This is a genomic window from Pseudomonas sp. GW823-FHT02C05, assembly GCF_058797595.1.
This window is the reverse complement of the sequence record NZ_JBXAJU010000005.1, coordinates 340,481-397,506: the sequence shown is the minus strand read 5'-3', so window position 1 is coordinate 397,506 and position 57,026 is coordinate 340,481. Positions and strand designations below refer to the sequence as shown.

51 protein-coding genes and 1 pseudogene (2 of these 52 running past the window's edge) are annotated in these 57,026 nt (G+C 64.3%); 34 read left to right on the top strand and 18 right to left on the bottom strand.

The features are described from left to right. The 22 genes from AC1RGE_RS27010 to AC1RGE_RS26905 form a co-directional block, all read left to right on the top strand. On the top strand, positions 1-536 hold the 3' portion of the coding sequence (locus tag AC1RGE_RS27010) for a lysophospholipid acyltransferase family protein (RefSeq protein WP_011058852.1). The gene continues 286 nt to the left of window position 1, outside the view; the window shows 536 of its 822 coding nt (coding positions 287-822); its start codon lies off the left edge, out of view; it ends in the stop codon at positions 534-536. Beyond that, the gene (locus AC1RGE_RS27005; RefSeq protein WP_011058851.1) at positions 505-777 is read left to right on the top strand and encodes a phosphopantetheine-binding protein; all 273 of its coding nucleotides are present in this window, start codon (positions 505-507) and stop codon (positions 775-777) included. The genes AC1RGE_RS27010 and AC1RGE_RS27005 overlap by 32 nt, the downstream gene beginning before the upstream one ends. 9 nt (positions 778-786) lie before the next feature. Continuing rightward, on the top strand, positions 787-1,041 hold the full coding sequence (locus tag AC1RGE_RS27000) for an acyl carrier protein (RefSeq protein ID WP_011058850.1): 255 nt from the start codon (positions 787-789) through the stop codon (positions 1,039-1,041). Beyond that, entirely contained in the window at positions 1,038-1,583 is a 546-nt protein-coding gene (locus AC1RGE_RS26995; RefSeq protein WP_011058849.1) for a COG4648 family protein, read from the top strand. Before AC1RGE_RS27000 ends, AC1RGE_RS26995 begins: the two co-directional genes overlap by 4 nt. Beyond that, positions 1,580-3,253 carry an ApeI family dehydratase gene (locus AC1RGE_RS26990; RefSeq protein ID WP_103407679.1) on the top strand — a complete coding sequence of 558 codons (1,674 nt, stop codon included), beginning with the start codon at positions 1,580-1,582 and terminating at the stop codon, positions 3,251-3,253. The genes AC1RGE_RS26995 and AC1RGE_RS26990 overlap by 4 nt, the downstream gene beginning before the upstream one ends. Positions 3,254-3,318: 65 nt before the next feature. Further along, the gene (locus tag AC1RGE_RS26985) at positions 3,319-4,053 is read left to right on the top strand and encodes a glycosyltransferase family 2 protein (protein ID WP_041774040.1); all 735 of its coding nucleotides are present in this window, start codon (positions 3,319-3,321) and stop codon (positions 4,051-4,053) included. Next, positions 4,050-5,006 (top strand): lysophospholipid acyltransferase family protein, encoded by a 957-nt coding sequence (locus tag AC1RGE_RS26980; RefSeq protein ID WP_011058847.1) that lies wholly within the window; start codon positions 4,050-4,052, stop codon positions 5,004-5,006. The genes AC1RGE_RS26985 and AC1RGE_RS26980 overlap by 4 nt, the downstream gene beginning before the upstream one ends. Continuing rightward, positions 4,987-6,531, top strand: a complete 1,545-nt coding sequence (locus AC1RGE_RS26975) for an HAL/PAL/TAL family ammonia-lyase (protein WP_015633884.1) — start codon at positions 4,987-4,989, stop codon at positions 6,529-6,531. The genes AC1RGE_RS26980 and AC1RGE_RS26975 overlap by 20 nt, the downstream gene beginning before the upstream one ends. Beyond that, the gene (locus AC1RGE_RS26970) at positions 6,524-6,949 is read left to right on the top strand and encodes an acyl-CoA thioesterase (protein WP_011058845.1); all 426 of its coding nucleotides are present in this window, start codon (positions 6,524-6,526) and stop codon (positions 6,947-6,949) included. Before AC1RGE_RS26975 ends, AC1RGE_RS26970 begins: the two co-directional genes overlap by 8 nt. Then, positions 6,946-7,626: an outer membrane lipoprotein carrier protein LolA gene (locus AC1RGE_RS26965; RefSeq protein ID WP_019095194.1), complete on the top strand. Its 681-nt coding sequence runs from the start codon at positions 6,946-6,948 to the stop codon at positions 7,624-7,626. Before AC1RGE_RS26970 ends, AC1RGE_RS26965 begins: the two co-directional genes overlap by 4 nt. Continuing rightward, positions 7,610-9,952: an MMPL family transporter gene (locus AC1RGE_RS26960; protein ID WP_103291204.1), complete on the top strand. Its 2,343-nt coding sequence runs from the start codon at positions 7,610-7,612 to the stop codon at positions 9,950-9,952. Before AC1RGE_RS26965 ends, AC1RGE_RS26960 begins: the two co-directional genes overlap by 17 nt. After that, on the top strand, positions 9,946-11,136 hold the full coding sequence (locus tag AC1RGE_RS26955) for a cation:proton antiporter (RefSeq protein ID WP_492585334.1): 1,191 nt from the start codon (positions 9,946-9,948) through the stop codon (positions 11,134-11,136). Before AC1RGE_RS26960 ends, AC1RGE_RS26955 begins: the two co-directional genes overlap by 7 nt. Next, positions 11,123-12,370: an NAD(P)/FAD-dependent oxidoreductase gene (locus AC1RGE_RS26950; RefSeq protein ID WP_015633880.1), complete on the top strand. Its 1,248-nt coding sequence runs from the start codon at positions 11,123-11,125 to the stop codon at positions 12,368-12,370. Before AC1RGE_RS26955 ends, AC1RGE_RS26950 begins: the two co-directional genes overlap by 14 nt. Next, complete coding sequence (locus AC1RGE_RS26945) at positions 12,367-13,128, top strand: class I SAM-dependent methyltransferase (RefSeq protein ID WP_019095190.1); 762 nt, start codon at positions 12,367-12,369, stop codon at positions 13,126-13,128. The genes AC1RGE_RS26950 and AC1RGE_RS26945 overlap by 4 nt, the downstream gene beginning before the upstream one ends. Then, the gene (locus AC1RGE_RS26940; RefSeq protein ID WP_015633878.1) at positions 13,125-13,610 is read left to right on the top strand and encodes a hypothetical protein; all 486 of its coding nucleotides are present in this window, start codon (positions 13,125-13,127) and stop codon (positions 13,608-13,610) included. The genes AC1RGE_RS26945 and AC1RGE_RS26940 overlap by 4 nt, the downstream gene beginning before the upstream one ends. Further along, positions 13,607-14,803, top strand: coding sequence for a beta-ketoacyl-[acyl-carrier-protein] synthase family protein (locus tag AC1RGE_RS26935; RefSeq protein WP_492585332.1), 1,197 nt, complete (start codon positions 13,607-13,609; stop codon positions 14,801-14,803). Before AC1RGE_RS26940 ends, AC1RGE_RS26935 begins: the two co-directional genes overlap by 4 nt. After that, entirely contained in the window at positions 14,800-15,273 is a 474-nt protein-coding gene (locus AC1RGE_RS26930) for a hotdog family protein (RefSeq protein WP_152685893.1), read from the top strand. The genes AC1RGE_RS26935 and AC1RGE_RS26930 overlap by 4 nt, the downstream gene beginning before the upstream one ends. Further along, a complete protein-coding gene (gene fabG / locus AC1RGE_RS26925) occupies positions 15,270-15,998 on the top strand; it encodes a 3-oxoacyl-ACP reductase FabG (RefSeq protein ID WP_011058836.1) in 729 nt (242 codons plus the stop codon). Before AC1RGE_RS26930 ends, fabG begins: the two co-directional genes overlap by 4 nt. Beyond that, positions 15,998-17,224 carry a beta-ketoacyl-ACP synthase gene (locus AC1RGE_RS26920; protein WP_262211964.1) on the top strand — a complete coding sequence of 409 codons (1,227 nt, stop codon included), beginning with the start codon at positions 15,998-16,000 and terminating at the stop codon, positions 17,222-17,224. Before fabG ends, AC1RGE_RS26920 begins: the two co-directional genes overlap by 1 nt. A 25-nt stretch (positions 17,225-17,249) precedes the next feature. Next, a complete protein-coding gene (locus AC1RGE_RS26915; RefSeq protein ID WP_492585330.1) occupies positions 17,250-17,699 on the top strand; it encodes a hypothetical protein in 450 nt (149 codons plus the stop codon). A gap of 62 nt (positions 17,700-17,761) precedes the next feature. Next, positions 17,762-18,208, top strand: a complete 447-nt coding sequence (locus tag AC1RGE_RS26910; protein ID WP_492585329.1) for an excinuclease — start codon at positions 17,762-17,764, stop codon at positions 18,206-18,208. Positions 18,209-18,400: 192 nt separating this feature from the next. After that, entirely contained in the window at positions 18,401-18,892 is a 492-nt protein-coding gene (locus AC1RGE_RS26905; RefSeq protein ID WP_492585327.1) for an excinuclease, read from the top strand. On the opposite strand, the gene AC1RGE_RS26900 is transcribed toward AC1RGE_RS26905, so the two are convergent. Next, positions 18,860-19,759 carry a LysR family transcriptional regulator gene (locus AC1RGE_RS26900; RefSeq protein ID WP_492585325.1) on the bottom strand — a complete coding sequence of 300 codons (900 nt, stop codon included), beginning with the start codon at positions 19,757-19,759 and terminating at the stop codon, positions 18,860-18,862. The two genes, AC1RGE_RS26905 and AC1RGE_RS26900, sit on opposite strands and share 33 nt — an antisense overlap. Positions 19,760-19,878: 119 nt before the next feature. Here AC1RGE_RS26900 and AC1RGE_RS26895 point away from each other — a divergent pair, with 119 nt between their 5' ends. Next, a complete protein-coding gene (locus AC1RGE_RS26895) occupies positions 19,879-21,147 on the top strand; it encodes an MFS transporter (RefSeq protein ID WP_015633872.1) in 1,269 nt (422 codons plus the stop codon). Between the two features lie 246 nt (positions 21,148-21,393). Here AC1RGE_RS26895 and hemE read toward each other — a convergent pair whose 3' ends face one another. The 11 genes and pseudogenes from hemE to pilM form a co-directional block, all read right to left on the bottom strand. Next, a complete protein-coding gene (gene hemE, locus AC1RGE_RS26890; protein ID WP_041115348.1) occupies positions 21,394-22,461 on the bottom strand; it encodes a uroporphyrinogen decarboxylase in 1,068 nt (355 codons plus the stop codon). A gap of 229 nt (positions 22,462-22,690) precedes the next feature. Further along, positions 22,691-24,109, bottom strand: coding sequence for an FAD-dependent oxidoreductase (locus tag AC1RGE_RS26885; RefSeq protein ID WP_011058828.1), 1,419 nt, complete (start codon positions 24,107-24,109; stop codon positions 22,691-22,693). Positions 24,110-24,142: 33 nt separating this feature from the next. Further along, positions 24,143-28,591, bottom strand: a complete 4,449-nt coding sequence (gltB, locus tag AC1RGE_RS26880; protein WP_011058827.1) for a glutamate synthase large subunit — start codon at positions 28,589-28,591, stop codon at positions 24,143-24,145. A gap of 348 nt (positions 28,592-28,939) precedes the next feature. After that, positions 28,940-30,520: an SPOR domain-containing protein gene (locus AC1RGE_RS26875; protein WP_011058826.1), complete on the bottom strand. Its 1,581-nt coding sequence runs from the start codon at positions 30,518-30,520 to the stop codon at positions 28,940-28,942. Between the two features lie 10 nt (positions 30,521-30,530). After that, a complete protein-coding gene (gene aroB, locus AC1RGE_RS26870; protein ID WP_492585323.1) occupies positions 30,531-31,631 on the bottom strand; it encodes a 3-dehydroquinate synthase in 1,101 nt (366 codons plus the stop codon). 145 nt (positions 31,632-31,776) lie between these two features. Further along, positions 31,777-32,295 carry a shikimate kinase AroK gene (gene aroK / locus AC1RGE_RS26865; protein ID WP_011058824.1) on the bottom strand — a complete coding sequence of 173 codons (519 nt, stop codon included), beginning with the start codon at positions 32,293-32,295 and terminating at the stop codon, positions 31,777-31,779. A 4-nt stretch (positions 32,296-32,299) separates the two neighbouring features. Further along, positions 32,300-33,961: pseudogene (locus AC1RGE_RS26860) on the bottom strand (type IV pilus secretin PilQ); the annotation flags it as partial. A gap of 104 nt (positions 33,962-34,065) precedes the next feature. Beyond that, positions 34,066-34,596, bottom strand: a complete 531-nt coding sequence (locus tag AC1RGE_RS26855; protein ID WP_011058822.1) for a pilus assembly protein PilP — start codon at positions 34,594-34,596, stop codon at positions 34,066-34,068. Further along, positions 34,593-35,216: a type IV pilus inner membrane component PilO gene (locus AC1RGE_RS26850; protein ID WP_019095186.1), complete on the bottom strand. Its 624-nt coding sequence runs from the start codon at positions 35,214-35,216 to the stop codon at positions 34,593-34,595. The genes AC1RGE_RS26855 and AC1RGE_RS26850 overlap by 4 nt, the downstream gene beginning before the upstream one ends. After that, positions 35,213-35,779 carry a PilN domain-containing protein gene (locus tag AC1RGE_RS26845; RefSeq protein WP_011058820.1) on the bottom strand — a complete coding sequence of 189 codons (567 nt, stop codon included), beginning with the start codon at positions 35,777-35,779 and terminating at the stop codon, positions 35,213-35,215. The genes AC1RGE_RS26850 and AC1RGE_RS26845 overlap by 4 nt, the downstream gene beginning before the upstream one ends. Next, a complete protein-coding gene (gene pilM / locus AC1RGE_RS26840) occupies positions 35,779-36,840 on the bottom strand; it encodes a type IV pilus assembly protein PilM (protein ID WP_011058819.1) in 1,062 nt (353 codons plus the stop codon). Before pilM ends, AC1RGE_RS26845 begins: the two co-directional genes overlap by 1 nt. Before the next feature lie 219 nt (positions 36,841-37,059). Here pilM and AC1RGE_RS26835 point away from each other — a divergent pair, with 219 nt between their 5' ends. Continuing rightward, entirely contained in the window at positions 37,060-39,492 is a 2,433-nt protein-coding gene (locus AC1RGE_RS26835) for a penicillin-binding protein 1A (protein WP_373365351.1), read from the top strand. Between the two features lie 121 nt (positions 39,493-39,613). Here AC1RGE_RS26835 and AC1RGE_RS26830 read toward each other — a convergent pair whose 3' ends face one another. From AC1RGE_RS26830 to rpmE, 3 genes are all read right to left on the bottom strand, one after another. Next, entirely contained in the window at positions 39,614-40,882 is a 1,269-nt protein-coding gene (locus AC1RGE_RS26830) for a malic enzyme-like NAD(P)-binding protein (RefSeq protein ID WP_011058817.1), read from the bottom strand. 187 nt (positions 40,883-41,069) lie between these two features. Beyond that, positions 41,070-41,849, bottom strand: coding sequence for a thermonuclease family protein (locus AC1RGE_RS26825; protein WP_492585322.1), 780 nt, complete (start codon positions 41,847-41,849; stop codon positions 41,070-41,072). Between the two features lie 41 nt (positions 41,850-41,890). After that, a complete protein-coding gene (gene rpmE / locus AC1RGE_RS26820; protein WP_011058815.1) occupies positions 41,891-42,112 on the bottom strand; it encodes a 50S ribosomal protein L31 in 222 nt (73 codons plus the stop codon). A 299-nt stretch (positions 42,113-42,411) separates the two neighbouring features. On the opposite strand from rpmE, the gene AC1RGE_RS26815 reads away from it, so the two are divergent. The 10 genes from AC1RGE_RS26815 to AC1RGE_RS26770 all read left to right on the top strand — a co-directional run bounded on the left by AC1RGE_RS26815 (position 42,412) and on the right by AC1RGE_RS26770 (position 55,288). Beyond that, positions 42,412-44,631 (top strand): primosomal protein N', encoded by a 2,220-nt coding sequence (locus AC1RGE_RS26815; RefSeq protein ID WP_011058814.1) that lies wholly within the window; start codon positions 42,412-42,414, stop codon positions 44,629-44,631. Between the two features lie 210 nt (positions 44,632-44,841). Next, positions 44,842-46,578: an arginine--tRNA ligase gene (gene argS, locus AC1RGE_RS26810; RefSeq protein ID WP_011058813.1), complete on the top strand. Its 1,737-nt coding sequence runs from the start codon at positions 44,842-44,844 to the stop codon at positions 46,576-46,578. A gap of 1 nt (position 46,579) precedes the next feature. Beyond that, complete coding sequence (locus AC1RGE_RS26805; protein ID WP_011058812.1) at positions 46,580-47,287, top strand: SPOR domain-containing protein; 708 nt, start codon at positions 46,580-46,582, stop codon at positions 47,285-47,287. 199 nt (positions 47,288-47,486) lie between these two features. Next, the gene (gene hslV, locus AC1RGE_RS26800; RefSeq protein WP_003186641.1) at positions 47,487-48,017 is read left to right on the top strand and encodes an ATP-dependent protease subunit HslV; all 531 of its coding nucleotides are present in this window, start codon (positions 47,487-47,489) and stop codon (positions 48,015-48,017) included. A 57-nt stretch (positions 48,018-48,074) separates the two neighbouring features. Further along, positions 48,075-49,415, top strand: coding sequence for an ATP-dependent protease ATPase subunit HslU (gene hslU / locus AC1RGE_RS26795; protein ID WP_011058811.1), 1,341 nt, complete (start codon positions 48,075-48,077; stop codon positions 49,413-49,415). A gap of 91 nt (positions 49,416-49,506) precedes the next feature. Next, positions 49,507-49,884: a gamma-butyrobetaine hydroxylase family protein gene (locus AC1RGE_RS26790; protein ID WP_011058810.1), complete on the top strand. Its 378-nt coding sequence runs from the start codon at positions 49,507-49,509 to the stop codon at positions 49,882-49,884. Positions 49,885-50,140: 256 nt separating this feature from the next. Continuing rightward, a complete protein-coding gene (gene phaC / locus AC1RGE_RS26785; RefSeq protein WP_015633859.1) occupies positions 50,141-51,820 on the top strand; it encodes a class II poly(R)-hydroxyalkanoic acid synthase in 1,680 nt (559 codons plus the stop codon). Between the two features lie 130 nt (positions 51,821-51,950). Continuing rightward, positions 51,951-52,811, top strand: coding sequence for a poly(3-hydroxyalkanoate) depolymerase (phaZ, locus tag AC1RGE_RS26780; RefSeq protein WP_011058808.1), 861 nt, complete (start codon positions 51,951-51,953; stop codon positions 52,809-52,811). Between the two features lie 108 nt (positions 52,812-52,919). Then, a complete protein-coding gene (phaC, locus tag AC1RGE_RS26775) occupies positions 52,920-54,602 on the top strand; it encodes a class II poly(R)-hydroxyalkanoic acid synthase (protein ID WP_346624872.1) in 1,683 nt (560 codons plus the stop codon). Between the two features lie 65 nt (positions 54,603-54,667). After that, positions 54,668-55,288 carry a TetR/AcrR family transcriptional regulator gene (locus AC1RGE_RS26770; RefSeq protein WP_011058806.1) on the top strand — a complete coding sequence of 207 codons (621 nt, stop codon included), beginning with the start codon at positions 54,668-54,670 and terminating at the stop codon, positions 55,286-55,288. 61 nt (positions 55,289-55,349) lie between these two features. On the opposite strand, the gene AC1RGE_RS26765 is transcribed toward AC1RGE_RS26770, so the two are convergent. The 3 genes from AC1RGE_RS26765 to AC1RGE_RS26755 all read right to left on the bottom strand — a co-directional run. Continuing rightward, a complete protein-coding gene (locus tag AC1RGE_RS26765; protein WP_492585321.1) occupies positions 55,350-56,222 on the bottom strand; it encodes a phasin family protein in 873 nt (290 codons plus the stop codon). Between the two features lie 10 nt (positions 56,223-56,232). Then, positions 56,233-56,655 (bottom strand): phasin family protein, encoded by a 423-nt coding sequence (locus AC1RGE_RS26760; protein WP_011058804.1) that lies wholly within the window; start codon positions 56,653-56,655, stop codon positions 56,233-56,235. Between the two features lie 123 nt (positions 56,656-56,778). Continuing rightward, a protein-coding gene (locus AC1RGE_RS26755; protein ID WP_047283591.1) for a polyhydroxyalkanoic acid system family protein crosses the window boundary here: on the bottom strand, positions 56,779-57,026 show its 3' portion. 28 nt of this gene lie beyond the right edge of the window; only the last 248 of its 276 coding nucleotides appear in the window; its start codon lies beyond the right edge, outside the window; it ends in the stop codon at positions 56,779-56,781.

Below are 57,026 nucleotides of genomic sequence, written 5' to 3'. Positions count from 1 at the left end.
TGATCATCGCCAACCACCCCTCGCTGATCGACGTGGTGTTCCTCATCGGCCTGGTCCGCGACGCCAACTGCGTGGTGAAGCAGAGCCTGTGGAACAACCCCTTCACCCGCGGCCCGGTGCGCGCCACCCAGTACATCAGCAACGACGGCAGCATGGACATGCTCGACAGTGCCTGCGGGGCGCTGCAAGCAGGCCAGACCCTGATCGTCTTTCCCGAGGGCACCCGCACCCAGCCGGGTGCCGCTCCGGCCTTTCATCGGGGAGCGGCGGCCATTGCCCTGCGCGGTGCGAAGATCATCACCCCGGTGGTGATCCGGGTCAGCCCCAGCACCCTGACCAAGGCCGAACCCTGGTACCGCATCCCGCAACGCCGTGTGCACTTCAGTTTTCACGTCGGTGCCGATATAGACCCACAGACCTTTGCAGCCCAGGGCCCGGCGCCCCAGGCTTCGCGCAAGCTCAATGAGCACTTGCACCATTTTTTCATTAAGGAGCTCGCCAGAGATGAGCGATACACACCCGGACCTGATGCTTGAAATCAAACTGCTGATCATCGACGCCCTGGGCCTCGAAGACATCAGTGCCCAGGATATCGGCAACGACCAGACGCTGTTCGGCGAAGGCCTCGGCCTGGACTCGGTGGATGCCCTGGAGCTGGGCCTGGCGATCCAGAAGAAGTACGGCATCAAGATCGACGCCGACGCCAAGGACACCCGCAACCACTTCAGCAACGTGGCGAGCCTTGCGGCGTTCGTCACTGCAAAACAGGCAGCTTGAGAACCGACCATGCAAACCCGTGACGATATCTTCAACACCCTGCGCGATGCCCTGGTCGAGCTCTTCGAACTGGAGCCCGAGCGCGTCAGCCTCGAGTCCAACCTGTACGAAGACCTGGAAATCGACAGCATCGATGCGGTCGACCTGATCGACCACATCAAGCGCCAGACCGGCAAGAAAATCGCCGCCGAGGAATTCAAGTCGGTGCGCACCGTCAACGACGTGGTCGAGGCGGTCTACCGTCTGGTCCAGCCGGCCGCATGAGCCGGCTGATCGGCCTGGGCTTGTTGCTGGCCGGCCTGCTCTACCCCTTCGCGGTGTACTTCGGCATGGAGCATTTCGCTCCGTGGCAGTTCGGCCTGCTGCTGGGCGGCCTGTGGCTGGCCCGGGCGCTGACCGGCGAACGCCGCCCCGGCAGCCTGTGGATGGCCATTGCGGCGATCGCGTTCTGCCTGCTGCTGGCCTGGTTCGACAACCCGGCGCTGCTGCGCTGGTACCCGGTGCTGATCAGCGCCTTCATGCTCGGCCTGTTCGGCCTGAGCCTGAAATACGGCCCCCCGGTGGCAGAGCGCCTGGCCCGCATCAGCGAGCCGCAATTGCCGGAAAAGGCCATACGTTATACGCGCCAGGTGACCGTCGCCTGGAGCGTGTTTTTCCTCTGTAACGGAATGCTCGCCGCGGCCCTGACCCTGTGGGCGCCGCTGAGCTGGTGGACGTTGTACAACGGCCTGATCGCCTACGGGCTGATGGGCCTGCTGTTTGCCATTGAATGGCTGTTACGACAACGGGTAAGAGGCCGTAGATGAACTGGATTCCCCTTGAGCAGCTGTTGCTCAAGCTACATACGCCGCGAGCGGTCAGCGCCGCGCCGGCCATCGACCTGGGGGCCGTGCAGGAACAGGCCCTGAGCCTGGCCGCTGCTCTGCAAGCCCGTGGCGTACGGCGCCTGGCGGTGCACCTGGAAGACGCCGTGGAACTGGCGGTGGCCCTGCTCGGCGCCTGGCGTGCCGGGGCCAGCGTGCTGTTGCCCGCTGACCTGCAAGCCCAGACTCGCCAGCGCTGGTCGAGCGAAGTCGACCTGTGGCTGACCGACCAGGACACGCCCCTGCACCAGTTGCAGGCCAGCCCCCTGGCCCCGGCCGAGCTGGACCTGGACACCTGCCAGTTGAGCCTGTGCACCTCCGGCTCCAGCGGCGAACCCAAGCGCATCGAGAAGAACCTGCGGCAACTGGCCAACGAGGTCGTCGCCCTGGAACACCTGTGGGGCGCCGACCTGGGCCAGGCCTGGATCATCGGCAGCGTCGCCACCCAGCACATCTACGGCCTGCTGTTCCGCGTGCTCTGGCCACTGTGCGCCGGGCGGCCTTTTGTACGCCGCCAGCTGCCATTTCCCGAAGACCTGCAACGGGCCAGCCGCGAGTGCCCGACGTTTGCCTGGGTGGCGAGCCCGGCCCTGCTCAAGCGCATGGGCGACAACCTCGACTGGCCGGCCCTGAGCCAGGTACGGCGGGTATTTTCCTCCGGCGGAGCCTTGCCCGCCGAAGCGGCCAGCGGCCTGCACCAGCGCCTGCAGCAATGGCCGACGGAAATCCTCGGCAGCTCGGAAACCGGCGGCATCGCCTGGCGCCAGGGGCCAGGCCTGTGGCAGCCCTTCGCCGATGTACGGCTGAGCCAGGATGCCGACGGCGCGCTGTTGATCGCCTCGCCCTACCTGCCGGCCGGGCATGTGGAACACACGGCCGACGCCGCGCGGATCGCCGCCGACGGGCGCTTCGAACTGCTGGGGCGCCTGGATCGCATCGTCAAGCTGGAAGAAAAACGCATTTCCCTGCCCATGCTTGAGCAGGCCCTGGCCAGCCACGAATGGGTGGCGGAAGCGCGGCTCGGGGTGATCGAAGACAACCGCGCCTACCTCGGCGCCCTGCTGGTGCTCAGCGAGCCCGGCCTGCATGCCCTGCGCAACCAGGGCCGGCGCCACCTGACCCAGGCCCTGCGCCAGCACCTGGCCGGGCATTGCGAAGCCCTGGCCCTGCCCCGGCGCTGGCGCCTGGTGCGGCAACTGCCGCTGAACAGCCAGGGCAAGCTGCCCCAGGCGCAAGTCCAGGCCCTGCTGCTGGCTCCACGTCCGCAAGCCCCGGAAGTGCTGGAGCAACGGCAGCACGAGGAGGAGTGGCAGCTGCAACTGGCCATTCCGCCGGACCTGGCGTACTTCAGCGGGCACTTCCCCCAGACCCCGGTGCTGCCGGGGGTGGTGCAGGTGGACTGGGCCCTGGCCCTGGGCCAGCAACTGCTGGAGCTGCCGGGCCGCTTCGCCGGCATGGAAGTGCTGAAGTTCCAGCAACTGGTACGCCCCGGCGACCGCATCCAGCTGAACCTGCGTTTCGATGCCCAGCGCCAGAAACTGTATTTCGCCTACCTCAATGACGGGGCTCCCTGCTCCAGCGGGCGGATCGTCCTGGAGGCCAGCTGTGGATAAGTTGTACGGCGTCGCGCCCGGGATTCCCTGGCAAGCCAGCGCCTACGCTAAAGGGGCCCGCTGCCATGCATAAGCCTTGCGCGGTGATCCCGGTCTACAACCATGAAACCGCCGTGCCGGCGGTGGTCGAGGTGCTCCTGGCCCGCGGCCTGCCCTGTGTCCTGGTGGACGACGCCAGCAGCCCCCAATGCGCGGCGGTGCTGGAGCAACTGGCCGGCCTCGACCAGGTGTTCCTGATCCGCCTGGCGATCAACCAGGGCAAGGGCGGCGCGGTCATGGCCGGCCTGCGCGAAGCCGCGCAGCTGGGCTTCAGCCATGCCCTGCAAGTCGATGCCGATGGCCAGCACGACCTCACGGATGTGGATAACTTCATCCAGCACTCCCAGGCCCACCCCGAGGCGCTGGTCTGCGGTTATCCACAGTACGACGCCAGCGTGCCCAAGGGGCGCCTGTATGCCCGCTACCTGACCCACGTGTGGGTCTGGATCAACAGCCTGTCACTGCAGATTCCCGATTCCATGTGCGGCTTCCGGGTCTACCCCTTGCCACCGACCCTGGCCCTGCTGGACTCGGTGCAACTGGGCCGGCGCATGGACTTCGATCCGGAGATCCTGGTGCGCCTGGCCTGGCGCAACCAGCCCATGCGCTGGCTGCCGACCCGGGTCCACTATCCCCAGGACGGCCTCTCGCACTTTCGCCTGTTCCATGACAACGCGCTGATCTCGAAGATGCACGCCAAGCTGTTCTTCGGCATGTTGGCGCGCCTGCCGCTGATCCTCTGGCGCCGGTGGCGTCCATGAGCCAGGAGCAACCCAAGGAGCCCGGCAACGAACACTGGGCCGACCATCAGGAGCGCGGCAGCTTCTGGCTGATGAAACTCACCGCCCTGGGCGTGCGGGTGCTGGGGCGCCGGCTGCTGAGCCCGGTGCTGTACGCCATCGTGTTCTACTTCTTCCTGTTCGGCCGCCGGGCCCGGCGCAGCATCTGGCAGTACCAGCAGCACCTGGCCCAATGGAGCGGGCGCGACGAGTTGCGCCCCAGTCACTGGCGGGTGTTCGGCCAGTTCATGGCCTTTGCCGATGCCCTGCTGGACAAGCTCGACGTGTGGAACGGCAAACTGCGCATCGAACAGATCGAGATCGTCGACCCGGCGCAACTGCGCCACCAGCTGCGCGGCGAACGCGGGCAGATGCTGGTGGGCGCGCACCTGGGCAACCTGGAAGTGTGCCGGGCCCTGGCCGAGCTGGGGGAGCAGGTGACCATGAACGTGCTGGTGCACACCAAGCACGCCGAACGCTTCAACCGCCTGCTGGGCGAAGCCGGGGCCAGCAACCTGCGGCTGATCCAGGTCAGCGAGCTGGACCCGGCGATCATGCTGCAACTGAGCCAGCGCCTGGATCGCGGCGAATGGCTGGCGATTGCCGGGGACCGCGTGCCGCTGCACGGCGGGCGCAACGTGCGGGTGGATTTCCTCGGCCACCCGGCCGCCTTCCCCCAGGGCCCCTGGTTGCTGGCCGGGCTGCTCAAGTGCCCGGTCAACCTGCTGCTGTGCCTGAAACAGCAAGGCCGCTACCAGGTGATCCTCGAGCCCTTCGCCGACGCCGTGCAGTGGAAACGCAATGACCGCCAGCAGGTGATCGCCCAGTGGACCGCCCGCTACGCCGAGCGCCTGGGCCAGTACTGCCTGCAAGCCCCGCAACAATGGTTCAACTTTTACCCATTCTGGAAGACCGATGACGACCTCGACCCATGAGCCGGTAACCTTCGGCGAACACCCCCTGCGCATCGAAGACGTGCTGGCCCTGGCCAACCGCCAGGTGCCGACGCGCCTGCAAGGCGACGCCGCCTGGCGCCAGCGGATCGCCAAGGGCGCGCAGTTCCTCGATTCCCTGCTGGACAAGGAAGGGGTGATCTACGGCGTGACCACCGGCTACGGCGACTCTTGCGTGGTGGCGGTGCCGCTGCAGCACGTCGAGGCGCTGCCGCGCCATCTGTACACCTTCCACGGTTGCGGCCTGGGCAAGCTGCTGGACGCCCAGGCTACCCGCGCGGTGCTGGCGGCGCGCTTGCAGTCGCTGTGCCACGGGGTTTCCGGGGTGCGCGTGGAACTGCTGGAGCGCCTGCAGGCCTTCCTCGACCAGGACATCCTGCCGCTGATCCCGGAAGAGGGCTCGGTGGGCGCCAGCGGCGACCTGACGCCGCTGTCCTATGTGGCGGCAACCCTGTCCGGGGAACGCGAGGTGATGTTCCGCGGCGAGCGGCGTGAGTCCGCCGACGTGCACCGCGAGCTGGGCTGGGAACCGCTGGTGCTGCGGCCCAAGGAAGCCCTGGCGCTGATGAACGGCACCGCGGTAATGACCGGGCTGGCCTGCCTGGCCTTTGCCCGGGCCGACTACCTGCTGCGCCTGGCAACCCGCATCACCGCCCTCAACGTGGTGGCCCTGCAGGGCAATCCGGAACATTTCGACGAACGCCTGTTCGCCGCCAAGCCGCACCCGGGGCAGATGCAAGTGGCCGCCTGGCTGCGCCAGGACCTGGCCATCGACGCGCCGACCGCGCCCCTGCATCGCCTGCAGGACCGCTACTCGCTGCGCTGCGCCCCCCATGTGCTGGGGGTGCTGGCCGACAGCCTGAACTGGCTGCGCGGTTTCATCGAGACCGAGCTCAACAGCGCCAACGACAACCCCATCATCGACGCCGAGGCCGAGCGCGTGCTGCACGGCGGGCACTTCTATGGCGGGCACATCGCCTTCGCCATGGACAGCCTGAAGAACCTGGTGGCCAACGTCGCCGACCTGCTGGACCGGCAACTGGCCCTGCTGGTGGACGTGCGCTACAACCACGGCCTGCCGAGCAACCTTTCCGGCGCCAGCGCCGAGCGCGCCATGCTCAACCACGGCTTCAAGGCGGTGCAGATCGGCGCCAGCGCCTGGACCGCCGAGGCCCTGAAAAACACCATGCCGGCCAGCGTGTTCTCGCGCTCCACCGAGTGCCACAACCAGGACAAGGTGAGCATGGGCACCATCGCCGCCCGGGACGCGATCCGCGTGCTGGAGCTCACCGAACAAGTGGCCGCCGCCACCTTGCTGGCGGCCAACCAGGGGGTCTGGCTGCGCAGCCAGGAAGCCGATGCCCGGCCTTTGCCACCAGCCCTGGATGCCATGCACCGGCAACTGGCCGAGGACTTCGCACCGGTGATCGAAGACCGCGCCCTGGAGCACGAACTGCGCCTATGCCTGCAACGCATCGCCGAACAACACTGGAGGCTGCATGCGTAGCAAGGGAGTGATCCACGCCGACACCCAGATCCAGGTGCCCTTCTTCGACGTCGACACCATGCACGTCGTCTGGCACGGGCATTACGTCAAATACCTGGAGGTCGCCCGCTGCGCCCTGCTGGACAAGCTCGGCCACAACTACCAGCAGATGCTCGAATCCGGCTACGCCTGGCCGGTGATCGACCTGCAACTGCGCTACGTGCGCGGCGCGGTGTTCGGCCAGACCCTGAACGTGCGCGCCAGCCTGGTGGAGTGGGAAAGCCGGCTGAAGATCAATTACCTGATCACCGACCAGGCCACGGGCGAGCGCATGACCCGCGCCAGCTCGGTGCAGGTGGCCGTGGAGATCGCCAGCCGGGAAATGCAACTGGCCTCGCCCAAGGTCTTCACCGATGCCGTCGCGAGGGCCTTGCCATGAAGGTAGGAGCGAGCTTGCTCGCCAAGAGGGTCGGTCTGCCTGCCAGCTGCATGAGGCTGCGTACCGTGGTGCGGCGGTTCGCGAGCAAGCTCGCGCCCACGCTCTTGGTGCTCTGGTGTGTGCCGGGGCTGGCCCAGGCCTTCGACCTGCAACAGTTGAGCGATCAACTGTCGCGGCCGGAGGTGATCCACGGTCGTTTCATCCAGGAAAAACACCTGCGGGCCCTGCCCCAGCCATTGACCAGCAAGGGTCACTTCGTGCTGGCGAAAAACCATGGCCTGCTGTGGCTGCTGCAGACCCCGTTGCAACAGGACTACCGCATCACTGCCCAGGGCATCGCCCGGCGCGATGGCGGCGGCTGGCAGATGCTTCCCGGCAAGAGCGCCGGGGCCGAGCAGAACCGCCTGTTCCTCGCTGTGCTGCAAGGCGACAGCAGCGGCCTGCAGCGGGACTTCGAACTCAAGCTGCAAGGCAGCGCGCAGAACTGGCAGTTGCAACTGATCCCCCGCTCCCTGCTGCTGAAACAGATCTTCAACCAGATCAACATCGACGGCGGCGAGCTGGTGCAACGCATCGAACTGCTGGAAGCCCAGGGCGACCGCACTTTGCTGATCATGCAGGACAGCAGCAGCGCCCAGCCGCTCAGTGAAACGGAGCAACATGACTTTGCCGAGTGAACGCTGGCTGCCGCGGTTTTTCCTGATTCTGCTGACCCTGGTCCTGGCCCTCGGTGCCTGGCAATGGCGCCATGGCGCGCCGCTGTCGGCCAACCTCATGGAACTGGTACCCGGCACCGCCCCGGATGCCCTGGAGCAACAGGCCGAGCAACGCATGCAGGAACCGCTGAACCGGGAAATCCTAGTGCTGGTGGGGCATGCCGAACGTCAGCAGGCAGTGGCCATGGCCCGGCAACTGGCCGAGCAATGGCAGGCCAGCGGGTTGTTCGAGAAGGTCCAGTGGAACCTCCAGGCCGACCTGCCGGCGCTGCGCCAGCAACTGTTGCAGGGCCGCCTGGCGATGCTCGGGGCCAAGGATCGCGAGCAACTGGCCCAGCAGCCCCAGGCGTTTATCCAGCAACGGGTGCAGAGCCTGTTCGACCCGTTCGGCGGCTTTACCCTGGTGCCCAGCCAGGATGACTGGCTGGGCCTGACCGGACGCATCCAGAACAGCCAGCCGCAACACGGCGCGGTGCAGCTGGACATCGGCAGCGGCGCCCTGGTGGCCGAGGCCGACGGCCAGCACTGGGTATTGCTGCGGGCCCGCACCGGCGGCAACGCCTTCGACATGCAACTGCCTCTGCAAGTGGCTGACCTGCTGCGCCACAGCCGTGAGCAGGCCAGCCAGCAACAGGTACAACTGTTGGCCGCCAGCGGTTTGCTGTACGCCGCCAACGGCCAGCAACAGGCCACCCGGGAAATCACCTGGGTCGGCGGCGGCGCCACCCTGGGCATCCTTTTGCTGTTGCTGCTGGCCTTCCGCCGCTGGCGTGCCCTGCTGGCCTTCGTCCCGGTGCTGGTGGGCATGCTGTTCGGCGCCGTGGCCTGCGTGGCGCTGTTCGGCCGCATGCACGTAATGACCCTGGTGCTGGGGTCGAGCCTGATCGGCGTGGCCGTCGACTACCCCCTGCACTACCTGTCCAAGAGCTGGAGCCTGAAACCCTGGCGCAGCTGGCCGGCCCTGCGCCTGACCCTGCCGGGGCTGAGCCTGAGCCTGGCCACCAGTTGCATCGGCTACCTGGCCCTGGCCTGGACCCCGTTCCCGGCCCTGACCCAGATTGCCGTCTTCTCCGCCGCCGGCCTGGTGGGCGCCTACCTGGCGGCGGTGTGCCTGCTGCCGGCACTGCTCAAGGGAGTGCAACTGCGCCCGGCGCATTGGCCGCTGCAAGTGGCCCAAGCCCTGCTGCAGGCCCGCGCGGCCTTGCTCAAGCGGGTGCCCAGCCCGGTGCTGCTGGTATTGCTGGCGCTGTTCTGCGCCGCCGGCCTGTGGCAGCTCGAGAGCAAGAACGACATCCGCCAATGGGTCGGTGCACCGCCGCAGTTGCTGCAGGAAGCCCAGGCCATTGCGCGGATCACCGGCTATCAGCCCACCAGCCAGTTCTTCCTGGTGCGCGCCACCGATCAGCAGCAACTGCTGGAGCGCCTGGAGGCCCTGGACCTGCGCCTGCAACAGCTGGTGAACCTGGGCAAGCTCAAGGGCTACCTGTCGCTGAACCAGTTGCTCAGCCAACCGACCGAACAACAGCAGGTGCGCGAAGCCCTCAAGCAGTTGCCGCGTTTCTGGCAGCCGCTGCTGGACCTGGGGGTGCCCCTGGCCGCCCTGCAAGCGGAGCTGGAACAGCTGCAGCAATTGCCGGTGGAAGACCTCGACGCCGCGCTTTCCGGGCCGCTGGCCGAGCCCTATCGCCCGCTGTGGCTGGGAGCCAACGCCACCGGCGTGGCCGCCATGGTCAGCCTGCAGGGGCTGAACGACGCCGCCCTGCTGCGAATCCAGGCCGATGATCTGCCAGGGGTGCAACTGGTGGACCGCCTGGGTGAGCTGAACCGGGTATTCGCCGCCACCCAGGTCAGCGCCGCCGAACTCAAGCTGGCCTCCTGCGTGCTGATCGTGCTGCTGTTGATCCTGCCCTTCGGCCTCGGCGGCGCCTTGCGCCTGGTGGCCCTGCCCCTGCTGGCAGCCCTGTGCAGCCTGGCCAGCCTCGGCTGGCTGGGCCAGCCGCTGACCCTGTTCAGCCTGTTCGGCCTACTGCTGGTGACGGCCATCAGCGTCGACTACGCGATCCTCATGCGCGAGCAGATCGGCGGCGCTGCGGTGAGCCTGCTGGGCACGCTGCTGGCGGCCCTGACCACCTGGCTGTCGTTCGGCCTGCTGGCCATTTCCAGCACCCCGGCGGTGAGCAACTTCGGCCTGGCGGTCAGCCTGGGGCTGGGCTTCAGCTTCATCCTTGCGCCCTGGGCCGGCCACAGGCCGCACCCGGCGCCCGACGCAGAGCGTGCAGCATGCTGACCCTGCTGTTCTGGCTACTGGCCCTGGCGCTGTTTGCCCTGGCCACCCACATCTGCCGGCGCCTGGGCCTGATCCCGATTGTCAGCCAGCTGTTGCTGGCGACCTTCGGCCTGCCGCTGCTGATGCTGCTGTGGATCGAACCGCACTGGCAGCTAAGTGGTGCGCAGCTGGTTTCGCCGCAGTGGCTCAAGCATCTGTACAGCCTGAGCTTTGCCTTGCTGCTGGGGCATATCCTCAGTGACGTGATCGACCTGCGCCTGGACCGTCAGAGCCTGAAGATCGCCGTGCCGAGCTTTGGCATTCCCTTCGCCTGCGGCCTGGCCACCGCCTTCTGGCTGCTGCCGGCGCAACCCTGGATCAGCTCCCTGGCGGTCGGCCTGCTGTTCGCCATCACCGCGATCCCGGTGCTCTACCTGTACCTGCGGCACATCCAGTACCCGCCCGCCGCCACCCGGCGCCTGGTGCAGACCGCGATCCTCATCGACCTGGCCTGCTGGAGCCTGTTCGCCCTGGCCCAGGGTAGCCTGCACCTGAGCAGCCTGCTGCTGCCCCTGGCCGGCGCCTGCCTGCCCCTGGTGCTGCGCGGCCTGGGCCTGCGCCAGCCGCTGCTCTACAGCCTGGGCTTTTTCGGCCTGCTGGTGGTGGCCGAGCACTACCGGCTCAATGCGCTGATCTTCGGCATCGGCTACCTGCTGTGCATGGCCGCCCTCAAGCTGGCGCTGGTGCTGCCGTTACAGGCTGCCTGGATGAACCGCTTGCAGACCTACATCGCCATCCCGCTGATCCTGACCTTCGGCATCGTGCAGATCGATGTGCACAGCGCCATGGGCAGCCTCGGCTGGGTGCAACTGGCGGCCCTGCTGCTGTTGCCGATTGCCAGCAAGCTGCTGGGCAACTGGCTGGGCCTGGGCTGGGCCGGCGCTTCCTTTACCGGCGCCAGCCGCTGGCGGGAAAGCCTGCTGCTGAACATTCGCGGCTTGAGCGAGATCGTCTTTCTCAACCTGCTGCTGCAACAACAGTTGATCAGCCCGGCGCTGTACTTCGCGCTGATGCTCATGGGCCTGATCGCCACCCTGCTGCCGGCCCTGGCCGGAATGCACCGAACTCCCCAGGCGGCGCCCCACGCTGCCCCCTTGAACCTGAACATCGCCAAACCGGCAAGGAGCCCCAGTGCCAACAGTTGAAATGGAACGTCGCCAAGTCGTGGTGATCGGTGCCGGCCCCTCGGGGGCCATCGCGGCCGCGCTGCTCAAGCGCCAGGGCCACGACGTGCTGATCGTCGAGCGGCAACATTTCCCGCGTTTCTCCATCGGTGAAAGCCTGCTCTCCCACTGCCTGGATTTCGTCGAGGAAGCCGGGATGCTGGAGGCGGTGCAAGCCGCCGGCTTCCAGCTCAAGAACGGCGCGGCCTTCGCCTGGGGCGAGCACTACAGCACCTTCGATTTCGGCGACACCTTCAGCAATGGCAAGCCCACCACCTTCCAGGTGCAGCGCGCCGACTTCGACAAGCTGCTGGCCGACCAGGCCGCCCTGCAAGGGGTCGAGATCCGCTACGGCGAAGAGATTGTCGCGGTGGAGGTGGAGCGGCCCTTGCCACAGCTCGACTGCCGCCGTGAAGACGGCAGCCAGTACCGCATCGAAGCCGACTTCATCCTCGACGCCAGCGGTTACGGCCGGGTCCTGCCGCGCCTGCTGGAACTGGAAGCGCCGTCGAACTTTCCGGTACGCCGAGCGGTGTTCACTCATGTCGAAGACCGCATCGACTGCGAGCACTTCGACCGCAACAAGATCCTCATCACCACCCACCCCGAGCACCGCGACATCTGGTTCTGGAGCATCCCCTTCAGCAACGGCCGCTGCTCGGTAGGGGTGGTGGCCGCCCAAGAGCATTTCGCCGGGCGCGATGGCGACCTGGACGCCTGCCTGCGGGGCTTCATCAGCGAAACCCCGAGCCTGGCCAAGGTGCTGCAATACGCCGAGTGGGACACCCCGGCACGGACCATCGGCGGCTACTCGGCCAACGTCAGCACCCTGCATGGCCCGGGCTTCGCCCTGTTGGGCAACGCCGCGGAATTCCTCGACCCGGTGTTCTCTTCCGGGGTGACCATCGCCATGCGTTCCGCGAGCATGGCCGCCGCCGTGTTGCACCGGCAGTTGCAGGGCCAGGGCGTCGACTGGGCGACGGAGTTCGCCGAACCGCTGAAACGCGGCGTGGACACCTTCCGCTGCTACGTCGAGGGCTGGTACGCCGGTACTTTCCAGGACGTGATCTACCATCCGGGCAGTTCCCCGGAAATCCGCCGCATGATCAGCTCGATCCTCGCCGGTTATGCCTGGGATGAACGCAACCCTTTCGTCAGCGAGCCCAAGCGCCGGCTCAAGGCCCTCTCGGAAGTCTGTGCGAGGGACCGCGCATGAGTGAGCAAACCAGCCAGTACCTGAGTGACAGCTACGTCGAGGAAACCCGCTTCGGCTTCTGGTTCCTGCGCAGCCACACCTGGCAGCACCATGTGCTGCGGGTGGCGATCAATGACCTGCGCTCGCTGTTCGATGGCGAGCTGCCCCGGCATCCGGTGTTGCTGGACGCCGGTTGCGGCCAGGGCAAGTCGTTCCAGTACCTGCGCCAGGTGTTCGCCCCGCAGCGCCTGATCGGCCTGGACGCCGACCCCCATAGCCTCAAGCTCAGCGCCGAGGAAGCCCGGCGCCAGCAGATGCAGGTGGAGTTGATCGGCAGCGACTGCGCGACCCTGGAACTGGCCGACGCCAGCGTCGACCTGCTGTTCTGCCACCAGACCTTCCACCACCTGGTGGAACAGGAAAAAGCCCTGGCCGAGTTCTACCGGGTGCTCAAGCCCGGGGGTTACCTGCTGTTTGCCGAATCCACCGAGGCCTATATCGACACCTGGGTGATCCGCTGGCTGTTCCGCCATCCGATGCATGTGCAGAAAAGCGCCGCCCAGTACCTGCAGATGATTCGTCAGCAGGGCTTTGAATTCGGCCCGCAGAACGTGTCTTATCCCTACCTGTGGTGGAGTCGCGCCAAGGACTTCGGCCTGCTGGAGCGCTTCGGCCTGCGCCAGCCGCCGCCGGTGGGCCAGCGCGAGGAAACCCTGGTCAATGTGGTGGCCCGCAAGCCGCTCGCTCCCCCTGTTGCCGAGGAAGGTCCGTCCGAATGATCCGTGCCCTGCTGCTCGGTTGTGTCCTGTTGCTGAGCGCTTGCGTCAGTCAGGCTCCGCTGCCCGAGCGCACGCCCTCGCTGGTGCTGCCGTTGCAGCTCCACGTACAGCGCCAGCTTCAGGACCAGCGCCAGGACTGGCTGCTGGTGATCCAGGCCGAAGGCCCGGACCTGCGCTGGTCGCTGATGGACCCGCTGGGCATTCCCCAGGCCCGTCAGCGCCTGGTGGGCGGACACTGGCAGGCCGACGGCCTGCTGCCACCCAACCCGGAGGCCCGGGAGCTGTTCGCGGCCCTGCTGTTCGCCCTGACGCCTGTGGCCGAACTGCAGGCCAATTATCCGCACGCCCGGCAACAGGGCGCCCAACGTACCCTCGGCCCGCGCTGGCGAGTCGACTATCAACACGCTCTGGATTTCACCTTGAACCTGCCCCAAGGCCCGCACTACCACATCACGGCTCTGAGCACCGAGGCCACGCCATGACGGCTTACCTCAACGCCCTCGGGGTGATCTGCGCCCTGGGCCGCAATCGCCAGGAAGTCGCCCGCAGCCTGTTTGCCGGAGACTGCTCGGGCATGCGCGACGAAAGCCACTGGGTGCCCGAGCGTACCTTGCCGGTGGCGGCAGTGCGCAGCCCGCTGGCGGGCATGCCGGCGGGCCTCGAAGCCCAGAACAGCCGCAACAACCAGCTGCTGCTGGAGGCCACCCGGCAGATCGAAGGCGACATCCAGCAGGCCATCCAGCGCTACGGCCATGGCCGCATCGGCATCGTCCTGGGCACCAGCACGTCGGGCATCGACGAAGCCAGCCGGGGCATCGCCCGTTACCTGCAGGACCGGCAATTCCCGGCGGGCTACGACTACCGTCAGCAGGAGCTCAGCGCCCCGGCGAACTTCCTCGCCCAATGGCTGCAACTCTGCGGCCCGGCCTATGTGATTTCCACCGCCTGTACCTCCAGCGCCCGGGCCCTGATCAGTGCCCGGCGCCTGCTCGACCTGGGCCTGTGCGACGCCGTGCTGTGCGGCGGGGTCGACAGCCTGTGCAAGCTGACCCTCAATGGTTTCACAGCCCTGGAGGCGGTCTCCGGGCAACGCTGCAACCCCTTTTCCCGCAACCGCGACGGGATCAACATTGGTGAAGCGGCGGTGCTGTTCCTCATGAGCCGGGAGCCTGCCGGCGACGCCCCTGTTGCCCTGCTGGGCGGTGGCGCCAGCTCCGACGCCTACCACATTTCCGCCCCGGCCCCCGATGGCCGCGGCGCCCTGCAGGCCATGAGCCAGGCCTTGCGCAGCGCCGGCCTGCAGCCACAGCAGATCGGCTACCTGAACCTGCACGGCACCGCCACCCAGCACAACGACGCCATGGAAAGCCTGGCCGTGGCCCAGCTGTTCCCCGAAGGCGTGCCCTGCTCTTCGACCAAACCCATGAGCGGCCATACCCTGGGGGCCGCCGGGGCCCTGGAGGCGGCGTTCTGCTGGCTGGCCCTGAGTACCGACAACCCCGGCCTGGCGCTGCCGCCCCATGTCTGGGATGCCCAGGCCGACCCGTCTTTGCCGCCACTGCGCTGGGTCACCTCGGACGATCGCCTGGCCCCCCACGCACCGCGCCGCCTGATGAGCAATTCCTTCGCCTTCGGCGGCAACAACGTCAGCCTGATTATCGGAGACGCCCCATGATTGACTGGCCGCTCGCCGAGTTGCTGCCCCACGCCGGGGACATGATCCTCATCGATCAGGTCCTGGCCTTTGATGAAGAACAGATCCGCACCCGCCTCGAAGTTCGCCCCGGTGGCCTGTTCAACCGCCCCGACGGCAGCCTGCCGGCCTGGGTCGGCGTCGAGCTGATGGCCCAGAGCGTGGCCGCCTACGCCGGTTGCCGCGCCCGCCAGCAAGGCTTGCCGGTGGAGCTGGGCTTTCTTCTGGGCACCCGCAAATTCGAATGCAATGTCGAGCACTTCCCCCTCGGCAGCACCCTGGAAATCCATGCCCTGCGCTCTCTGGAAGACGACAACGGCATGGGCGTGTTCGAGTGCCACCTCAGTGGCCCCGGCATCTCCGCCAGCGCGCGCCTGAACGTGTTCCGTCCGCCCCAGGCCGCCGACTACCTGCATGAAACACCTGCCTCTTCTACAGGAACACCGTCATGACTGACTCCGTACTGGTCACCGGCTCCAGCCGTGGCATCGGCCGTGCCATCGCCCTGCGCCTGGCCCGGGCCGGGTATGACCTGGTGCTGCACTGCCGCAGCGGCCGCACCGAAGCCGAAGCCGTCAGGGGCGAAGTCCAGGCCCTGGGCCGCAGCGCCCGCGTCCTGCAATTCGATGTATCGGACCGGGAGGCCTGCCGGGCTGCCCTGGAGGCCGATGTCGAAGCCCATGGCGCCTATTACGGCGTGGTGCTCAACGCCGGCCTGACCCGCGACGGCGCCTTCCCGGCCCTCAGCGAAGAGGACTGGGACCAGGTGCTGCGCACCAACCTCGACGGTTTCTACAATGTCCTGCACCCGGTGATGATGCCCATGATCCGCCGCCGCGCAGCCGGGCGCATCGTCTGCATCACCTCGGTCTCGGGGCTGATCGGCAACCGTGGCCAGGTCAACTACAGCGCCTCCAAGGCCGGCGTGATCGGCGCCGCCAAGGCCCTGGCCATCGAGCTGGGCAAGCGCAAGATCACCGTCAACTGCGTGGCCCCGGGGCTGATCGACACCGCCATGCTGGATGAAAACGTGCCGGTGGAAGAACTGCTGAAAATGATTCCCGCGCAGCGCATGGGCACCCCGGAAGAGGTGGCCGGCGCGGTGAATTTCCTGATGTCCGCCGAAGCGTCCTACATCACTCGCCAGGTGCTGTCGGTGAACGGGGGCCTGTGCTGATGAAACGTGTGGTCGTCACCGGCATGGCCGGCATCACCTCCCTGGGCAGCGACTGGGCCAGCATCGCCGAGCGCTTCGGCGCCAACCGCAGCGGCATCCGGCGCATGGACGAGTGGGACAGGTTCAGCGAACTCAACACCCGCCTGGCCGGCCCCATCGATGACTTCCAGGTGCCCGGGCACTGGACCCGCAAGCAGCTGCGCAGCATGGGCCGGGTTTCGCGCCTGGCCGTGGGCGCCGCCGAGCAGGCCCTGGCCGACGCCGGGCTGCTGGGCGACCCGTCGATCAAGGACGGGCGCATGGGCGTGGCCTGTGGTTCTTCCACCGGCAGCACCGACGAGATCAAGGCCTTCGGCAACATGCTGCTCAACTCGGTGGCCGAGGGGCTCAACGCCAACTCCTACGTGCGCATGATGCCCCACACCACCGCCGCCAATATCAGCATCTTCTTCGGCCTGACCGGGCGCCTGATCCCTACCTCCAGCGCCTGCACCAGCGGTAGCCAGGGCATCGGCTACGCCTATGAGGCGATCAAGTTCGGCCGCTTGCCGCTGATGCTCGCCGGCGGCGCCGAGGAACTGTGCCCCACCGAAGCCATGGTGTTCGACGCGCTGTATGCCACCAGCCTGAAGAACGATGCGCCGCACACCAGCCCGCGCCCCTACGACAGCGGCCGTGACGGCCTGGTGATCGGCGAAGGTGGCGGCATGCTGGTGCTCGAGGAGCTGGAGCACGCCCTGGCCCGTGGCGCGCGCATCCACGCGGAAATCGTCGGCTTCGGCAGCAACGCCGACGGCCAGCACACCACCCGCCCCGAACAGAGCACCATGCGCCGGGCCATGGAGCTGGCGCTGGAGGATGGGGCCCTGGCCCCGGAGGCCATCGGCTACGTCAACGGCCATGGCACCGCCACCGAGCAAGGCGACATCGCCGAGACCCTGGCCACCAGCAGCCTGTTCGGCAGCCGCATGCCCATCAGTTCGCAGAAGAGTTTCCTCGGCCACACCCTGGGCGCCTGCGGCGCGCTGGAATCCTGGTTCAGCATCGAGATGCTCAACCGCGACCTCTATGTGCACACCTGCAACCTGGATCAGGTCGACCCCCGCTGCGGCGAGCTGGACTACCTGCAGGGAGGCTTTCGCGCCATGAGCCACGAATACGTGATGAACAACAACTTTGCCTTTGGCGGCGTCAACACCTCGTTGATCTTCCGCCGCTGGTCCTGATGCCCCACCTCACTGGAGAAATGGAATGTCTTCCCTGTTTCGCGCCACCCTCATCGTCCTTGCCCTGCTGAGCGTCACCGCCTGTACCAGCAAGCGCATGTACACCCCCAACCGGGTGCTCCCGGCCACCATCCAGGTCGACCAGGAGCAGGTCAAGCAGGCGATCCTGAAGAACCTCGTAGCCCGCAAGTGGACCGTGCAGCGCATCAGCCCGGAGCTGATCCAGGCCGAGATCACCGTGCGTCAACAGTTCCACGCGGAGATCGATATCCAGTACTCCGCCAGCTACTACAAGATCGTCTACCGCGACAGCCGCGACATGGACTACAAGGACGGCAAGATCCACAAGAACTACATCCGCTGGGTGCGCCTGCTGGACAAGGGAATCCTGCGCGAACTGCGGGACAACCAGAACGAGCGGGCCGCGCAACAGCTGTCGGATGCCGCGGCCAAGAGCTTCCCGGCCGCACAATGAGCCCTTCCCTGTGACCCTGGTCACAGGGCTGCTTCACCCCCTTTGATGTCATGGAGAATGCGATGCGTTTGAAGACACTGGCGGCCACCGCCACCCTGCTGCTGTGCACCCTGCCCGGCGTCAGCCAGGCCCGCGATACCACCTTGTACCTGCCCTTCGACAAGGTCGTGGCCGAGGCCATCAGCACCGGCAAGATCGACGGCAGCGTGAAGTTCTACCTGGCGGGCAACAAGCCGGCCGGCAAGGTCAGCGTGCTGAGCCCCGGCGCCGTGACCAACAAGAAGACCAATGCCTTCGGCAAGGCCGACCAGGTGGCCTGCGAGTGGGCCTTGCAGTCGGCACTGATCACCCTGCATGAAGCGGCGAAGAAAGTCGGCGCCAACGCCGTGACCGACATTGCCAGCTTCTACAAGAGCCACGAGCGCAAGGACGCCACCACCTATGAGTGCCATGCCGGCGCCATCATGGCTGGCGTCGCGCTGCGCGGGGATCTGTCCAAGGCCCAGTGACCTGCGACTGACAACGCAAAGGGCGCCTGGGGCGCCCTTTGCGTTTCCGGGTTTTTTCCGGAAGCGCGCCAATCGCCGTCTACACTCGCAACAGCAGGCCGGGTCACCGCCGCCTGCGGGAGCCAAGTGGCGCGATCGGGCATTGGCCGGCGTGACAGTGGCTCCTCTTTCACGTCCGTCAAGGAGCCGACCATGCAAGTGAAAGCACTGATTGCCCTGGCCCTGCTAACGGCCCTGAGCCCCGCCAGCCAGGCCACCAACCTGATGTACATGCCCTTCGAGAAAGTCGTGGCCGACGCCGAGCGCGCCGGGCGCCTGGATGGCAGCGTGAGCTTCCATCTGGCCGGCAACCCGCTTGCGCCGGTGCTCCAGGTGCGGCTCACCGAAGTCACCACCAACAAGAAGACCAACGCTTTCAACAAGAGCGATATCGCCGCCTGCGAATGGGCCCTGCAGTCGGCCCTGATCACCCTGCAAGCCGCGGCCAAGCGGGTCGGCGCCAATGCGGTGACCAATATCGTCAGCTACTACAAGCACCACGTGCGCAAGGACCTCAACACCTACGAATGCCATGCCGGGGTACTGATGGCCGGAGTGGCCCTGCGCGGCGACCTGGTGAACCTGCAGGCCCCGGTGCGGCCCAACAGCCCCTCAGGGCATAGCCCCGGTCTTGCGCGTCAGTAGCTCGACAAAGGCCTTGGCCATGGGCGAAGCCTGATCCTTGCGCTGTACCAGCCACACTGCCGACATCGCCGCCGGGTCCAGCAGGCGGCGATAGACCACGCCGTCGATGCGCATGCGCTGGTAGGACGCCGGCAGCACCGACACCCCCAACCCCGCCGCCACCAGGCCGATGATGGTCATGGCTTCCGCCGCCTCCTGAGCGAAATGCGGGGTAAAGCCGGCATCCCGGGACAGGCTCAGCAACTGCGCATACAGTCCGCTGCCATAGCTGCGGGGGAAAAACACAAAGGGCTCATGGGCCAGCTCCGCCAGGTGCAGCCCCTCTTCACTGCCACTGGCCAGCGGGTGCTTGGAACTGAGCACCGCCACCAGCGGCTCGCGCAGCAGCTCCACCACCGACAGCGAATCCGGCAGGGGCAAGGGCCGCATGATGCCGACCTGGATCGCCTGGTCCACCAGGGCCTCGGCCACCTGGGTGCTGCTCATTTCCTTGAGCTTGAGGTGTACCGCGGGAAAGCGCTGGCGAAAGGCGAAGATCGCCTGGGGAATGGTCGAATTGAAGGGCGCCGACGAGGTGAAGCCGATCTTCAGTTCCCCCAGCTCGCCCAGCTGCGCACGCCGCGCCACGTCCGCCGCCTTGTCCACCTGGGCCAGTACCAGCCGCGCCTCTTCCAGGAACAGGCGCCCGGCCTCGCTGAGCTCGACCCGACGATTGGTGCGTTCGAACAGGCGCGCCCCCACCTCCTGCTCCAGCGCCTGGATCTGCTGGCTCAGGGGCGGTTGGGAGATGCCCAGCACCTGGGCTGCACGGCCAAAATGCAGTTCTTCGGCGACAGCGATGAAGTAGCGCAGGTGACGCAGTTCCATAAGGGCCTCATTAAGTCTTAAAACCTATCAAACAGGTCGAACAATATATTGGAAAGAATCATTAGCCAGCTATATGCTTTTTCCATTGCCTGACCGGCTGCGTTCCCCCGAGGTCCCCCGTGAAATCCGCTGTTGCCGCTGTTGCCCCCTCCGCCGAAGAACCCCCTGCCACGCCCCTGGACGAGGTGGTCGCCCAGCTCAACGAAGCCTATATCGAAAAAGGCACGCCGATGTTCATGCGCACCGTGCTGGCGCTGTTCTCCGGCGGTTTTGCCACCTTCGCCCTGCTGTATTGCGTACAGCCGATGATGCCGCTGCTGTCCCGGGACTTTTCCATCAATGCCGCCCAGAGCAGCCTGATCCTCTCGGTCGCCACCGGCATGCTGGCCATCGGGTTGTTGATCACCGGGCCGGTTTCCGACCGCATCGGTCGCAAGCCGGTGATGGTCGCCGCCTTGCTGGCCGCCGCCCTGTGCACCATCGCCAGTGCGCTGATGCCGAGCTGGCACGGGGTGCTGCTGATGCGCGCGCTGGTGGGCCTGTCCCTGAGCGGGCTGGCAGCGGTGGCCATGACTTACCTGAGCGAGGAGATCCACCCCCAGCACATCGGCCTGGCCATGGGCCTGTACATCGGTGGCAACGCCATCGGCGGCATGAGCGGGCGACTGATCACCGGGGTGCTGATCGACTTCGTCAGCTGGCACACGGCGATGCTGGTGATCGGCGGCCTGGCACTGATCGCTGCCGCGGTGTTCTGGCGCATCCTTCCCGAATCGCGCAATTTCCGTCCCCGTTCGCTGCACCCGCGCAGCCTGCTGGACGGCTTTGCCATGCACTTTCGCGATGCCGGCCTGCCCTGGCTGTTCCTCGAAGGTTTCCTGCTGATGGGGGCATTCGTCACCCTGTTCAACTACATCGGCTACCGCCTGCTGGCCGAGCCCTATCAACTGAGCCAGGCCTGGGTCGGGATGCTGTCGGTGGTGTACCTCTCGGGCATCTACAGCTCGGCGAAGATCGGCGCCCTTGCGGACCAACTGGGCCGACGCCGAGTGCTGTGGGGCACCATCGTACTGATGCTGGCGGGGATCGCCCTGACCCTGCTGACACCGCTGTCCCTAGTACTGATCGGCATGCTGCTGTTCACCTTCGGCTTCTTCGGTGCCCACTCGGTGGCCAGCAGCTGGATCGGCCGTCGCGCCACCAAGGCCAAGGGCCAGGCGTCGTCGCTGTACCTGTTCAGCTACTACGCCGGCTCGAGCATTGCCGGCACCGCCGGCGGGGTGTTCTGGCACCTGGCGGGTTGGAACGGCATCGGCCTGTTTATCGGCGCCTTGCTGATCGGAGCCCTGTTGATCGCCATGAAACTCGCCAAACTCCCCCCTTTGTAGGAGCAGGCTTGCCGGCGAAATGGTCCGCCAGGCAGGTGCAGGCCTTGAGGGCCCATTCGCCAGCAAGCTGGCTCCTACACCGAGCGAATCTGGCTGGCCGCCCCCTGTAGGAGCTGGCTTGCCAGCGAAGGCGTGCGCCAGGCAGGCGCAGGTCTTGAGGGCCCTCTCGCCAGCAAGCTGGCTCCTGCAAAAAGTGTCCGCCAATGAAAACGCCCGGCAGGTGCCGGGCGTTTTTTAGGGGGGCGCTTATTCGTGGTATTGCGCCGACAACTCGTGCACCGCTTCCAGGAAGGCTCCGGCGTGCTCCGGTTTCACTTCCGGAGTGATGCCGTGGCCCAGGTTGAACACGTGGCCACTGCCCTTGCCGTAGCTGGCGAGGATGCGCGCAACTTCGCTGCGGATCGCCTGCGGGTTGGCGTAGAGCACGGTAGGGTCCATGTTGCCTTGCAGCGATACCTTGCTGCCGACCCGGCGGCGGGCTTCGCCGATGTCACAGGTCCAGTCCAGGCCCAGGCTGTCCGCGCCGGCATCGGCAATGCTTTCCAGCCACAGGCCGCCGCCCTTGGTAAAGAGGATCACCGGAACCTTGCGCCCGTCGTGTTCGCGGATCAGGCCACTGACGATCTTGCGCATGTAGGCCAGGGAGAACTCCTGGTAGGCCGCCGCCGAGAGGCTGCCGCCCCAGCTGTCGAAGATCTGCACCGCCTGCGCGCCGGCACGGATCTGCCCGTTCAGGTACGCGGTGACCGACTGGGCCAGCTTGTCCAGCAGCAGGTGCATGGCTTGCGGGTTGTCGTAGAGCATGGCCTTGGACTTGCGGAAGTCCTTGGAGGAGCCGCCTTCGACCATGTAGGTGGCCAGGGTCCAGGGGCTGCCGGAGAAACCGATCAACGGCACACGGCCGTTGAGTTCGCGACGAATGGTGCTGACCGCATCCATTACATAGCCCAGGTCCTTGTGCGGATCGGGGATCGGCAGGGCTTCGATGTCGGCCAGGGTGCTGACCACTTTCTTGAAGCGCGGGCCTTCGCCGGTTTCAAAGTACAGGCCTTGGCCCATGGCATCGGGGATGGTCAGGATGTCGGAGAAGAGGATCGCCGCATCCAGCTGTGGATAGCGGTCCAGAGGCTGCAGAGTGACTTCGCAAGCGAACGCCGGGTTCATGCACAGGCTCATGAAGTCACCGGCGTTGGCACGGCTGGCGCGGTATTCAGGCAAGTAGCGCCCAGCCTGACGCATCATCCACACCGGGGTGACGTCTACGGGTTGCTTGAGCAGGGCACGAAGGAAACGGTCGTTCTTCAGGGCAGTCATGTCGGCATCCGGAAAAAAAGTGGGGGCATTTTCTCAGAGCGCGACACAAAAGGCACGGCAAGAGCCGTGCCTTTTATGTATCAGGTCAATTTGTCGCGGACTACAAGCAGTTGTTTAAGCGTCGCGAGCGAAGGCAAGGCAAGGCGAAAACAGACGAGGAAGCGGAGTTGACTGCTGTCAATGAGCATTCCGAGTCTGTTTTCAACGCAGCATTGCCGAGCGCAGCAGCTTAAACGCCCAGGTAGTCGAGGATGCCTTCGGCGGCGTTGCGCCCTTCGAAGATCGCCGTCACCACAAGATCAGAACCGCGCACCATGTCACCACCGGCAAAGATCTTCGGGTTGCTGGTCTGGTGCTTGAACTGGCCCTGTTCCGGGGCCACGACACGGCCCTGGCTGTCGGTCTGGATGCTGAACTGCTCGAACCATGGTGCCGGGCTTGGACGGAAACCGAAGGCGATGACCACGGCGTCGGCCGGGATGATCTCTTCAGAACCCGGGATCGGCTCGGGGCTGCGGCGGCCACGGGCGTCCGGCTCGCCGAGACGGGTCTCGACCACCTTCACGCCTTCGACGCGGTCTTCACCGACAATGGCGATCGGCTGGCGGTTGTAGAGGAACTTCACGCCTTCTTCCTTGGCGTTCTTCACCTCTTTGCGCGAGCCGGGCATGTTGGCTTCGTCACGACGATAGGCGCAGGTCACCGACTTGGCGCCCTGGCGGATCGAGGTGCGGTTGCAGTCCATCGCGGTGTCGCCACCGCCCAGCACCACCACCTTCTTGCCTTTCATGTCGACGAAGTCTTCCGGCGACTTTTCAAAGCCCAGGTTGCGGTTGACGTTGGCGATCAGGAAATCCAGCGCGTCATAGACGCCCGGCAGGTCCTCACCGGCAAAGCCGCCCTTCATGTAGGTGTAGGTGCCCATGCCCATGAACACCGCATCGTATTCGGCGAGCAGTTGCTCCATGGTCACGTCCTTGCCCACCTCGGTGTTGAGGCGGAACTCGATGCCCATGCCGCTGAAGACTTCGCGACGATTGCTCAGCACGGTCTTTTCCAGCTTGAACTCGGGGATACCGAAGGTCAGCAGACCGCCGATTTCCGGGTTCTTGTCGAACACCACCGGGGTCACGCCGCCACGCACCAGCACGTCGGCACAGCCCAGGCCCGCCGGGCCCGCACCAATGATCGCCACGCGTTTGCCGGTGGGCTTGACCTTGGACATGTCCGGGCGCCAGCCCATGGCGAAGGCGGTGTCGGTGATGTACTTCTCCACCGAACCGATGGTCACCGCACCAAAGCCGTCGTTGAGGGTGCAGGCACCCTCGCACAGACGATCCTGCGGGCACACCCGGCCGCAGACTTCCGGCAGGGTGTTGGTCTGGTGCGACAGCTCGGCGGCGGCGAGGATGTTGCCCTCGGCCACCAGCTTGAGCCAGTTGGGAATGAAGTTGTGCACCGGGCACTTCCATTCACAGTACGGGTTACCACAACCCAGGCAGCGGTGGGCCTGGTCGGCCGACTGCTGGGGTTTGAAGGGTTCGTAGATTTCCACGAACTCTTTCTTGCGTTGACGCAACAGTTTCTTCTTCGGATCCTTGCGCCCGACATCGATGAACTGGAAGTCGTTATTCAGACGTTCAGCCATTATCAAAACCTCATCACACTCTTCAGGCGCATATCACTGCGGGTTGGCACGGGTGCTGGAAAGCAACGACTTCAAGCTGGCAGCCTTGGGCTTGACCAGCCAGAAACGGCGCAGGTAGTCGTCGAGGTTCTCGGCGAGGTTACGGCCCCATTCGCTGTCGGTTTCCTCGACGTACTCGTTCAGCACGCGCTGCAGGTGGCTGCGATAGGCTTCCATCGCTTCGCCGCTGATCCGTTGGATTTCCACCAGTTCGTGGTTGACCCGGTCAACGAAGGTGTTGTCCTGGTCCAGCACATAAGCGAAACCGCCGGTCATGCCTGAGCCGAAGTTGTAACCGGTCTTGCCCAGGACGCAGACGAAACCACCGGTCATGTACTCGCAGCAGTGATCGCCAGTGCCTTCAACCACGGTGTGGGCACCGGAGTTGCGCACGGCGAAACGCTCACCCGCGGTGCCAGCGGCGAACAGCTTGCCGCCGGTGGCGCCGTACAGGCAGGTGTTGCCGATAATGGCGCTGTCCTGGGTCTTGTAGACGCTGCCCTTGGGCGGAACGATCACCAGCTTGCCGCCGGTCATGCCCTTGCCCACGTAGTCGTTGGCGTCGCCTTCCAGGTAGAGGTTCAGGCCGCCGGCGTTCCACACGCCGAAGCTCTGCCCCGCAGTGCCCTTGAAGCGGAACGTGATAGGCGCCTGGGCCATGCCCTGGTTGCCGTGGAGCCTGGCGATCTCGCCGGAGATCCGTGCGCCGATGGAGCGGTCGCAGTTGCAGATATCCAGGGCGAAATCGGCGCCGCTCTTGTCATTGATCGCCGAGCGGGCCATCTCGACCATTTTCTCGGCCAGCAGGCCCTTGTCGAACGGCGGGTTGCGGTCCACCTGGCAGAACTGCGGCTTGTCCGCCGGAATGTGGTCACTGCCCAGCAACGGGGTCAGGTCCAGGTGATGCTGCTTGGCGGTCTGGCCTTCCAGCACCTCCAGCAGGTCGGTCCGGCCGATCAGTTGCTCCAGGGAACGCACGCCAAGCTTGGCCAGCCACTCACGGGTTTCCTCGGCGACGTAGGTGAAGAAGTTCACCACCATGTCGACAGTGCCGATGTAGTGATCCTTGCGCAGTTTCTCGTTCTGGGTGGCCACGCCGGTGGCGCAGTTGTTCAGGTGGCAGATGCGCAGGTACTTGCAGCCCAGGGCGATCATCGGCGCGGTGCCGAAGCCGAAGCTCTCGGCGCCGAGGATGGCTGCCTTGATCACGTCGAGGCCGGTTTTCAGCCCGCCGTCGGTCTGCACCCGGACCTTGCCGCGCAGGTCGTTGCCGCGCAGGGTCTGGTGGGTTTCCGCCAGGCCCAGTTCCCACGGCGCACCGGCGTACTTGATGGAGGTCAGCGGCGAAGCGCCGGTACCGCCGTCGTAGCCGGAGATGGTGATCAGGTCGGCATAGGCCTTGGCCACACCGGCAGCGATGGTACCAACGCCGGCTTCGGCCACCAGCTTCACCGACACCAGCGCCTGAGGGTTGACCTGCTTGAGGTCGAAGATCAGCTGCGACAAGTCTTCGATCGAATAGATGTCGTGGTGCGGCGGAGGCGAAATCAGGGTCACGCCGGGGACTGCGTAGCGCAGCTTGGCGATCAGGCCGTTGACCTTGCCACCAGGCAGCTGGCCGCCCTCGCCGGGCTTGGCGCCCTGGGCCACCTTGATCTGCAGCACTTCGGCGTTGACCAGGTATTCCGGGGTCACGCCGAAACGGCCAGTGGCCACTTGCTTGATCTTCGAGCTCTTGATGGTGCCGTAGCGCGCCGGGTCTTCGCCGCCCTCACCGGAGTTGGAACGCGCGCCGAGGCGGTTCATGGCTTCGGCCAGGGCTTCGTGAGCCTCCGGCGACAGGGCACCCAGGGAGATACCGGCAGAGTCGAAGCGCTTGAGGATCGACTCCAGGGGCTCGACTTCGCTGATGTCCATCGGCGTGTCCAGGGTCTTCACCTGGAACAGGTCGCGGATCATCGACACCGGGCGGTTGTCCACCAGCGCGGTGTATTCCTTGAACTTGGCGTAGTCGCCCTGCTGCACGGCGGCTTGCAGGGTGTTGACCACGTCCGGGTTGTAGGCGTGGTACTCGCCACCGTGGACGAACTTTAGCAGGCCGCCTTGCTGGATCGGCTTGCGCGGGCTCCAGGCCTCGGTCGCCAGGGCTTTCTGCTCGGCTTCGATGTCGACGAAACGTGCGCCCTTGATCCGGCTCGGCACGCCACGGAAGCTCAGGTTGCAGACCTCCTCGGACAGGCCGATGGCTTCGAACAGCTGCGCGCCACGGTAAGAGGCGATGGTGGAGATGCCCATCTTCGACAGGATCTTCAGCAGGCCCTTGGTGATGCCCTTGCGGTAGTTCTTGAACACCTCGTAGAGGTCGCCCAGCACTTCACCGGTACGGATCAGGTCGCCCAGCACTTCGTAGGCCAGGAACGGATAGACCGCCGAGGCGCCGAACCCGATCAGCACCGCGAAGTGGTGCGGATCGCGGGCGGTGGCGGTTTCCACGAGGATGTTGGAGTCGCAGCGCAGGCCCTTTTCGGTCAGGCGGTGGTGCACCGCGCCGGTGGCCAGGGAGGCGTGGATCGGCAACTTGCCCGGAGCGATATGGCGGTCGCTGAGGACGATCTGGGTGCGGCCGGCGCGAGCGGCTTCTTCAGCCTGGTCGGCGACATTGCGGATCGCGGCTTCCAGGCCGACGCTCTCGTCGTAGTTGAGGTCGATGACCTGGCGCTCGAAGCCCGGGCGATCGAGGTTCATCAACGAACGCCACTTGGCCGGGGAGATCACTGGCGAGCTGAGGATCACTCGCGAAGCATGCTCAGGCGACTCCTGGAAGATGTTGCGCTCGGCACCGAGGCAGATCTCCAGGGACATGACGATGGCTTCACGCAGCGGGTCGATCGGCGGGTTGGTGACCTGGGCGAACTGCTGGCGGAAATAGTCGTAAGGGGTACGCACGCGCTGGGACAGCACCGCCATCGGCGTGTCGTCGCCCATCGAACCCACCGCTTCGTAGCCCTGCTCGCCCAGCGGACGCAGTACCTGGTCACGCTCTTCGAAGGTGACCTGGTACATCTTCATGTACTGCTTGAGCTGGTCGACGTCGTAGAAGGCCGAACCGTGGTCGTTGTCTTCCATGGTGGCCTGGATGCGCAGGGCATTCTTGCGCAGCCATTGCTTGTACGGATGACGGGACTTCAGACGGTTGTCGATGGCGTCGGTGTCGAGGATCTGCCCGGTCTCGGTGTCCACGGCAAAGATCTGGCCCGGGCCGACCCGGCCCTTGGCGATCACGTCCTCGGGCTGGTAGTTCCACACGCCGATTTCCGAAGCCAGGGTGATGAAGCCGTTCTGGGTGGTGACCCAGCGCGCCGGGCGCAGGCCGTTGCGGTCCAGCAGGCAGACGGCGTAGCGGCCGTCGGTCATGACCACGCCGGCCGGGCCGTCCCACGGTTCCATGTGCATCGAGTTGTATTCGTAGAACGCGCGCAGGTCGGCGTCCATGGTCTCGACGTTCTGCCACGCTGGCGGAATGATCATGCGCACGCCGCGGAACAGGTCGATGCCGCCGGTGACCATCAGCTCCAGCATGTTGTCCATGCTCGAGGAGTCGGAACCCACGCGGTTGACCAGCGGGCCGAGTTCTTCCAGGTCCGGGATCAAGTCGTTGGCGAACTTGGTGCGCCGGGCCACGGCCCAGTTGCGGTTGCCGGTGATGGTGTTGATCTCGCCGTTGTGGGCGAGGAAGCGGAATGGCTGGGCCAGCGGCCATTTCGGCAGGGTGTTGGTGGAGAAGCGCTGGTGAAACACGCAGATCGCGGTTTGCAGGCGCTCGTCACCCAGGTCCGGATAGAAGGCGGCGAGGTCCGCCGGCATCATCAGGCCCTTATAGATGATGGTCTTGTGGGAAAAGCTGCAGATGTAGTGGTCGGTGTCGGCGGCGTTGGCCACCGAGGAGCGACGACGGGAGCTGAACAGCTTGATGGCGAAATCCTGGTCGCTCAGGCCCTGGCCGCCGATGAATACTTGTTCGATCTGTGGCAGGCGCTCCAGGGCCAGACGCCCGAGCACACTGGTATCGATCGGTACTTTGCGCCAGCCCACCAGTTGCAGGCCGGCGGCGAGGATCTCGCGGTTCATGTTTTCGCGAGCGGCTTCGGCTTTCACCGGGTCCTGGTTGAAGAACACCATGCCCACCGCATATTGCTTGGGCAGCTCGATGCCGAAGTGCTCCGTGGCGACTGCGCGCAGGAACAGGTCGGGCTTTTGCATCAGCAGACCGCAACCGTCGCCGGTCTTGCCGTCCGCGTTGATCCCACCGCGGTGGGTCATGCAGGTCAGGGCCTCAATGGCCGTTTTCAACAGGGTATGACTGGGTTCGCCCTGCATATGGGCTATCAGGCCGAAACCACAGTTATCCTTAAATTCATCTGGTTGGTACAGACCTGCTTTCATAGACACTTTCTCACCAGGCTGCCTCTTTTAGAGGCAAATTTCTTTTCAATTCAACCACTTGCATTCCGCGCCGAACGTACGCCAGCTTTGCGGGGGCAAAAGGGAGGTCATTGTACACACCGACACAAAGCCCCACAAATTTAGCGACGATCTGTCGTAAATTCATGTCGCATTTATGAACGTTTTAAAGCGATATGCTGTGCTAGTCAAAAAGTTTTGCTTTTGACTGCCGCGACTCAAAAACTACTGTGACGCAGACACCACAAGGCACGCGGCCTGTAAGGCAGCATGCCGATGCGGAAATTTGAGGTTGCCGGGAGAGGCGGCCTGGGTAAGGCCGCCGAATCTTCAGCGAGTTGTTGCCAGTTCTTGTTGAACGCTAGCGACAGTGCGAGGCCAAGGTTTACCAGCCTGAACCTTCGCTGGCAAGGATTTGATGGCGCTGACCGCTGCATCGCGGCTTGCGAAGTTGCCGTAGGTGATCACATACAGCGGCTTGCCGTTGAGGACTTTCTTGAAGTAGCGGTATTCGCCGCCCTGTTCCTTGACGAAGTTCTGCGCGGTGGCTTCCGAGCTGGTGCCGAGGATCTGCACCACGTAGTTGCCTGGCGCCTGGCCAGCGTACCAGCTGCCACCGGCGGCCTTGGCCACAGTGACCGGCTTCTCGGCCGGCTTGGCCGGAGCAGGCTTGGCTGCCACTGGTTTCTCTGCCGGCTTGGCGGCAGGTGCAGGCTTGGCCGTGGCCACCTGGGTCGGTGCCGGGGTTGGACGCGCTGCCGGAGTCGGCGTCGGGCCAGCCGTAGCCCCAGCAGGCGGCGCGGTGGTGGTCACGGTCGGTGGAACGGCGCTGGAGCCTTCAACCGGTACCCCGTCGTCACCCTCACTGATACCCCCTGCGGCTTCGGCCAGAGGGCCGCGCATCACGGGCTGCGACTGGCCGACCAACGGCAGCGGCATTGGCTGTGACGAACCGGCGAACTCCACTGACGGACTGCCATTGGCATTGGGTGTCGGTGCTTGCCCCAAAGGCAGCTGCGCTTGCTCATTGGCCGGAGCGCCGGTGGTTGGAGCCTTGCTGCGGCCCGGCATCAACCAGGCCGCGGCCACGGCCACCACCACGACAGCGGAGATGGCCAATACGTGTTTCTTCGGCATGTTGAACCCCATACTTGGACGCTTGACCGCAGAGCGGCTGGCGATCATTGCTTCGATCATTGCATCCCTGGCGACCTGGTTGATGTTGCCCGGCCAGCCATCGGAGCCTTCGTGAATATCACTGATCTGATCTGCGGAGAAAAGTTCGATGCCCTGCCCCGCACCTTCAAGCCGCTGGGCCAGATATTCGCGGGTTTCCTCTTCGGTATAAGGCTGCAACTCGATGACGTGGAAGCGCTCTTCCTCGGTATTGAGCTGGTCCAGTGCGGCGATCAGCGACGACTCGCCGAACAGGAACACATGGGGGCGACCTTCCGGAGCGCCGGCCGCCAGGGCCAGCAGGGCCTCGAGGGCGGACTCGTCGAGCTGCTCGGCGTCATCCACCAGCAGATAGACTTCCTGACCGGTCAGGGCCAGCTGCACTATCTGGGCGAGGATCGCGCCGATTTCGGCCTCGGCCACGTTCAGCGCCTGGGCCACCTGGCGCAACACGCCAGCAGCGTCGCCGGCGCCGCGGGCCGACACCACCACGCTCTGCACCGATTGCTTGTTGGTACTGGCTACCAGCGCCTGGCGCAGCAGGGTCTTGCCGCTGCCCTGAGGCCCGGTGACCACCAGTAGCAACTGGCTGTAGCGGGCCAGGTGATGCAGTTGCCCCAATACGGGCTTGCGCTGGGCAGGAAAGAACTTGAAGCCAGGGACCCGGGGAGCGAAAGGATCGTGGCTCAACTGGTAATGGCCGAGGAAAGCCTCGTCGGCGTGCAAACTAGTCATCGGGATCTTATTAACCTTTAAGCTGAGCCAGGGCGCGGTAGTCCGCTCCCAGCGTGGCCTGTAAAACCTCTTTCGGATAATCGTCGGTCACTACGGCTTCGCCCATGCGGCGCAACAGCACCAGACGCAAACGACCGTCGATCACTTTCTTGTCAATTGCCATGTGTTCGAGAAAATCCGCTTCGCTCATTTCCTCTGGCGGGATGACCGGCAAGCCCGCGCGCTGGAACAGGCGAATACCGCGGTCACGCTCCTGGCTGGTGATCCAGCCCAGGCGCGCGGACATTTCCAGGGCCATTACGGTGCCAGCAGCCACCGCCTCGCCGTGCAGCCACACACCGTACCCCATGTGGGTTTCGATGGCGTGGCCGAAGGTATGCCCCAGGTTGAGGGTGGCCCGCACTCCCGATTCACGTTCGTCGGCACCCACTACCGCGGCCTTGGCCGCACAGGAGCGCTCGATGGCGTAAGTCAGGGCCTGCTGGTCCAGGGCCCGCAGGCGGTCGACATTCTCTTCCAGCCAGGTGAGGAAGGGCTCGTCGCAGATCAGTCCGTACTTGATCACCTCCGCCAGACCTGCCGACAGCTCGCGGCTGGGCAGGGTGTTAAGGCTGGTGGTATCGATCAGCACCACGTTCGGCTGGTAGAAGGCGCCGACCATGTTCTTGCCCAGCGGGTGGTTGATACCGGTCTTGCCGCCCACCGAAGAGTCCACCTGGGACAGGAGGGTGGTAGGAATCTGGATGAAATCCACGCCCCGCTGGTAGCAGGCCGCGGCAAAGCCGGCCATGTCACCGATCACGCCGCCACCGAGGGCGATGATGGTAGTGCGTCGATCGTGGCGCGCAGTGAGCAGGCCATCGAAGATCAACTGCAGGGTTTCCCAGTTCTTGTAGGCCTCGCCATCGGGCAGGACCACCGAGATCACCGAGAACTGCCCCAGGCTGCGGGCCAGACGCTCAAGGTAAAGCGGCGCGACGGTCTCATTGGAAATGATCGCCACTTGCCGCCCGGCGATATGCGGCACCAGCAGCTCGGGCTGGTCCAACAGACCTTCACCAATGTGAATCGGGTAGCTGCGCTCGCCTAGATCGACCTTAAGTGTCTGCATGTGTCCCCACAGTGAAGATGGAAGCAGGCATTGTGCCCTGCATTGACGATGGGCCTCGTCTGGTCTTCTGACGCAGCCCGATAGCTCTGCGCCACACCTTGGCGGTCTGGCGCGACGCCGAGAATAACGCATTTCGCTCGACGCATTAACGGGGTGGCAGCTGCTGCAGGCGCTCCAGTATGTCCAGCACCACCATTCGTGGCGGCCGCTCATCGGTTTCCACCACCAGATCGGCGATTTCCCGATAAAGCGGGTCGCGGATTTCCAGCAGGTCGCGCAGGGTCTTGGCCGGATCGGCGGTGCGCAGCAGGGGACGATTGCGGTCCCGGGCGGTGCGCCCCACCTGTTGCTCGACCGAGGCGTGCAGATAGACCACTCGTCCGCCAGCGTGCAGCGCCCGACGATTGGCCTCGCGCATCACTGCACCACCGCCAGTGGCCAGGACCACGCCGTCAGTGCCACAGAGCTCGGCGATCATCGCCTGTTCGCGATCACGAAAGCCCGGTTCGCCTTCCTTATCGAAGATCCACGGGATATTCGCGCCTGTACGCAGTTCAATTTCCTTATCGGAATCTTTGAATGGCAGGCGCAGCTCTTTGGCCAGTAAGCGACCGATGGTGCTTTTTCCAGCCCCCATCGGCCCAACAAGAATCAAATTTCGCACAGAATCAACGACTCACAGCAATCGCCTGGTTGTTCATGATACGCGGAGTGAGAAATACCAGCAGCTCGGATTTTTTCTCCGACACCACGTCACGCCGGAAAAGGCGGCCAAGATACGGCACATCGCCAAGAAATGGCACTTTATCTACAACCTTGCTCTGGGTATTCGAGAAAACCCCGCCGATGACGATGGTCGCCCCGTCGTTGACCAGGACCTTGGCATTGACCTCGTTCTTCTTGATCGGCGGTACATCCTGGACCTTGTTAAGGTAGTCCGGCTCATCCTTGGTGACCTTGACCTCCATGATGATGCGGTTGTCCGGGGTGATCTGCGGCGTCACTTCAAGCGACAGCGACGCCTCCTTGAAGGACACCGAGGTAGCGCCGCTGGAGCTGGCTTCCTGGTAGGGGATCTCGGTGCCCTTGAGGATCTTTGCGGTTTCCTTGTCGGAGGTGACCACCTTGGGCTGGGAAACGATCTCGCCGTTGCCGGTCTTCTCCATGGCGGTCAACTCCAGGTCCAGCAGCACGTTGTCGGTGATGTAGGCGATACCGATGCCCGAGGTATGGGCACTAGCCCCCAGATCGACAAAGGGTGAGTTGCTGCCGCCGCTGCCCGGAGCGCCGATGCTGCTGGAACCGCCGGCAGCGTTCTGCACCCCGCTGGCGCTCCAGTTGCCCTGGTTCTGCACCGAGCCGCCCCAGCGCACGCCCAGGCTCTTGTCGTAGTCAACGTTGGCCTCGACGATGCGCGCTTCGATCATCACCTGGCGCACCGGAACATCCAGCTGGGCGACGATGCGCCGAAGTTCGTCGAGGCGCTCCTGGCTCTGGTAGGCAATGATGCTGTTGGTGCGTTCGTCCACGGTGATCGAGCCACGCTCATCGGCTTTTTCCTCGGCGCGGGTCACCGACTGGAACAGCTTGGCGATGTCCGCTGCCTTGGCGTAGTTGACCTGCAGCAGCTCCCGACGCAACGGCGCCAGGTCCTCCAGCTGCTTCTGTGACTCCAGCTCCTGACGCTCCCGGGCGGCAATCTCATCCGCCGGAGCCACCAGCAGCACATTGCCGATCTTGCGTGAATCAAGGCCTTTGGTCCGTAGCACCAGATCCAGGGCCTGATCCCAGGGCACGTTCTGCAGGCGCAGGGTGATGCCGCCCTGCACCGTGTCGCTGGCCACCAGGTTGAGGCCCGTGAAATCGGCGATCAGTTGCAGCACCGAGCGCACCTCGATGTCCTGAAAGTTCAGCGAGAGCTTTTCCCCCTTGTAGGCAGGTCGGGCCGCAGCCGCCCTGCTGCTGGTCTCGGCCAGGGGGCGGACACTGACCGTCAGGCGGTTGTCGGTCTGGAAGGTGGAATAGTCGAAGGCACCCTTGGGCTCCAGGGTGACGGTGGTACGCCCGGCAGCCGTATCCGCAGTGATGTACTGCACCGGGGTGGCGAAATCCTTGACGTCCAGGCGAACCCGCAGCGTCTCGGGCAGTTGGGTACGGGCGAAATCGAGGACGATCCGGCCCTCGCGCCGCTGGACATCGACAGCGATGCGCGGGTCGGACAGGTCGATCAGCACATTGCCTTCGCCCTCCTCGCCGCGCTGAAAATCCACGCCGCGTATCGACCCGGCTACTGCCTGCGGCTTTGCAGGCGCCCGAGCTGCCGTCCCCGGAGCAGCGGGCTTGAGCTCGGCGGCGCCGACCAGCGGTGCCAGCAGCGCTATCCATAGCGCTACACCGAGGGCTGAAACAGTCCTGTTCATTTTCCAGATTCCACTTAAGAGTGTTTTTTCAGCGCCAGTGTTCGCGGCCGCTCCAGCCAGGCTCCCGCTCCATCGGGAACAATTTCCACCACCTCGATCTGCGATTCGCTGATGGTCACAACCCGGCCTTCGTTGCGCCCCAGGTAGTCGCCCACCTGCAAGCGGTGGATGCCACCTGCGCCGCGCAACAGGGCAAAGCTCCCGGAGGCGTTGGACAGGGTCCCGACCATTTGCAACTGCTCGATATCGAACCCCTCCAGGTATTGCCGGGCTCGCTGCGGGTCGGGCCGGACCGCACTGGCCCCTTGCCGACGGGCCGCCAGGTCAAGCCTTTGCGGCGGCTGGAACGGACTACGCAATGCGCTGGCGTCATAGGTGAACGAGGGGTAAGACCGGATTACCGGCATTGGTTCAATCGGCCCGGGCGCTTGCAGGCGCATCTGGTTCATGTAGGCGTCCAGGTCGGCAAAGTCGTCATCGGCGCCACCACACCCCCACAGCCCGGCACAAAGGCAGCCAAGCACCGCCCAGCGCAGGCGCCTCATGAGTGCGGCTCCGGAGCGTCGTACCTGTAGGTGCGCGCCTCGATGCTCATGCGCAACAGCGCCGGATTGCCCACCGCCACAGGCTGAATGCGAAAATCATGCAAGGTGACGATGCGCGGCAGGCCGGCGACGCCACTGACGAAGCTCGCCAGGTCGTGATAGGCCCCGGTGACAGTAATCTGGATCGGCAACTCGACGTAGAACTGCCTGGCCACCTCCGGTTGCAGCCTGATTTCCTCGAAGGCCAGGCCACTGCCCAGTCCCACGCGACTGATGTCCTCCAGCAGGCCGGGGACCTCGGTGTCGCTGGGCAACTGACGCAACAGCAGGTCGAAGCTGTTGCGTATGACGGCCAACTGCTCCTGGTAGCGCGGCAAATTGGCTCCCTGGCGCGCCTTGCCGGCAAACTCCTGCCGGAGACGAGTTTCCTCCTGGCGCTGGCGCTCCAGTTGCTCCAGGTGCGGGCTCAGGTAAAAGCCGTAGCCCACTAGCAGAACCAGCAGCAGAAGCAGGGCCGCCACCAGACTCCTGGCCGGCCCGGGCCACGAGCCCAGGTTGGCCAGCTCCAGCTCCCGCAGATCGATACGCCGCAACTCTGCCAGCCATTGTCGGGGGGTCATTGCCGAAGCTCCCCGGCTGGCCCGGGCGTCTGCCCGACATTCAGCCGGAACAGGTTGTTCAGCCCTTGCTGGGCGTCCACCGCGTTCTTCACCTCGGTCAGGCTGGGGGCAGCAAAACCCTCGGCAGCCTGCAGATTGCGCATCAGGTCGGACACCCTGTTGTTTGACTCGGCGGCACCGCTGATTCCAAGGTTCTGCCCCTGCAGATCCACCTCGGTGAAGTACACGCCATCAGGCAGGCTGCGGGCCAACTGCTGAAAAATCCGCACACTGTTGGAGCGGTTGCCCTGCAGCTCTTCGATGATGCCCATGCGTTCGAGCAACTGCTGTCGTTGCGCCTTGAGCCCCTGGATGCTGGCGATCTGCTCATCCAGGCGTGCCGTCGCCTGGCCCAGATACTGGTTGCGCAAATGCTGGCGCTCGATCACCCGGCTTATATAGGCGTCGGCCAACAGAATGACCCCGGCCCCGAGCACGACCATCATCGCCAGCATCTGCAGGAAACGCCGACGCCTCAGTTCGCGCGAGGCCTCGCGCCAGGGCAACAGGTTGATCCGCGCCATCAGTCGAACCCTCGCAGGGCCAGGCCACAGGCCAGGAGCAGGTTCGGCGCCTGTTCATTCAATACCTGGGGGTCGACTCGAGGCCCCATCGGCATGGCCCGGAAAGGATTGGCCAGCGACGTATCGATGCCTGTCTCGCCCTCCACCCGGCGTTCCAGGCCGGCCAGGCCGCTACCGTCTCCGGCCAGCAGCAGTTGCACCAGGGGCTGTTGCTGAGGCGAGGTGGCGAACTGCTGCAGGGAACGGCTGACCTGTTGCAGCACTTCCTGCTCGAAGGGTTGCAGCAACTCTTCGGCGCAGCCCTGTGGCAAACGGCCCTGGCTCTGCGCCAGCAATGCCTGCTCCAGTGTCAGCCCGTATCGACGCTGGAGCGCTTCCATCAGCAGCCCGCTACCGAAAAGCTGCTCACGGCTATAGATCACTCGCTGGCCGTGCAGGACGCTGAAACGGCTGAGGGCCGGGCCTATATCCAGCAACGCCACGGCGCCAGGAGTCGCCAGCGGCAGGTGCGCCGCCAGCAGCAACAGGCAGCGCTCCAGAGCCAGGGGCTGGGTATCCACCACCCGGGCTGTCAGGCCGGCCAGGCCCAATACCGTTTCCAGAGCTTCTACCCGCTCGTTGCGACAGGCTACCAGCAGCACCTGAACCCGCTGCGGATTACCGGGCACCGGCCCCTGCACTTCAAAATCCAGGGCCACGTCTTCCAGGGGATAGGGAATGTACTGGCCGGCTTCCAGCCGGACCTGCTGCTCCAGTTCGTCGGTGTGCAGGCCCGCCGGCATCTCGATCAGTTTGCTGATCACCGCCTCGCCGACCACCGCTACCGCCGCCCCCTTGAGCCGGCTGCCCGTCTTGAGCCAGGCGCGGGACAGGGCCGCGGCCAGGGCCTCGGGGTCGGCAATGTGCTGGTCAAGCACAGTATTGGGCGCCAGGGGCTCCCTGGCGTAGGCCTCGACCCGGTACCCCTGCCCCTGGCGCCCCAGGGCCAGAAGCGTGACCGATGTCGCATTGATATCGATCCCCATAAGGGAACTCGGCTTTTTGCTGAAGAGTCCAAGCACGACCAATTCCCTATGACTATCCGTGACTTACGGACTGCTTAAGCTGCATTGCGTTCAATGGTCACGTCTTGACAGACGGGCAAATGACGCTCTCGGCGGAAAATGCTTATAATGCCCAGCGTTTTTTTCCGCTTTTACCTGCTGCGTGGGCCGGCCCCTGATGTCCGTGAATGCCCTGACGCCTAATTCATTCCTTTCTCTGGAAATCCAAAAGCCTTGATTCGTCTGCTGAAGTTTTTCGGGTGGTCCATCGTCGCGGTGTTCTGCGGGCTCCTCCTCGCCCTCTCCGGTGCGTTTCTCTATCTTAGTCCCGGCTTGCCGTCGGTTGAGGCCCTGAGAAGCATCCAGTTGCAGATTCCCCTGCGGGTGTACAGCAGCGACGGCAAACTGATCGCTGAATTCGGTGAAATGCGCCGTACTCCCATACGTTTCGCCGACATTCCGCCCAACTTCATCAATGCGTTACTAAGTGCTGAAGACGACAACTTCGCTAACCATTACGGGGTTGACCCCAGCAGCCTGATGCGTGCCGCAACCCAGCTGGTCAAGAGCGGACACATCCAGTCCGGCGGCAGCACCATCACCATGCAAGTGGCGAAGAACTTCTTCCTGACCAGCGAGCGCAGCTTCTCGCGCAAGACCACCGAGATCCTCCTGGCTCTGCAGATCGAACGGCAGCTGACCAAGGACGAGATCCTCGAGCTGTACGTCAACAAGATCTACCTGGGCAACCGTGCCTACGGAATCGAGGCAGCGGCCCAGGTGTATTACGGCAAGTCCATCCGTGACGTGAGCCTGGCGCAGATGGCGATGATCGCCGGCCTGCCCAAGGCGCCTTCGCGCTTCAACCCCCTGGCCAACCCGGCACGCAGCAAGGAACGTCGCGACTGGATCCTGGGGCGCATGTACAAGCTCGGCAAGATCACCGAAGCGGCCTATACCGAGGCAATCAACGAACCGTTGAACGCCAGCTATCACGTACCGACTCCGGAAGTGAACGCCCCGTACATCGCCGAGATGGCCCGGGCCGAAATGGTCGGCCGCTATGGCAGCGATGCCTACACCGAAGGTTTCCGGGTCACCACCACGGTGCCCAGCGATCTGCAGGAAATGGCCAACACCGCGGTCCATGAAGGCCTGATGACCTACGACCAGCGCCACGGCTATCGCGGCCCGGAATCGCGCCTGCCAGGCAAGACCCAGGCGGCCTGGGCCAGCGAACTGACCAAGCAGCGGACCATCAGCGGCCTGGAACCGGCGATCGTCACCCTGGTAGAGAAGAATGGCCTCCAGGTGCTGACCCGCAACGGCGAAGAACATGTGGCCTGGGACAGCATGAAATGGGCCCGGCCGTTCCTCAATACCAACAGCATGGGCCCGGTCCCGCGCCAACCGGCGGACGTGGCCCAGGTCGGCGACCTGATCCGCGTGCAGCGCCAGGCGGACAACTCGTTGAAGTTCAGCCAGATCCCGGTCGCCCAGGGCGCCCTGGTGACGCTGGACCCGCAGAACGGTGCGATCCGCGCCCTGGTGGGCGGCTTCGCCTTCGAGCAGAGCAACTACAACCGTGCGATGCAGGCCAAGCGCCAGCCCGGCTCCAGCTTCAAGCCGTTCATCTATAGCGCCGCCCTGGATAACGGCTACACCCCGGCCAGCCTGGTGAACGACGCACCTATCGTGTTCGTCGACGAATACCTGGACAAGGTCTGGCGCCCGAAGAACGACACCAACACCTTCCTCGGCCCGATCCGCATGCGCGAGGCGCTGTACAAGTCGCGCAACCTGGTGTCGATCCGCCTGCTGCAGAGCATGGGCGTGGACCGCACCATCGACTACATCAGCAAGTTCGGCTTCAACAAGCAGGACCTGCCGCGCAACCTGTCCCTGGCCCTGGGTACCGCAACCCTGACGCCGATGGAAATCGCCACCGGCTGGAGCACCTTTGCCAACGGCGGCTACAAGATCACCCCGTACATCATCGACAAGATCGAAAGCCGCAACGGCGAGCTGCTGTTCAGCGCCAACCCGCCAAGCGCCCCCACCGGCAATACGGCCACCAGCGGCATCGCCGCCCCGGAGCACAACTTCACGATCAACAACGTGGCCGGTGAAACCTCAGCTCCGGCAGCGACGCAAGCCCCGGCGGTTGCCGAGCGGATCATCGATGGCCGTACCACCTACATCCTCAACAGCATGCTCCAGGACGTGATCAAGCTGGGTACCGGACGCCGCGCACTGGCCTTGGGCCGTACCGACCTGGCGGGCAAGACCGGTACCACCAACGAGTCCAAGGATGCCTGGTTCTCCGGCTACAACGCCGACTACGTGACCACCGTATGGACCGGTTTCGACCAGCCGGAAAGCCTGGGGCGCCGCGAATACGGCGGCACCGTGGCACTACCGATCTGGATGAGCTTCATGGGCGCCGCCCTCAAGGACAAGCCGCCACACACCCAGCCAGAGCCGGAAGGCATTCTCAGCCTGCGGGTAGACCCGGTCAGCGGCCGCGCCGCCACACCCGGCACGCCCAATGCCTACTTCGAACTGTTCAAGAGCGAAGACACTCCGCCCTCGGTCAATGAACTGGGCAATGGCGCCGTACCAGGCAGCCCGCTGCCGGCGGACGAAGCGGCACCGATCGATCTGTTCTAGCGCCAGGGGAGCCGCGAACGCGGCAACCTTCGCCGGCGTGCCCGATCCTACAGCGGACAAGCGCCCACAAAAAAGCCCCGGCTCTCGCGAGCCGGGGCTTTTTGCATGACGCTACGAACGCTTAACCGTTGAACACATCATCCACGCTCTTGAGCGGGTAGTTCTTCGGGTACGGCAGGGTAGCCACGCCGGTCTCGATGGCGGCCTTGGCCACGGCATCGGAGATCACGGTGATCAGGCGGGCATCCATTGGCTTGGGAATGATGTACTCACGGCCGAATTCCAGCTTGATGCCACCGTAGGCGTCGCACACTTCCTGAGGAACCGGCAGCTTGGCCAGGTCACGCAGGGCGTTGGCCGCGGCGATCTTCATTTCTTCGTTGATGCGCTTGGCGCGTACGTCCAGGGCACCACGGAAGATGAACGGGAAGCCCAGGACGTTGTTCACCTGGTTCGGGTAGTCCGAACGGCCGGTAGCCATGATCACGTCATCGCGGGTGGCGTGCGCCAGTTCCGGGGCGATTTCCGGATCAGGGTTGGAGCAGGCGAACACGATCGGGTTCGGCGCCATGGATTTCAGGCCTTCAGCACTCAGCAGGTTCGGGCCGGACAGACCGACGAACACGTCGGCGCCTTGCAGGGCGTCGGCCAGGGTGCGCTTGTCAGTGGCGTGGGCGAACACCGCCTTGTACTGGTTCAGGTCATCGCGGCCGGAGTGGATCACGCCGGTACGGTCGACCATGAAGATGTTTTCGATCTGTGCACCCATGCTCACCAGCAACTTCATGCAGGAGATGGCGGCAGCACCGGCACCCAGGCAGACGATCTTGGCGTCGGCCAGGGTTTTGCCAGCGATTTCCAGGGCGTTGATCATGCCGGCGGCGGTAACGATCGCGGTGCCGTGCTGGTCATCGTGGAACACCGGAATGTCGCACTGCTCGATCAGAGCGCGCTCGATCTCAAAGCACTCGGGTGCCTTGATGTCTTCCAGGTTGATGCCACCGAAGGTGATGGAAATGCGCTTGACGGTGTCGATGAAAGCCTGCGGGCTTTCGGAGTCGACTTCGATGTCGAATACATCGATGCCGGCGAAACGCTTGAACAGCACGCCCTTGCCTTCCATCACTGGCTTGGAGGCCAGTGGGCCGAGGTTACCCAGGCCGAGAATCGCGGTGCCATCGGAAATGACGGCAACCAGGTTGCCTTTGCCGGTGTACTTGTAGGCCAGTTCCGGATCGCGAGCGATTTCGCGTACCGGCTCGGCTACGCCGGGGCTGTAGGCCAACGCCAGATCACGAGCGGTAGCAGTGGCCTTGGTGAGCTCGACACTCAGCTTTCCTGGACGAGGATTGGCATGGTATTCGAGAGCGGCAGTTTTCAAATCAGACATGTGGGCATTCCGCTTTTTGCTGTTGGACAGACGGACCGCCGAGGATACTCGTGTCGCATAGTCCCCACAAGACTGCCCAGTCACCCCTGTCAAGGCCCCTAGCGTACGACTTTGGGCCAAGAGCCGCGGGGTACAAGGCTTTCAACTGTTCACAATCCATTAAAAAAATGTCTACAATTTTTCTTTATCAGATAAGTCTGAGCATGGAAGGGTCAGTCACGGACAACATCCAACGTGGATGTGCAGATTGCCGGCCAGGCTGACGCGAGCGATCGACAACCCAGCCGCGAGCCTCGATCCGGCGCCCCGAAAGGCCACTGAGCAGCCGGCGATCGAAGCGCCGCAGGACATTGGGTGCAATGCGCAATACAACCTGCCCCTGCAATGTGATCCAAAGACCACCGCGATTGCGCTGCACCCTGCTCACTCGCCCTTCGAACAGGGCAAAGCCCTCGCGATGGATCTGCTGCGCCTTGAGTACAGGTGAACGTCGCCAAAGCCCCAGCCCGGCTCGGCGCGCATGGTTCTCGGCAGCCTTCTGGCAGCTCGCCAGGGCGACGTTTGGCAGCACGGCAATCCGATAGGCCAAGCCTTCCGCGATCAACCGGGCTTCGAAGTTGATACCAGTGACGCCATAGACATGGGCCAGGACACGACCGTAGCGATCCTGCCTTTCACGCCCCGGCAGCAGGCCGACCCGCCCACCACTCTGTGCCACCAGTTGTCGCAGGCGCTGCCGCGCCGCCTCGGCGAAGGGCTCGGCAGGGCGCCCCTTGCCCGCCAGCTCCGGGGCATTGAGGCCGATCATGCGCAACCTGCGGCCATCCTTGAGGTGCAGGGTGTCGCCGTCCACCACCCGGAGCACCGTTGCCGGCAACAGCCCCTTGGGCGCCGGGCAAAACGCCTCGGCCGCTGTCAGCCAAATCGCGCCCACAAAAAAGGCGCCCACTAGGGACGCCTTTTTCATCAGCGAGGAAAGTCGGTATCGGCTTTCCAGAACGATCAGCCTCAGGCCTTCTTCGTTGCGCCGAAAGCACCGAAGCGCGACTTGAACTTGTCGACACGACCGCCAACGTCCAGAGTCTTTTGCTTGCCGGTGTAGAACGGGTGGCACTCGTTGCACACGTCCAGGCTCAGAGGCTTGGCCAGGGTGGAGCGAGTTTCGATGACGTTACCGCAGCTGCAGGTAGCGGTAATGGCTTCGTATACTGGATGGATATCGGCTTTCATGGTGTATTCCTCAGGCTAGCGTGCCGCCACCCAACACTATTGTTGAATACCGCACGAATTAGGGCGCGAATTCTACCAGACCGCGTCAAACGCGCAAGCGATCCTGAGTGCAGCCCATCAGAAAAAGCCGGTGCAACCTTGACAGCCCAGGCTTTGCCACCCCCTGAACTGAAAAACCGGCTCCATGCCCGGGCAGCCCCCGCAGGTACAGGGGCCACGCACGCTTATACAGGACACTCCACCGCTGCTCTGTTAGGCTCCGGGGCCTATTTACCCTCTGCTCAACGAGATTGTCCCGCGTGCCCGACGCCATCCTGCGCCTCGCCCTGCCCTCGCCCCTGCGCCGCCTGTTCGACTACCGTGCTCCGGCCGGGGTGCTGCGTGCCCAGTTGCACCCCGGCATGCGCCTGCGGGTGCCATTCGGCCGCCGGGAAATGATCGGCATCCTGGTGGAGGTGGCGGATCACAGCGAGGTCCCGGCGGAAAAACTCAAGCCGGCCCTGGCCCTGCTGGATCCCACGCCTCCGCTACCGCCGGCCCTGTTCAAGCTGTGCCTGTGGACCGCCCAGTACTACCAGCACAGCCTGGGAGATACCCTGAGCTGGGCATTGCCAGTGCTGTTGCGCCAGGGCGAGCTGGCCGAGGCCCGCCAGGAACGCTTCTGGTCGATCGCCCCCGGGGCCCGGCTCGACGACCCGCGCATCGCTCGCGCCCCGCGCCAGCGCGAAGCCCTGGCAACCCTGGCCCAGCACCCCCACGGCGTGCCCCATACCCTGCTGAGCAAGCTGATGCTGAGCAAGGACAGCCTCGACCTGCTGCTGGCCAAGGACCTGGTGCAGGTGGAGGTGCGCAAGCACGCGCCGGGCGTGCGCCACGAACACTGGCTGGCCCAGCCCGAACTGCCGCTCAACAGCGAGCAGCGCGCCGCCTATGAAGCCATCCGCGCCGGGTTCGACAGCTATCACGCGTTTCTTCTGGCCGGGGTCACCGGCAGCGGCAAGACCGAGGTCTACCTGCAACTGATCCGCGAAACCCTGGAAGCCGGCAAGCAGGCCCTGGTGCTGATTCCGGAGATCAACCTCGGCCCGCAGACCCTGGCGCGCTTCGAGCAACGCTTCAACGCCCGCATCGCCCTGCTGCACTCGGCGGTCAATGACCGCGAACGCCTGGACGCCTGGCTGGCTGCCCGGGACGGCGAGGCCGACATCATCATCGGCACCCGCTCGGCCCTGTTCACGCCGATGAAGAACCCTGGCCTGATCATCATCGACGAGGAGCACGACGGGTCCTATAAACAGCAGGAAGGCCTGCGTTACCACGCCCGCGACCTGGCTCTGGTACGTGCGCGCCAAGAAAACATTCCCATCGTCCTGGGCTCGGCCACGCCGTCCCTGGAAAGCCTGCACAACGCCTACACCGGCCGCTACGGCCTGCTGCGCCTGAACGAGCGGGCCGGCGGCGCCAAGCAGCCGCGTTTCCTGCGCCTGGACGTGAAGAGCCGCCCGCTGGACAGCGGCATTTCCGGCCCCATGCAGCAAGCCATCGGCCAGACCCTGGCCGCCGGCCAGCAGGTCCTGGTGTTCCTCAACCGCCGCGGCTTCGCCCCGACCCTGCTCTGCCACGACTGCGGCTGGATGTCCGAATGCCAGCGCTGCGATGCACGCATGACCGTGCACCAGCGTTCCGGCGAGCTGCGCTGCCACCACTGCGGCCATGTGGAGCGGGTTCCGCGCCATTGCCCGCAATGCGGCAAGGTCGACCTGCGCCCCGTGGGCGCCGGCACCGAGCGGGCGGAAGAGCGCCTGGGCATCCTGTTCCCCGATTACCCGGTGCTGCGGGTGGACCGCGACAGCACCTCGCGCAAGGATGCGATGAACCAGCTGTTCGCCACTATCCAGAAAGGCCAGCCGTGCATCCTCGTGGGCACCCAGATGCTGGCCAAGGGTCATCACTTTCCCCGGGTGACCCTGGTGTCGATCCTCGATGCCGATGGCGGCCTGTTCTCCGGCGACTTCCGCGCCAGCGAGCGCATGGCGCAACTGATCGTCCAGGTCGCCGGGCGGGCTGGCCGGGCCGAAGAGCCGGGCAAGGTGATCATCCAGACCCACCTCGCCGACCACCCGTTGCTGGTGCAGTTGACCGAGCAGGGCTACTTCGCCTTCGCCGAACAGGCCCTGAGCGAGCGCCGCGCCGCCGGCCTGCCACCTTTCGCCCACCTGGCGCTGCTGCGGGCCGAAGCCCACAAACCGGGCCAGGCCGAGGGGTTCCTCGATGAAGCCTGCAGCGAGGCCGAGCGCCTGCTGGCGGAACAGAACCTGGGGGGCATCGAACTATTGGGCCCGGTGCCGGCTCCGATGGAGCGGCGCGCCGGACGTTATCGCGCGCAATTGCTGCTGCAGGCCAATGCCCGAGCGCCCTTGCATCGTTTGCTCAGCAGTTGGCTGCTGGTGCTGGAACAGATGCCCAGCGGGCGGCAGGTCCGCTGGTCGCTGGATGTGGATCCCGTGGATCTGTATTGATCGAGGTCGTGCTTTCGCGGGCAAGCCCGCTCCTACAATGGGCAGCATCAAACCCGCAAGAGCCGGCTTGCCGGCGAAGGCAATCGAATGCCGCCATCGATCCCCAAGCAGTCCTCTATAGTTGGCAAGCCCGTTCCAGCAACGGATAATGCCCAGTTTTTCCACCTGCGCACCGAAGCGCCGCCGCACCAGCGGTCGAAAGAGAAGACCATGAAAGACACCATTCGCCAGCTCATCCAGCAAGCCATCACCCAACTCGTCACCGAAGGTGTGTTGCCAGAAGGCCTGACGCCGGCGATCCAGGTCGAAAACACCCGCGACAAGACCCACGGCGACTTCGCCAGCAACATCGCCATGATGCTGGCCAAGCCGGCCGGCATGAAGCCGCGCGACCTGGCGGAGAAAATCATCGCCGCCCTGCCGGCCCATGAAGACCTGAGCAAGGCGGAAATCGCCGGCCCCGGCTTCATCAACTTCTTCCAGAACACCCAGGCCCTGGCCGCGCGCCTGGACGCCGCTCTTGGCGACGACCACCTGGGCGTACGCAAGGCCGGCCCGGCGCAGCGCACCGTGATCGACATGTCGGCGCCCAACCTGGCCAAGGAAATGCACGTTGGCCACCTGCGCTCCACCATCATTGGCGACGGCGTGGCCCGGGTCCTGGAGTTCCTCGGCGACACCGTGATCCGCCAGAACCACGTGGGCGACTGGGGCACCCAGTTCGGCATGCTGATGGCCTACCTGGAAGAAAACCCCATCACCAGTGACGAGCTGTCGGACCTGGAGAACTTCTACCGCGCCGCCAAGCAGCGCTTCGACGAGTCCGAAGCCTTCGCCGACCGCGCCCGCGGCCTGGTGGTCAAGCTGCAGGCCGGCGACCCGGACTGCCTGGAGCTGTGGACCAAGTTCAAGGACATCTCCCTGTCCCACTGCCAGAAGATCTACGAGCTGCTCAACGTCAAGCTGACCATGGCCGACGTGATGGGCGAGAGCGCCTACAACGACGACCTGATCAACGTGGTCAACGACCTCAAGGCCCAGGGCCTGCTGGTGGAGAGCAACGGCGCCCAGTGCGTGTTCCTCGACGAGTTCAAGAACGCCGAAGGCGAGCCGCTGCCGGTGATCATCGTCAAGGCTGACGGCGGCTACCTGTACGCCACCACCGACCTGGCGGCCGTGCGCTACCGCAGCGGCAAGCTCAAGGCCGATCGCGCCCTGTACTTCGTCGACCAGCGCCAGGCCCTGCACTTCCAGCAAGTGTTCGCCGTGGCCCGCAAAGCCGGTTTCGTGACCCATCCGATGGAAATGGAGCACATGGGCTTCGGCACCATGAACGGCGCCGACGGCCGTCCGTTCAAGACCCGCGACGGCGGCACCGTGAAGCTCATCGACCTGCTGACCGAAGCCGAAGAACGTGCCTACGCCCTGGTGAAGGAAAAGAACCCGCAACTGCCGGAAGCCGACCTGCGCAGCATCGCCAAGGTGGTGGGCATCGACTCGGTGAAGTACGCCGACCTGTCCAAGCACCGCACCAGCGACTACAGCTTCAACTTCGACCTGATGCTCAACTTCGAAGGCAACACCGCGCCGTACCTGCTGTACGCCTACACCCGCGCCGCCGGTGTGTTCCGCAAGCTGGGCAAGGACTTCAGCGAAGTCGGCGGGCAGATCGAACTGCACGCGGCCCAGGAACTGGAGCTGGCGGCCAAGCTGGCGCAGTTCGGCGAGATTCTCAACAACGTCGCCGAGAAGGGCACGCCACACATCCTCTGCACCTACCTGTACGACGTGGCCGGGCTGTTCTCCAGCTTCTATGAAAACTGCCCGATCCTGGCAGCCGAGACGCCGACCCAGATGCACAGCCGTCTGCGCCTCACCGAGCTGACCCGGCGCACCCTCAAGCAAGGTCTGGAACTGCTGGGCCTCAAAGTCCTGGAGCAAATGTAAGTTGGCTGCCAAGAAAAAACCTGCACCCAAGCGTGGCGCCAGCCGTTACCAGGCCCCGGCCAAGAAGCCGATTCCGGGCTGGTTGTGGCTGGCCATCGGCCTGACCATCGGTGCCTTCATCGTGTTCCTGATGAAGCTCGAGCCCGGCAAGGGCGGTGACAGCGTCAAGCGCGAGAAGATCGAACAGCAGAAAGCCACCAAGATCGCCGAGGCCAACAAGACCCCGCCGAGCCCCCAGCAACCGGTGAAGCCGAAATACGACTTCTACACCCTGCTGCCGGAATCGGAGGTCATCGTGCCGCCGGAAGCGGTGCCGGAAAAAACCCTGCCGACGCCACAGGTGCCACCTGTGCCCACCACCCCGGTAACCCCGGCGGAAGCGGCCAAGATCGACACCGCCCGTGCCCAGGCAGCCCTGGCCGGGATCACCCCGCCACCAGCGCCACCCGTGGCCAAGGCGGCGCCGGTGACCAAGTTCTTCCTCCAGGCCGGTTCGTTCCGCAAGGAAGCCGATGCCGACAAGGTCCGGGCGCAGATCATCCTGCTGGGCCAGTCGGTCTCGGTAGAATCCGGCACGGTGAAGGATGAAACCTGGTACCGGGTATTGGTAGGCCCGTTCAGCAACCGCGAACAGCTGACCGTGGCGCAGAAGCAACTGGCCGGCGCCGGCTTCAGCAACCTGCTGTTACAACAGCGCCAGAGCCGCTAAGCCGACCGCTACGCGATTGATCGCGGGCAAGCCCACTCCTACATGGCCCCCCGTAGGAGCGGGCCTGCCCGCGCAGCGCTTGCAGCATGCAACAATGACCGCCGGTCCCTCGCTGCAGCCTCCGGTTGAAAAACGCCCGACCACCCCCATATGAGTTTCCATCAGGGCACTTTCGCCCCGCTGTGTGGAGACTCCCCCCTTGACCACCATCGTTTCAGTCCGCCGCCACGGCAAAGTCGTCATGGGCGGCGACGGCCAGGTTTCTCTCGGCAACACCGTGATGAAAGGCAACGCGAAAAAAGTCCGCCGCCTCTATCACGGCCAGGTCATCGCCGGCTTTGCCGGGGCCACCGCCGACGCCTTCACCCTGTTCGAGCGCTTTGAAGGCCAACTGGAGAAACACCAGGGCCATCTGGTCCGTGCCGCCGTAGAGCTGGCCAAGGAATGGCGCACCGATCGCTCCCTGAGCCGCCTGGAAGCCATGCTGGCCGTGGCCAACAAGGATGCGTCCTTGATCATCACCGGCAATGGCGACGTGGTTGAACCCGAGGACGGGCTGATCGCCATGGGCTCCGGTGGCGCCTATGCCCAGGCCGCTGCCAGCGCCCTGCTGAAAAAGACCGACCTGTCGGCCCGTGAAATCGTCGAGACCGCACTCGGCATCGCCGGCGACATCTGTGTATTCACCAACCACACTCAAACCATCGAGGAGCAGGATCTCGCGGAATAAGCCTGTTGCGGCGCTTGCGCCACGGCATTCATTCTTGCTTGAGGACCGCCAACTACTATGTCCATGACACCCCGCGAAATCGTCCACGAACTCAATCGCCATATCATCGGCCAGGACGATGCCAAGCGCGCCGTCGCTATCGCCCTGCGCAACCGCTGGCGCCGCATGCAACTGCCGGCCGAGCTGCGCGTTGAAGTGACCCCCAAGAACATCCTGATGATCGGCCCGACCGGTGTCGGCAAGACCGAGATCGCCCGCCGCCTGGCCAAGCTGGCCAATGCGCCCTTCATCAAGGTCGAGGCCACCAAGTTCACCGAAGTCGGCTATGTGGGCCGCGACGTTGAATCCATCATCCGCGACCTGGCCGACGCGGCGATCAAGATGTTTCGCGAACAGGAAATGATCCGGGTTCGCCATCGCGCCGAAGACGCCGCCGAAGAACGCATCCTCGATGCCCTGCTGCCCCAGGCACGCACCGGTTTTAACAGCGACGACGCGGCTCCGGCCCAGGACTCCAATACCCGCCAGCTGTTCCGCAAGCGCCTGCGCGAAGGCCAGCTGGATGACAAGGAAATCGAGATCGAAGTGGCGGAAGCTGCAGGCGTCGACATTTCCGCGCCACCGGGCATGGAGGAAATGACCAACCAGCTGCAGAGCCTGTTCGCCAACATGGGCAAGGGCAAGCGCAAGAACCGCAAGCTCAAGGTCAAGGAAGCGCTGAAACTGGTACGCGACGAAGAAGCCAGCCGCCTGGTCAACGACGAAGAACTCAAGGCCAAGGCCCTGGAAGCCGTCGAGCAGCACGGCATCGTGTTCATCGACGAGATCGACAAGGTGGCCAAGCGCGGCAACGCCGGCGGTGTGGACGTCTCCCGCGAGGGCGTGCAGCGTGACCTGCTGCCGCTGATCGAAGGCTGCACCGTCAACACCAAGCTGGGCATGGTCAAGACCGACCACATCCTGTTCATTGCCTCCGGTGCCTTCCACCTGAGCAAGCCCAGCGACCTGGTACCGGAGCTGCAAGGCCGTCTGCCGATCCGCGTGGAACTCAAGGCGCTGTCGCCGCAAGACTTCGAGCGCATCCTCAGCGAGCCGCACGCTTCGCTGACCGAGCAATATCGCGAGCTGCTGAAGACCGAAGGCCTGAACATCGAGTTCCTGCCCGAAGGCATCAAGCGCCTGGCGGAAATCGCCTGGCAGGTCAACGAGAAGACCGAGAACATCGGTGCCCGTCGCCTGCACACCCTGCTCGAGCGCCTGCTGGAAGAGGTGTCGTTCAGTGCCGGTGACCTGGCCAGCGCCCACAGCGAAGAGCCGATCCGCATCGACGCCGCCTACGTCAACAGCCACCTGGGCGAATTGGCGCAGAACGAAGACCTTTCCCGTTATATCCTGTAAACCTTCGCCACCCATGCAGGGACTGGCTTGCCAGCGATAGGGCCTCCCCCGATCGCAGGCAAGCCGGCTCCTGCCGGAAGGACTACAGGTCATGAGCAAACTTCCCACCGGTATCAACCTGCACAAAGCCTCGAAAACCCTGACCCTGACTTACGGGCCGGACGAGGTCTATCACCTGCCTGCAGAACTCCTGCGGGTGCATTCTCCCTCCGCCGAGGTCCAGGGCCACGGCAAACCCATCCTGCAATTCGGCAAGCTCGGCGTCGGCCTGACCAAGGTTGAACCGGCGGGCCAGTACGCACTGAAATTGACCTTCGATGACGGTCATGACAGCGGATTGTTCACCTGGGACTACCTCTACCAACTGGCGCTGCGCCAGGACGAGCTGTGGAACGACTATCTGGCGGAGCTCAAGGCTGCCGGAAAATCCCGCGATCCGAACGAGTCCATCGTCAAGCTGATGCTCTAGCTCAAGGCTTCGATGGTTTAGAGGGCATTTTCTAATTTCATCTGTTTGAATGCTTGGCTGTATGGCCAATGAATGGCCTGCTTGCGGAAAAAATTAAACTCGGGTAACCAATGGAGCTGGCAAGTTCCCTGCAGTGCTTTCGGAACAAAAAGCAGCGGTGCGCAATCAACGGTCACCCGAGCAGTAGTACCTGGCATCGTGCTGTGTAACTGCACAGCAGGTCCGGTACTCGTCTCAGGACAATGGAGCGTCGTAGATGAGTAACAAGAATAACGATGACCTGAAACGCCAAGCCTCGGAAAACACCCTGGGGCTCAATCCGGTCATTGGCTTGCGTAGAAAGGACCTGCTTACTTCCGCTCGAATGGTGCTTGCCCAGGCCATCAAACAACCCATCCACAGCGTCAAGCACGTCGCCCATTTCGGCATCGAACTCAAGAACGTGATGTTCGGCAAATCCACCCTGCAGCCGGAGAGCGACGACCGTCGCTTCAACGACCCCGCGTGGAGCCAGAACCCGTTGTACAAACGCTACCTGCAAACCTACCTGGCGTGGCGCAAGGAACTCCACGACTGGATCGACGACAGCAGCCTGTCCGAGCAGGACATCAGCCGCGGCCACTTCGTGATCAACCTGATGACCGAAGCCATGGCCCCGACCAACAGCGCGGCCAACCCCGCAGCGGTCAAGCGCTTCTTCGAAACCGGCGGCAAGAGCCTGCTGGACGGCCTGTCCCATCTGGCCAAGGACCTGGTGCACAACGGCGGCATGCCCAGCCAGGTCAACATGGACGCCTTCGAAGTGGGCAAGAACCTGGGCACCAGTGAAGGCGCGGTGGTGTTTCGCAATGACGTGCTGGAGCTGATCCAGTACCGGCCGATCACCGAGCAGGTGCATGAGCGCCCGCTGCTGGTGGTGCCACCGCAGATCAACAAGTTCTATGTCTTCGACCTCAGCCCGGACAAGAGCCTGGCGCGCTTCTGCCTGCGCAACAACGTGCAGACCTTTATCGTCAGCTGGCGCAACCCCACCAAGGCCCAGCGCGAATGGGGCCTGTCCACCTACATCGAAGCCCTGAAAGAAGCGGTCGACGTAGTGACCGCGATCACCGGCAGCAAGGACGTGAACATGCTCGGTGCCTGCTCCGGCGGCATCACCTGCACCGCGCTGCTGGGCCACTACGCGGCGCTGGGGCAGAAGAAGGTCAACGCCCTGACCCTGCTGGTCAGCGTACTGGACACCACTCTGGACACCCAGGTAGCGCTGTTCGTCGACGAGCAGACCCTGGAAGCGGCCAAGCGCCACTCCTATCAGGCCGGAGTCCTGGAAGGCCGCGACATGGCCAAGGTGTTCGCCTGGATGCGCCCCAACGACCTGATCTGGAACTACTGGGTCAACAACTACCTGCTGGGCAACGAGCCGCCGGTGTTCGACATCCTGTTCTGGAACAACGACACCACCCGCCTGCCCGCCGCCTTCCACGGCGACCTGATCGAAATGTTCAAGAACAACCCGCTGGTGCGCGCCAATGCACTGGAAGTGTGCGGCACGCCGATCGACCTCAAGCAGGTGACCGCCGATATCTTCTCCCTGGCCGGCACCAACGACCACATCACTCCGTGGAAGTCCTGCTACAAGTCGGCGCAGCTGTTTGGCGGCAACGTCGAGTTCGTGCTCTCCAGCAGCGGCCATATCCAGAGCATCCTCAACCCGCCTGGCAACCCCAAGGCGCGCTACATGACCAGCACCGACATTCCGGCCTGCCCCGACCAGTGGCAGGAAAACTCGATCAAGCACACCGATTCCTGGTGGCTGCATTGGCAGGCCTGGCAGGCGGAACGCTCAGGCGACCTGAAGCCGGCGCCCACCAGCCTAGGTAACAAGAAGTTCGCAGCCGCCGAGGCGGCGCCCGGGACCTACGTCCACGAGCGCTGAGCCCCGGCCATCGACACGGCGGCGCCAGGAGGCTCCGCCAAGCCCTATTCTTGACAAGAGGCTCGGCCTCAGGAAATCCGCAGGACGCCCGGGATGGCGGCTGCGACGGTTTAATTCACAGGGCTACGGCATGCCACACTCATTCATATTCCGCACCGTCGACCTGGATGGCCAGACCATCCGCACCGCGGTACGCCCAGGCAAGCCGCACTTGACGCCGCTGCTGATCTTCAACGGCATCGGCGCCAACCTGGAGCTGGTGTTTCCCTTTGTCCAGGCCCTGGATCCGGACCTCGAGGTGATCGCCTTCGATGTCCCCGGTGTCGGCGGCTCCTCCACGCCGAGCCGGCCCTACCGCTTTCCCGGGCTGGCCAAGCTGACCGCGCGGATGCTCGACTACCTGGACTACGGCCAGGTCAATGCAGTGGGTGTGTCCTGGGGCGGCGCGCTGGCCCAGCAGTTCGCCTACGACTACCCCGAGCGCTGCAAGAAGCTGGTGCTGGCCGCCACCGCGGCCGGGGCGTTCATGGTCCCGGGCAAACCCAAGGTGCTGTGGATGATGGCCAGCCCACGGCGCTACGTGCAGCCCTCCCATGTGATGCGCATCGCGCCGCTGATCTATGGCGGCTCCTTCCGCCGCGACCCGAGCCTGGCAGCGGAACACGCAGCCAAGGTGCGCTCGGCCGGCAAGCTCGGCTATTACTGGCAGCTGTTCGCGGGCCTGGGCTGGACCAGCATTCACTGGCTGCACAAGATCCATCAGCCGACCCTGGTGCTGGCCGGCGATGACGACCCGCTGATTCCCCTGATCAACATGCGCATGCTGGCCTGGCGCATACCCAATGCCCAGTTGCACATCATCGATGATGGCCACCTGTTCCTGATCACCCGGGCCGAGGCCGTCGCCCCGATCATCATGAAGTTCCTCCAGGAAGAACGCCAAAGGGCGGTGATGCACCCGCATCCCGAACCTGTGCGCCCTACCAAGTAAAAGATACCTGTCGACAGGATCGTCGCGCGCAAGAAGGGCCAGGACCGACTATGTTGTCTGTCTTGGATTGGTCTGCTTGTTAGTGGTTTGACGAAGGAGTGTTGACTCATGCAAGACAAACCTGCGACGGGCTCATTGCCGTCACCCGCCGCGTATATCAATGCGCAGAGCGCGATCACCGGCCTGCGCGGCCGGGATCTGTTCTCCACCTTGCGCAGCCTGGCGGCCCACAGCCTGCGCAATCCGTTGCACAGTGCCCGGCATACCCTGGCCCTGGGCGGCCAGCTGGGGCGTGTGCTGCTGGGGGAAACCCTGCACAAGACCAACCCCAAGGACAACCGCTTCGCCGACCCGGCCTGGAGCCTCAACCCCTTCTACCGGCGCGGCCTGCAGGCCTACCTGAGCTGGCAGAAGCAGGTGCGCCACTGGATCGACGACAGCGGCATGAGCGAAGACGACCGGGCCCGGGCACACTTTGCCTTTTCCCTGCTCAATGATGCCGTTGCGCCTTCCAATACCCTGCTCAACCCCCTGGCCCTCAAGGAGATCTTCAACACCGGGGGCAACAGCGTGGTGCGGGGCATCGGCAACCTGCTGGATGACCTGCTGCACAACAACGGGTTGCCCAGCCAGGTGACCAAGCACGCCTTCGAAGTGGGCAAGAACCTGGCGGTCACCCCGGGCTCAGTGGTGTTTCGCAATGAATTGCTGGAGCTGATCCAGTACAGCCCCATGAGCGAAAAACAGTACGCCAAACCGCTGCTGATCGTGCCGCCACAAATCAACAAGTACTACATTTTCGACCTGAGCCCGACCAACAGCTTCGTCCAGTACGCGCTGAAAAACGGCCTGCAGGTGTTCATGGTCAGCTGGCGCAACCCGGATGTGCGGCACCGCGAGTGGGGCCTGTCGACCTACGTCGAGGCGGCCGAAGAAGCGCTGAACGTCACCCGGGCGATTACCGGCAGTCGCGAAGTCAACCTGATGGGAGCCTGTGCCGGAGGGCTGACCATCGCCGCCCTGCAAGGCCACCTGCAGGCCAAGCGCCAGCTGCGCCGGGTATCCAGCGCGACCTACATGGTGAGCCTGCTGGACAGCCAGATGGACAGCCCGGCAACGCTGTTCGCCGACGAGAAGACCCTCGAAGCGGCCAAGCGTCGCTCCTATCAGCAAGGGGTACTGGACGGTCGCGACATGGCCAAGGTGTTCGCCTGGATGCGCCCCAACGACCTGATCTGGAACTACTGGGTCAACAACTACCTGCTGGGCAAGGAGCCGCCGGTCTTCGACATTCTCTACTGGAACAACGACAGCACCCGGTTGCCGGCCGCACTGCACGGCGATCTGCTGGACTTCTTCAAGCACAACCCCCTGAGCCATGTCGGCGGGCTGGAAGTCTGCGGCACGCCGATCGACTTGCAGAAGGTCACGGTGGACAGCTTCAGCGTGGCCGGGATCAACGACCACATCACGCCCTGGGACGCGGTCTACCGCTCGACCCTGCTGCTGGGCGGCGAACGGCGCTTCGTGCTGTCCAACAGCGGCCACGTGCAGAGCATCCTCAACCCGCCGAGCAATCCCAAGGCCAACTACGTGGAGAACCGCAAGCTCAGCAGCGACCCGCGGGCCTGGTACTACGATGCCGAGCATGTGGACGGCAGCTGGTGGAGCCAGTGGCTGACCTGGGTCCAGGAGCGTTCGGGGGCGCAGCGGGAAACCCTCACCACCCTGGGCAACCAGAACTATCCGCCGATGGAGGCTGCGCCCGGCACCTACGTGCGCGTGCGCTGAAGACACTTTGCACCACGGTTCCACGCCGGAGCCGTGCCCCTTCAATGGACCGACAAGAAGTCAGGATGAAGACCCGCGACCGGATACTCGAATGTGCCCTGCAACTGTTCAATCAAAAGGGCGAGCCCAATGTCTCCACCATGGAGGTGGCCAATGAAATGGGGATCAGCCCCGGCAACCTCTACTACCACTTCCATGGCAAGGAGCCGCTGGTGCTCGGCCTGTTCGAGCGCTTTCAGAACGAACTGACGCCGTTGCTGGACCCACCGTCCGACGTCCAGCTGGCGGCGGAAGACTACTGGCTGTTCCTGCACCTGATCGTCGAGCGCCTGGCCCACTACCGCTTTCTGTTTCAGGACCTGTCCAACCTGGCCGGGCGCCTGCCAAAACTGGCCAAGGGCATTCGCAACCTGCTCAATGCCTTGAAACGCACCTTGGCCTCGTTGCTGGCCCGGCTCAAGGCTCAGGGGCAACTGGTCAGCGGCACCCAGGCCCTGGGGCAGCTGGTGGAACAGATCACCATGACCCTGCTGTTCTCTCTGGATTACCAGCGGATTCTCGATCGCGAAGGCGAAGTCCGGCTGGTGGTCTACCAGATCATGATGCTGGTGGCGCCACACCTGCTGCCGCCGGCAAAGATGGCCACCGAACAGATGGCGCTGCGCTACCTGGATGAGCAGGGCTAGAACGCCTCAATAAAAAACGCCCGGCCTTCCCAGGCCGGGCGTTTTTTTGTTCCTGATGCGATCAGGACTGGCTGCTTGGCGTCGCTGGAGCTGGCGCGGCAGTCGGGGTTGCAGCCGGGCTCGGGGCTGCGGCGGAGTTCGCCGAGCTGGCCGGGGCCGGGGCTGCAGGCTTGGCCGCAACAGCGGGCTTGGCTGCTGGTTTGGCCGCTGGCTTGGCAGCCACAGGCTTCTTGGCCACAGGCTTTTTCGCCACTGCAGGCTTGGCGGCCGGTTTGGCCGCTGGCTTGGCCGCTGCGGTTTTCGCCGCGGGCTTGGCTGCTGGCTTAGCAGCGGGCTTGGCCGCTACAGGCTTGGCAGCCGGTTTGGCCGCTGGTTTGGCGGCTGCGGTTTTCGCGGCCGGCTTGGCTGCGGGTTTAGCGGCGGCCTTGGCGACAGGCTTAGCGACAGGCTTGGCCAGAGGCTTGGCTGCGGGTTTTGCAGCAGACTTGGCAGCTGCAGTTTTGGCTGCAACCGGCGCAACCTTGGCACCTGTAAGTTTTTCAATCTGCTTGGTCAGGGTATCGACCTTGTCGTGCAGGGCCTTGACTTCGTTGCGGCTAGGCACGCCCAGACGCGAGATGGCGCTGTTCAAGCGCTTGTCGAAAGCGCCTTCCAGTTCATCCCACTTACCCAGGGCACGATCCTTGACGTCGCTGATACGCGACTTGGCCGAAGTTGCGGAATCTTTGGCCGCATCAACTTTCTTGCCGACTACGCTCTTAGTCAGTTTCTCGGCTTTCTCACCATCTTTGACCAATGTCTCGAAAAGCTTGCTGCCGTCAGAGTCGATTTTCGAGTACACGCCTAAACCAGCAAGCCAAATTTTACGGGAGTACTCTTCGACTTTCCCGATCCACGAGCTGCCTTCTTTTTCAGTATTCTTTTTACCAGCCATCCCGTTCTCCTTAATGTTTACGCGCGACACGTTCGAGCAACGCCGTCAGCTCATCGAGCTTAGCAGAGAGTGTCTCAACGTCATGTTTAGACGGAATGCCGATACGATTCAAGGCACTGGCGACGCGCGTGTCAAAAGCCTTCTCGACCTTGTCCAGTTGCACTTCGACTTTGCCTTTAAGAGTGCTGACATCCCCTTTAACGCCATCTATCTGACTGTTGGCTGCTTCAAGTTGTTCAGTGACAACTTTTTTGCCTTTCTTTTCAACGGATTGACCAGCCTTGATCAACTCCTGAAAGTACTCGCTGCCTTCCTGACCGACTTTGGCGTAGGCCCCCAGGCCTGCCAGCCAGATCTTACGGGCATAGGATTTGACTTCACTCAGAGCAGTCGATTGGGCATCAACTTTTTTCTTCAGAATTACTTTGGCCATGGTGCACCTCACGCGCAGAAGGTTTGAGGAACTGCCCTCGGAAAGAGGACCTGAGGCACAACCTAGAGAGAAAAATTAGAATCGGCACCCTAACGACTGTCATGAATTCATGTAGGAGCCGGTTCAGGCCAGGGCCTTGTCCAGAGCCTTTTCGATTTCCGACTTGATGGTGCCGCTCATGGCCGACATCAACATCCCCAGTTCCACGTCGATGCGGATCGACTCTTCACCCACATGCACCGCGCCTTTGACGCCAGAGCGCTTGAGGTTCAGGGTATCGCCTGCCCACTGCGGCTCCAGGCCATATTGATCGGCGAGTTTCTGCGCCAGTTTGTCGGCCTTTTCACGGGCTGCCTGCTTGCCCAGGCCAT

Bases quoted from the DNA above. Each gene is read 5' to 3' on its own strand.
- AC1RGE_RS26875 (WP_011058826.1), bottom strand. From the start codon at position 30,520: ATGACTAGTTTGCACGCCGACGAGGCTTTCCTCGGCCATTACCAGTTG.
- AC1RGE_RS26855 (WP_011058822.1), bottom strand. From the start codon at position 34,596: ATGAGGCGCCTGCGCTGGGCGGTGCTTGGCTGCCTTTGTGCCGGGCTG.
- AC1RGE_RS26995 (WP_011058849.1), top strand. From the start codon at position 1,038: ATGAGCCGGCTGATCGGCCTGGGCTTGTTGCTGGCCGGCCTGCTCTAC.
- hslU (WP_011058811.1), top strand. From the start codon at position 48,075: ATGTCCATGACACCCCGCGAAATCGTCCACGAACTCAATCGCCATATC.
- AC1RGE_RS26960 (WP_103291204.1), top strand. From the start codon at position 7,610: ATGACTTTGCCGAGTGAACGCTGGCTGCCGCGGTTTTTCCTGATTCTG.
- AC1RGE_RS26945 (WP_019095190.1), top strand. From the start codon at position 12,367: ATGAGTGAGCAAACCAGCCAGTACCTGAGTGACAGCTACGTCGAGGAA.
- AC1RGE_RS26830 (WP_011058817.1), bottom strand. From the start codon at position 40,882: ATGTCTGATTTGAAAACTGCCGCTCTCGAATACCATGCCAATCCTCGT.
- hemE (WP_041115348.1), bottom strand. From the start codon at position 22,461: ATGACTGCCCTGAAGAACGACCGTTTCCTTCGTGCCCTGCTCAAGCAA.
- AC1RGE_RS26955 (WP_492585334.1), top strand. From the start codon at position 9,946: ATGCTGACCCTGCTGTTCTGGCTACTGGCCCTGGCGCTGTTTGCCCTG.
- AC1RGE_RS26885 (WP_011058828.1), bottom strand. From the start codon at position 24,109: ATGGCTGAACGTCTGAATAACGACTTCCAGTTCATCGATGTCGGGCGC.
- AC1RGE_RS26930 (WP_152685893.1), top strand. From the start codon at position 14,800: ATGATTGACTGGCCGCTCGCCGAGTTGCTGCCCCACGCCGGGGACATG.
- AC1RGE_RS26985 (WP_041774040.1), top strand. From the start codon at position 3,319: ATGCATAAGCCTTGCGCGGTGATCCCGGTCTACAACCATGAAACCGCC.
- aroB (WP_492585323.1), bottom strand. From the start codon at position 31,631: ATGCAGACACTTAAGGTCGATCTAGGCGAGCGCAGCTACCCGATTCAC.
- AC1RGE_RS26935 (WP_492585332.1), top strand. From the start codon at position 13,607: ATGACGGCTTACCTCAACGCCCTCGGGGTGATCTGCGCCCTGGGCCGC.
- AC1RGE_RS26760 (WP_011058804.1), bottom strand. From the start codon at position 56,655: ATGGCCAAAGTAATTCTGAAGAAAAAAGTTGATGCCCAATCGACTGCT.
- AC1RGE_RS26905 (WP_492585327.1), top strand. From the start codon at position 18,401: ATGCAAGTGAAAGCACTGATTGCCCTGGCCCTGCTAACGGCCCTGAGC.
- phaC (WP_015633859.1), top strand. From the start codon at position 50,141: ATGAGTAACAAGAATAACGATGACCTGAAACGCCAAGCCTCGGAAAAC.
- AC1RGE_RS26990 (WP_103407679.1), top strand. From the start codon at position 1,580: ATGAACTGGATTCCCCTTGAGCAGCTGTTGCTCAAGCTACATACGCCG.
- phaC (WP_346624872.1), top strand. From the start codon at position 52,920: ATGCAAGACAAACCTGCGACGGGCTCATTGCCGTCACCCGCCGCGTAT.
- AC1RGE_RS26900 (WP_492585325.1), bottom strand. From the start codon at position 19,759: ATGGAACTGCGTCACCTGCGCTACTTCATCGCTGTCGCCGAAGAACTG.
- AC1RGE_RS26825 (WP_492585322.1), bottom strand. From the start codon at position 41,849: ATGAAAAAGGCGTCCCTAGTGGGCGCCTTTTTTGTGGGCGCGATTTGG.
- AC1RGE_RS26975 (WP_015633884.1), top strand. From the start codon at position 4,987: ATGACGACCTCGACCCATGAGCCGGTAACCTTCGGCGAACACCCCCTG.
- AC1RGE_RS26910 (WP_492585329.1), top strand. From the start codon at position 17,762: ATGCGTTTGAAGACACTGGCGGCCACCGCCACCCTGCTGCTGTGCACC.
- AC1RGE_RS26770 (WP_011058806.1), top strand. From the start codon at position 54,668: ATGAAGACCCGCGACCGGATACTCGAATGTGCCCTGCAACTGTTCAAT.
- AC1RGE_RS26970 (WP_011058845.1), top strand. From the start codon at position 6,524: ATGCGTAGCAAGGGAGTGATCCACGCCGACACCCAGATCCAGGTGCCC.
- AC1RGE_RS26940 (WP_015633878.1), top strand. From the start codon at position 13,125: ATGATCCGTGCCCTGCTGCTCGGTTGTGTCCTGTTGCTGAGCGCTTGC.
- AC1RGE_RS26850 (WP_019095186.1), bottom strand. From the start codon at position 35,216: ATGACCCCCCGACAATGGCTGGCAGAGTTGCGGCGTATCGATCTGCGG.
- AC1RGE_RS26915 (WP_492585330.1), top strand. From the start codon at position 17,250: ATGTCTTCCCTGTTTCGCGCCACCCTCATCGTCCTTGCCCTGCTGAGC.
- AC1RGE_RS26920 (WP_262211964.1), top strand. From the start codon at position 15,998: ATGAAACGTGTGGTCGTCACCGGCATGGCCGGCATCACCTCCCTGGGC.
- fabG (WP_011058836.1), top strand. From the start codon at position 15,270: ATGACTGACTCCGTACTGGTCACCGGCTCCAGCCGTGGCATCGGCCGT.
- AC1RGE_RS27005 (WP_011058851.1), top strand. From the start codon at position 505: ATGAGCGATACACACCCGGACCTGATGCTTGAAATCAAACTGCTGATC.
- argS (WP_011058813.1), top strand. From the start codon at position 44,842: ATGAAAGACACCATTCGCCAGCTCATCCAGCAAGCCATCACCCAACTC.
- AC1RGE_RS26965 (WP_019095194.1), top strand. From the start codon at position 6,946: ATGAAGGTAGGAGCGAGCTTGCTCGCCAAGAGGGTCGGTCTGCCTGCC.
- AC1RGE_RS27000 (WP_011058850.1), top strand. From the start codon at position 787: ATGCAAACCCGTGACGATATCTTCAACACCCTGCGCGATGCCCTGGTC.
- AC1RGE_RS26790 (WP_011058810.1), top strand. From the start codon at position 49,507: ATGAGCAAACTTCCCACCGGTATCAACCTGCACAAAGCCTCGAAAACC.
- AC1RGE_RS26980 (WP_011058847.1), top strand. From the start codon at position 4,050: ATGAGCCAGGAGCAACCCAAGGAGCCCGGCAACGAACACTGGGCCGAC.
- rpmE (WP_011058815.1), bottom strand. From the start codon at position 42,112: ATGAAAGCCGATATCCATCCAGTATACGAAGCCATTACCGCTACCTGC.
- gltB (WP_011058827.1), bottom strand. From the start codon at position 28,591: ATGAAAGCAGGTCTGTACCAACCAGATGAATTTAAGGATAACTGTGGT.
- phaZ (WP_011058808.1), top strand. From the start codon at position 51,951: ATGCCACACTCATTCATATTCCGCACCGTCGACCTGGATGGCCAGACC.
- AC1RGE_RS26765 (WP_492585321.1), bottom strand. From the start codon at position 56,222: ATGGCTGGTAAAAAGAATACTGAAAAAGAAGGCAGCTCGTGGATCGGG.
- AC1RGE_RS26845 (WP_011058820.1), bottom strand. From the start codon at position 35,779: ATGGCGCGGATCAACCTGTTGCCCTGGCGCGAGGCCTCGCGCGAACTG.